The organism is Sorangium aterium (genome assembly GCF_028368935.1).
GTDB classification, from domain to species: Bacteria; Myxococcota_A; Polyangia; order Polyangiales; family Polyangiaceae; genus Sorangium; species Sorangium atrum.
In genome coordinates, this window is record NZ_JAQNDK010000001.1 from 3,224,918 (window position 1) to 3,282,424 (window position 57,507).

At 69.6% G+C, this 57,507-nt stretch carries 45 protein-coding genes and 1 tRNA gene (2 of these 46 only partly in view); 24 read left to right on the forward strand and 22 right to left on the reverse strand.

All coding sequences use genetic code 11. From position 1 onward, the window contains the following. From POL72_RS11910 to POL72_RS11920, 3 genes are all read right to left on the reverse strand, one after another. Nucleotides 1-697, reverse strand: partial view of an STAS domain-containing protein gene (locus POL72_RS11910; RefSeq protein WP_272095258.1) — the 5' portion only. Its footprint begins 266 nt before the window's first position; the window shows 697 of its 963 coding nt (coding positions 1-697); it begins with the start codon at nucleotides 695-697; the stop codon falls past the left edge of the window. 371 nt (nucleotides 698-1,068) lie between these two features. Continuing rightward, nucleotides 1,069-2,322 carry a hypothetical protein gene (locus tag POL72_RS11915; protein ID WP_272095259.1) on the reverse strand — a complete coding sequence of 418 codons (1,254 nt, stop codon included), beginning with the start codon at nucleotides 2,320-2,322 and terminating at the stop codon, nucleotides 1,069-1,071. A 54-nt stretch (nucleotides 2,323-2,376) separates the two neighbouring features. Continuing rightward, nucleotides 2,377-3,549, reverse strand: coding sequence for a cytochrome P450 (locus POL72_RS11920; protein WP_272095260.1), 1,173 nt, complete (start codon nucleotides 3,547-3,549; stop codon nucleotides 2,377-2,379). Nucleotides 3,550-3,699: 150 nt separating this feature from the next. Between POL72_RS11920 and POL72_RS11925 the strand changes: the two genes are divergently transcribed. Both POL72_RS11925 and POL72_RS11930 read left to right on the forward strand, forming a co-directional pair. Next, complete coding sequence (locus tag POL72_RS11925; protein WP_272095261.1) at nucleotides 3,700-5,340, forward strand: sigma-54-dependent Fis family transcriptional regulator; 1,641 nt, start codon at nucleotides 3,700-3,702, stop codon at nucleotides 5,338-5,340. 256 nt (nucleotides 5,341-5,596) lie between these two features. Then, nucleotides 5,597-5,671 (forward strand) — tRNA-Gly (locus POL72_RS11930). An 82-nt stretch (nucleotides 5,672-5,753) separates the two neighbouring features. Here POL72_RS11930 and POL72_RS11935 read toward each other — a convergent pair. After that, entirely contained in the window at nucleotides 5,754-6,662 is a 909-nt protein-coding gene (locus tag POL72_RS11935) for an FHA domain-containing protein (protein ID WP_272095262.1), read from the reverse strand. A gap of 170 nt (nucleotides 6,663-6,832) precedes the next feature. Between POL72_RS11935 and POL72_RS11940 the strand changes: the two genes are divergently transcribed. After that, nucleotides 6,833-9,214, forward strand: coding sequence for a bifunctional serine/threonine-protein kinase/formylglycine-generating enzyme family protein (locus POL72_RS11940; protein ID WP_272095263.1), 2,382 nt, complete (start codon nucleotides 6,833-6,835; stop codon nucleotides 9,212-9,214). Nucleotides 9,215-9,222: 8 nt separating this feature from the next. Here the strand turns inward: POL72_RS11940 and POL72_RS11945 are convergent, their stop codons facing one another. Together POL72_RS11945 and POL72_RS11950 are read right to left on the reverse strand one after the other, a co-directional pair. Then, on the reverse strand, nucleotides 9,223-9,846 hold the full coding sequence (locus POL72_RS11945; protein WP_272095264.1) for a hypothetical protein: 624 nt from the start codon (nucleotides 9,844-9,846) through the stop codon (nucleotides 9,223-9,225). 168 nt (nucleotides 9,847-10,014) lie between these two features. Next, nucleotides 10,015-10,323, reverse strand: a complete 309-nt coding sequence (locus tag POL72_RS11950; RefSeq protein WP_272095265.1) for a hypothetical protein — start codon at nucleotides 10,321-10,323, stop codon at nucleotides 10,015-10,017. Between the two features lie 45 nt (nucleotides 10,324-10,368). Here POL72_RS11950 and POL72_RS11955 point away from each other — a divergent pair, with 45 nt between their 5' ends. Further along, nucleotides 10,369-10,545, forward strand: coding sequence for a hypothetical protein (locus tag POL72_RS11955; protein WP_272095266.1), 177 nt, complete (start codon nucleotides 10,369-10,371; stop codon nucleotides 10,543-10,545). A 277-nt stretch (nucleotides 10,546-10,822) separates the two neighbouring features. Here POL72_RS11955 and POL72_RS11960 read toward each other — a convergent pair whose 3' ends face one another. From POL72_RS11960 to POL72_RS11990, 7 genes are all read right to left on the reverse strand, one after another. Then, entirely contained in the window at nucleotides 10,823-12,922 is a 2,100-nt protein-coding gene (locus POL72_RS11960) for a PLL family lectin (protein WP_272095267.1), read from the reverse strand. Nucleotides 12,923-13,569: 647 nt separating this feature from the next. Beyond that, entirely contained in the window at nucleotides 13,570-14,589 is a 1,020-nt protein-coding gene (locus tag POL72_RS11965) for a DUF2891 domain-containing protein (RefSeq protein ID WP_272095269.1), read from the reverse strand. Nucleotides 14,590-14,601: 12 nt separating this feature from the next. Then, nucleotides 14,602-15,558, reverse strand: a complete 957-nt coding sequence (locus tag POL72_RS11970) for a DUF979 domain-containing protein (RefSeq protein ID WP_272095270.1) — start codon at nucleotides 15,556-15,558, stop codon at nucleotides 14,602-14,604. After that, nucleotides 15,555-16,247: a DUF969 domain-containing protein gene (locus POL72_RS11975; RefSeq protein WP_272095271.1), complete on the reverse strand. Its 693-nt coding sequence runs from the start codon at nucleotides 16,245-16,247 to the stop codon at nucleotides 15,555-15,557. Before POL72_RS11975 ends, POL72_RS11970 begins: the two co-directional genes overlap by 4 nt. A 170-nt stretch (nucleotides 16,248-16,417) precedes the next feature. After that, the gene (locus POL72_RS11980; protein ID WP_272095273.1) at nucleotides 16,418-18,706 is read right to left on the reverse strand and encodes a xanthine dehydrogenase family protein molybdopterin-binding subunit; all 2,289 of its coding nucleotides are present in this window, start codon (nucleotides 18,704-18,706) and stop codon (nucleotides 16,418-16,420) included. 2 nt (nucleotides 18,707-18,708) lie between these two features. Further along, nucleotides 18,709-19,167, reverse strand: a complete 459-nt coding sequence (locus POL72_RS11985) for a (2Fe-2S)-binding protein (protein ID WP_272095274.1) — start codon at nucleotides 19,165-19,167, stop codon at nucleotides 18,709-18,711. Continuing rightward, a complete protein-coding gene (locus POL72_RS11990) occupies nucleotides 19,164-19,814 on the reverse strand; it encodes an Isoquinoline 1-oxidoreductase subunit (RefSeq protein WP_272095275.1) in 651 nt (216 codons plus the stop codon). The genes POL72_RS11985 and POL72_RS11990 overlap by 4 nt, the downstream gene beginning before the upstream one ends. Before the next feature lie 378 nt (nucleotides 19,815-20,192). Here POL72_RS11990 and POL72_RS11995 point away from each other — a divergent pair, with 378 nt between their 5' ends. Genes POL72_RS11995 through POL72_RS12005 form a run of 3 tightly spaced genes read left to right on the forward strand, consistent with a single transcriptional unit; the run spans nucleotide 20,193 to nucleotide 23,389 of the window. Then, nucleotides 20,193-21,761, forward strand: a complete 1,569-nt coding sequence (locus POL72_RS11995) for a serine/threonine-protein kinase (RefSeq protein WP_272095276.1) — start codon at nucleotides 20,193-20,195, stop codon at nucleotides 21,759-21,761. 15 nt (nucleotides 21,762-21,776) lie between these two features. Beyond that, nucleotides 21,777-22,712, forward strand: coding sequence for a PEGA domain-containing protein (locus POL72_RS12000; protein ID WP_272095277.1), 936 nt, complete (start codon nucleotides 21,777-21,779; stop codon nucleotides 22,710-22,712). Then, nucleotides 22,709-23,389, forward strand: a complete 681-nt coding sequence (locus POL72_RS12005; RefSeq protein WP_272095278.1) for a hypothetical protein — start codon at nucleotides 22,709-22,711, stop codon at nucleotides 23,387-23,389. Before POL72_RS12000 ends, POL72_RS12005 begins: the two co-directional genes overlap by 4 nt. Before the next feature lie 124 nt (nucleotides 23,390-23,513). On the opposite strand, the gene POL72_RS12010 is transcribed toward POL72_RS12005, so the two are convergent. Further along, a complete protein-coding gene (locus tag POL72_RS12010; protein ID WP_272095279.1) occupies nucleotides 23,514-24,458 on the reverse strand; it encodes a hypothetical protein in 945 nt (314 codons plus the stop codon). A gap of 1,086 nt (nucleotides 24,459-25,544) precedes the next feature. Between POL72_RS12010 and POL72_RS12015 the strand changes: the two genes are divergently transcribed. Next, nucleotides 25,545-26,339: a hypothetical protein gene (locus tag POL72_RS12015; RefSeq protein ID WP_272095281.1), complete on the forward strand. Its 795-nt coding sequence runs from the start codon at nucleotides 25,545-25,547 to the stop codon at nucleotides 26,337-26,339. Nucleotides 26,340-29,872: 3,533 nt separating this feature from the next. Here the strand turns inward: POL72_RS12015 and POL72_RS12020 are convergent. Further along, nucleotides 29,873-30,985: an RNA polymerase sigma factor gene (locus tag POL72_RS12020; protein ID WP_272095282.1), complete on the reverse strand. Its 1,113-nt coding sequence runs from the start codon at nucleotides 30,983-30,985 to the stop codon at nucleotides 29,873-29,875. Between the two features lie 215 nt (nucleotides 30,986-31,200). Here POL72_RS12020 and POL72_RS12025 point away from each other — a divergent pair, with 215 nt between their 5' ends. The 5 genes from POL72_RS12025 (at nucleotide 31,201) to POL72_RS12045 (ending at nucleotide 37,208) form a co-directional block, all read left to right on the forward strand. Next, nucleotides 31,201-32,274 carry a PEGA domain-containing protein gene (locus tag POL72_RS12025; RefSeq protein WP_272095283.1) on the forward strand — a complete coding sequence of 358 codons (1,074 nt, stop codon included), beginning with the start codon at nucleotides 31,201-31,203 and terminating at the stop codon, nucleotides 32,272-32,274. Between the two features lie 17 nt (nucleotides 32,275-32,291). Then, nucleotides 32,292-33,881 carry a hypothetical protein gene (locus tag POL72_RS12030; protein ID WP_272095284.1) on the forward strand — a complete coding sequence of 530 codons (1,590 nt, stop codon included), beginning with the start codon at nucleotides 32,292-32,294 and terminating at the stop codon, nucleotides 33,879-33,881. A gap of 38 nt (nucleotides 33,882-33,919) precedes the next feature. Further along, on the forward strand, nucleotides 33,920-35,461 hold the full coding sequence (locus POL72_RS12035; protein WP_272095285.1) for a hypothetical protein: 1,542 nt from the start codon (nucleotides 33,920-33,922) through the stop codon (nucleotides 35,459-35,461). Between the two features lie 167 nt (nucleotides 35,462-35,628). Continuing rightward, complete coding sequence (locus POL72_RS12040; protein WP_272095286.1) at nucleotides 35,629-36,369, forward strand: hypothetical protein; 741 nt, start codon at nucleotides 35,629-35,631, stop codon at nucleotides 36,367-36,369. 14 nt (nucleotides 36,370-36,383) lie between these two features. After that, nucleotides 36,384-37,208: a hypothetical protein gene (locus POL72_RS12045; protein WP_272095287.1), complete on the forward strand. Its 825-nt coding sequence runs from the start codon at nucleotides 36,384-36,386 to the stop codon at nucleotides 37,206-37,208. Between the two features lie 607 nt (nucleotides 37,209-37,815). Here the strand turns inward: POL72_RS12045 and POL72_RS12050 are convergent. Together POL72_RS12050 and POL72_RS12055 are read right to left on the reverse strand one after the other, a co-directional pair. Continuing rightward, a complete protein-coding gene (locus tag POL72_RS12050) occupies nucleotides 37,816-38,415 on the reverse strand; it encodes a hypothetical protein (protein WP_272095288.1) in 600 nt (199 codons plus the stop codon). Nucleotides 38,416-38,988: 573 nt separating this feature from the next. Continuing rightward, nucleotides 38,989-39,561 (reverse strand): CAP domain-containing protein, encoded by a 573-nt coding sequence (locus tag POL72_RS12055; protein WP_272095289.1) that lies wholly within the window; start codon nucleotides 39,559-39,561, stop codon nucleotides 38,989-38,991. A 276-nt stretch (nucleotides 39,562-39,837) separates the two neighbouring features. Here POL72_RS12055 and POL72_RS12060 point away from each other — a divergent pair, with 276 nt between their 5' ends. Further along, nucleotides 39,838-40,254, forward strand: coding sequence for a hypothetical protein (locus POL72_RS12060; protein ID WP_272095290.1), 417 nt, complete (start codon nucleotides 39,838-39,840; stop codon nucleotides 40,252-40,254). A 20-nt stretch (nucleotides 40,255-40,274) separates the two neighbouring features. Here the strand turns inward: POL72_RS12060 and POL72_RS12065 are convergent, their stop codons facing one another. Both POL72_RS12065 and POL72_RS12070 read right to left on the reverse strand, forming a co-directional pair. Continuing rightward, on the reverse strand, nucleotides 40,275-40,397 hold the full coding sequence (locus POL72_RS12065; RefSeq protein WP_272095291.1) for a hypothetical protein: 123 nt from the start codon (nucleotides 40,395-40,397) through the stop codon (nucleotides 40,275-40,277). A 123-nt stretch (nucleotides 40,398-40,520) separates the two neighbouring features. Further along, a complete protein-coding gene (locus tag POL72_RS12070; RefSeq protein WP_272095292.1) occupies nucleotides 40,521-41,249 on the reverse strand; it encodes a hypothetical protein in 729 nt (242 codons plus the stop codon). An 870-nt stretch (nucleotides 41,250-42,119) separates the two neighbouring features. Here POL72_RS12070 and POL72_RS12075 point away from each other — a divergent pair. Together POL72_RS12075 and POL72_RS12080 are read left to right on the forward strand one after the other, a co-directional pair. After that, a complete protein-coding gene (locus tag POL72_RS12075; RefSeq protein WP_272095293.1) occupies nucleotides 42,120-42,386 on the forward strand; it encodes a TetR/AcrR family transcriptional regulator in 267 nt (88 codons plus the stop codon). Beyond that, on the forward strand, nucleotides 42,374-43,126 hold the full coding sequence (locus tag POL72_RS12080) for an SDR family NAD(P)-dependent oxidoreductase (protein ID WP_272095294.1): 753 nt from the start codon (nucleotides 42,374-42,376) through the stop codon (nucleotides 43,124-43,126). The genes POL72_RS12075 and POL72_RS12080 overlap by 13 nt, the downstream gene beginning before the upstream one ends. Nucleotides 43,127-43,741: 615 nt before the next feature. On the opposite strand, the gene POL72_RS12085 is transcribed toward POL72_RS12080, so the two are convergent. Next, nucleotides 43,742-45,340 carry a jacalin-like lectin gene (locus tag POL72_RS12085; RefSeq protein ID WP_272095295.1) on the reverse strand — a complete coding sequence of 533 codons (1,599 nt, stop codon included), beginning with the start codon at nucleotides 45,338-45,340 and terminating at the stop codon, nucleotides 43,742-43,744. A gap of 336 nt (nucleotides 45,341-45,676) precedes the next feature. On the opposite strand from POL72_RS12085, the gene POL72_RS12090 reads away from it, so the two are divergent. From POL72_RS12090 to POL72_RS12100, 3 genes are all read left to right on the forward strand, one after another. After that, nucleotides 45,677-46,186: a hypothetical protein gene (locus tag POL72_RS12090; protein ID WP_272095296.1), complete on the forward strand. Its 510-nt coding sequence runs from the start codon at nucleotides 45,677-45,679 to the stop codon at nucleotides 46,184-46,186. Between the two features lie 192 nt (nucleotides 46,187-46,378). Further along, the gene (locus tag POL72_RS12095; RefSeq protein ID WP_272095297.1) at nucleotides 46,379-46,561 is read left to right on the forward strand and encodes a type 2 periplasmic-binding domain-containing protein; all 183 of its coding nucleotides are present in this window, start codon (nucleotides 46,379-46,381) and stop codon (nucleotides 46,559-46,561) included. Between the two features lie 483 nt (nucleotides 46,562-47,044). Next, the gene (locus tag POL72_RS12100) at nucleotides 47,045-49,246 is read left to right on the forward strand and encodes a hypothetical protein (RefSeq protein ID WP_272095298.1); all 2,202 of its coding nucleotides are present in this window, start codon (nucleotides 47,045-47,047) and stop codon (nucleotides 49,244-49,246) included. 158 nt (nucleotides 49,247-49,404) lie between these two features. On the opposite strand, the gene POL72_RS12105 is transcribed toward POL72_RS12100, so the two are convergent. After that, nucleotides 49,405-49,620 (reverse strand): hypothetical protein, encoded by a 216-nt coding sequence (locus POL72_RS12105; RefSeq protein WP_272095300.1) that lies wholly within the window; start codon nucleotides 49,618-49,620, stop codon nucleotides 49,405-49,407. A 347-nt stretch (nucleotides 49,621-49,967) separates the two neighbouring features. Between POL72_RS12105 and POL72_RS12110 the strand changes: the two genes are divergently transcribed. Next, complete coding sequence (locus tag POL72_RS12110; protein ID WP_272095301.1) at nucleotides 49,968-50,786, forward strand: GlxA family transcriptional regulator; 819 nt, start codon at nucleotides 49,968-49,970, stop codon at nucleotides 50,784-50,786. Continuing rightward, the gene (locus POL72_RS12115) at nucleotides 50,767-52,632 is read left to right on the forward strand and encodes an enoyl-CoA hydratase-related protein (protein ID WP_272095302.1); all 1,866 of its coding nucleotides are present in this window, start codon (nucleotides 50,767-50,769) and stop codon (nucleotides 52,630-52,632) included. The genes POL72_RS12110 and POL72_RS12115 overlap by 20 nt, the downstream gene beginning before the upstream one ends. Before the next feature lie 291 nt (nucleotides 52,633-52,923). On the opposite strand, the gene POL72_RS12120 is transcribed toward POL72_RS12115, so the two are convergent. Beyond that, nucleotides 52,924-55,065 carry a choice-of-anchor Q domain-containing protein gene (locus tag POL72_RS12120; protein WP_272095303.1) on the reverse strand — a complete coding sequence of 714 codons (2,142 nt, stop codon included), beginning with the start codon at nucleotides 55,063-55,065 and terminating at the stop codon, nucleotides 52,924-52,926. Between the two features lie 97 nt (nucleotides 55,066-55,162). Here POL72_RS12120 and POL72_RS12125 point away from each other — a divergent pair, with 97 nt between their 5' ends. The 3 genes from POL72_RS12125 to POL72_RS12135 all read left to right on the forward strand — a co-directional run. Beyond that, nucleotides 55,163-55,327 (forward strand): hypothetical protein, encoded by a 165-nt coding sequence (locus POL72_RS12125; protein WP_272095304.1) that lies wholly within the window; start codon nucleotides 55,163-55,165, stop codon nucleotides 55,325-55,327. A 271-nt stretch (nucleotides 55,328-55,598) separates the two neighbouring features. Further along, nucleotides 55,599-56,939, forward strand: coding sequence for an LLM class flavin-dependent oxidoreductase (locus POL72_RS12130; RefSeq protein WP_272095305.1), 1,341 nt, complete (start codon nucleotides 55,599-55,601; stop codon nucleotides 56,937-56,939). A gap of 199 nt (nucleotides 56,940-57,138) precedes the next feature. Further along, nucleotides 57,139-57,507, forward strand: the beginning of a protein-coding gene (locus POL72_RS12135) for an alpha/beta hydrolase (RefSeq protein ID WP_272095306.1). The gene runs 513 nt beyond the window's last position; 369 of the gene's 882 nt are visible here — the first part of the coding sequence; its start codon is at nucleotides 57,139-57,141; its stop codon lies off the right edge, out of view.

Genomic DNA, 57,507 nt, shown 5'->3' on the forward strand with positions numbered 1-57,507 from the left:
GCGTGTCCACGATGGCCTGCAGAAGCACCTCGAGGAGATGGGCGGCGCGCTCGGCGTCGATGCGACCGATGAGCGGCAGCGCGAGGATGCCGTCCCAGAGCCTGAGCACGGGCGTGGACAGCGCGGCAATGGCGCGCTGCTGCTCCTCGCTCACGCGGAGCTGCTCCTCGAGCCGCTGGGTCCGCTCGGCGATCGCGGCCTCGAGCTGCGCCGTCTGGACCCGCAGCTCGTCCTCGGACCGCTTGAGCTCGCCGACGTCCACGTGGATCTGCAGCACCTCGCGCACGTTGCCCGCTGCGTCGCTGATGGGATGGAGCGAAGAGGCGACCCAGCGGGCCAGTCCCTTCTGGAGCGTGTCTGCCTGGACCGGATCGTAGCGAATGGTGGGCAACGCCGTGGCCTCGCCCCGCCAGAACGCCCGCTCGACGAGGGGCATGGACCCATTGGCGGATACCTGCTCGTCCTTCAGCAACCGCCACTCGGCGACATCCCGGAGGCTCAAGCTCCAGAGCTGCTCCCACCGACGATTCACCTCGAGCACGCGGCTCTCGCCGTCGTAGATCATCATGCTCACGATGCCCCCGTCGAGCAGGGCCTGGTAGCGGCGCGCGGGGATCTCCAGATCGGCGACGCGTCGGCGCAGCGTATCGATCTCACGCTCGAGCTCGGTGATCGTCGGAGTTGTCTTCTGTTCCATGTTCTTTTGGTCCGCGTGCTCCGTGACGAGCATCCTCCCTGGGAAAGACGGCCTCGGTGTGAGCCGGGTCGCGTCCGACGAGCGCGGCGCGGGCGCGCGTTGATGACAGGACGGCCCGCGCAGACAGGAGGCACGCAGCGTTGTATCTCCGGTCGCGGCGAGCTTCAACCCGGCGGACGTCTGCTGGATGAGGAGCTCACTTGCGTCGCCGATCACGACGGCGCGGCGGATCCAGCTGTCGAGTCCGGTGAGGTCCGGCCAGGTTCCCGGGCTCGTCACACCATGAGATTGCCGATGGTCGCCTCAACCCGGGTCGGGTTGTCGGTTGTCGTCTCGACCGGATCGGGTTCACAGGCCCGATCGGGTCCGGCTCAGGGCGACCCCTGCTTCACGCACGGGTCCGCCGCCGCGGCCGCGCTGCGGCCCTCCCAGAGGCGAGCGAGGGGGCTCCTCGGGCCGACCGCGCCCGCGCCGGCGAGCGCCGCCCACGTCAGGATGGGGCCATCCCCCTCGAGCACGCGCAGCGGCGGCGGATATCCGGTCGCGGCGAGCTTCAGCCCGGCGGGCGTCGGCAGGAGGAGCAGCTCCGGGTTGTCGAGGCTCACGCGCTCCCGCAGCAGCTCGAGCACGGTCGCGTCGCCGTCGGCGAGCGGCGCGAGGCAGCGCTCCAGCAAGGGCCGCAGGGCCTTCTTCGACGCGGCGGACCGCTCGAGCAGCTGGGTCACCGGCGCGCCCGTGCGCGCGTCGAGCACCTGCCAGCGCTCGGGCCCAGGATCCCAGGGGTGCGTGCCCCCCTCGTAGCGCATCGCATCGTGGGAGCGGACCGCGAGCAGCCCCTTCTCGTTGAGGGAGATCTCGAAGGTGCGCGAGGCGGCCATTCGCTCGCCCGTCTTGCACGCGCGCAGACTCGCCTCATCCCCCTGCCCGAACACCCACGCGCCGCTCTCGAGGGCGCGGTTGAGGGCCGCCTCGCTCTTCGCCGTCGCGGCGCCGAAGATCTCGGGCCAGGCGAGCTCCTCGCTGCACGCCTCGCCTGGCTCGAAGGGGATCCCTATCCCGTCGGATGGGCCATCGGGGTTCGGCTGCGGCGGGAAGCGGCGCGCCCTCTTCTTCGTGGCCACGAGCAGCACATCGCGGGCGCCCACCGAGGCGAGGTCGAACGGCAGCGAGGCGCCCCGCGGGCTCGTCCACGTCCCGATGAGGTGGCCGTCGGCGCGGCAGGTGCCCGCGAACTGGCCCGTTGGGCGCGCCGGGTTGCCCTCGACAAGCGCGAGCTCGCCAGCGTCGGTGACCGTCCCGGCCAGCGGGATGTCGACGCCGACGTGGGCATAGAAGTAACGGCCCCGCACCGTCCCTCCGTCGCGCTCGATCCGCGCAAAGACCTCGAGCTTCGGCCCGATCGTGCCGTGGAAGCCGCGCTCCAGCGCACAGGCGCTCTGCGGCGCCGGCGCGGCGCTCGCTGCCGGCGCAGGCGCGACGCCCACGGCGGGCGCCGACGGAGACGGCGCCGTGGTGGCCGCCGCCTTGGCCACGGCGGGCGCGGCGCTCGCGGCAGGCGAGGGCGCGGCCGCCGGGCCGCACGCCGGTAGAGCGAAGACCAGCGGCAGGAACGCTCGGTATCGCATGGACAGCCATTGTGCAGAACAGGACCTGACAAATCCCCTCATTTCATTGGCATGTCAGGCCGGCATGAAGCGGAGCGGCAGCGACACGGGGCCGCGCACGGTGAGCGTGCGGTTGTAGGGGATCTCGCCCGGCGCGCGGGTCACCTCGCCGATCCTCGGGAGCAGCACCTCGAGCGCGACCTTTGCTTCCATCCGGGCCAGCGCAGCGCCAAGGCAGAAGTGCGCGCCGTGCCCGAAGGTCAGGCTCGGCTGCCCGCGGTGCAGATCGAACCGATCGGGATCCGTGAAGCGCAGCTCGTCGCGGTTCGCCGAGCCGACCAGGGCCAGCACGAGCGAGCCCGCGGGGATCGTCACGCCGGCCAGCGCGACGTCCGACGTCGTGAGCCGGGGGACGGACTGCGTCGGGCCGTCATAACGCATCATCTCCTCGATGAACCTCGGGATGAGATGCGGCGAGTCGCGCAGCCGATCGAGCTCCGAGGGGCGCTCCGCGAGCAGGAGCATCGAGCTGCCGAGGAAGTGGGTCGTGGTCTCGAGGCCGCCGCCGAGGATGCTGACCAGCAGATCGATGATCTCGCGGTCGCCGAGGAGATCGCCGGCGCGGGCGAGCTCGCTCACGAGGTCGTCGGAGGGCGATCGCCTGCGGGCCTCGATGACGTCGGCCATGTACCTGTCGAGCTCCGCGATCGTGGCGCGGACGCGGGCGGCGTGCTCGGCGCTCGCCGGCTCGGGCGTCACGGACAGGAGGTCGTCCATCCACCGCTTGAAGCGCGGCTCGAGCGCGTGATCCAGCCCGAGCAGCTCGCTGATCACGAACGCCGGCAGCGGCGCCGCGACCGCGGCGATGAAGTCGACCTCGCCGTCGAGGCGGCCCGCGAGCCGCTCGCACAGATCCCGGGCCCGCTGCTCGATGCGCGCGATCGCCGGCGCCCCGAAGGCCCGGCTCACCAGGCCGCGGAGCCGCGCGTGATCCGGGCCATCCATGGCCAGGATCGAGCTCGCGAGCGGGTTGTGCCCCACCCACGCCGGCTGCCAGGCGGCCCGGAACCCCTGGGACGAGAACCGCTCCGGGCTCCGGAGCACCGTCGCGACATCGGCGTACCGGCTCACCGCCCACATCCCGCCAGGATCGACCTGGCAGACCGGCGCCTCGCGGCGCATCACAGCGTACGGCGTATAAGGATCCGCCCGGAAGGCGGGTGTCATGATGTCCACGCGCTCGCTCATGCGAAGAGACCTCCCGCGATGGCCCCGAGCACACGCCGGGCCCGCGCGGGAGAGGCCGCTTTCATGGGGGATCAGGGGCTCCTCCGTGGCGCCTCGCGAGCCCGCCGGTCAGGGTGACCGGTCGCTCCTGTCACGTTGAAAGGTCGTCCCATGCGCGCAGCCGATCTCGACATCCGGAAGCTGCTCGACGTCGACGCGCGCGGCGGCGTCGTCCGCTTCGCCGGGGAGCGAGCGGTCATCGTCGATGCCGGGGCGCTCGGGAGGCTGCGCGAGGAGCTCGTCCGGCTCGCGGGGTACGCGGGGGCGCGCGCCGTGCTCACGCGCTTCGGCGTCGAGCACGGCGCCCGGATGGCGGAGGCGATGGTGTCCCGGCTCGCCTGGGACAGCGACGCCGAGCTGCACGGCGCAGGAGCCCTGCTCCACACGCTGCAGGGCTTCATCCGGCTCGCACCCGGGGACACGACGCCCCTCGCCTCGCGCGGCGCCACGCTCCTCTCGTCGTACGAGGCAGAACAGCACCTCCTGCACCTCGGCCGCGCGGACGAGCCGGTGTGCTGGATGCTCGCCGGCATCGCGAGCGGCTACATGACCCGGGCGACGGGCGAGGCGGTCTACGTCATCGAGGATCGGTGCATCGGCCGGGGCGACGACGTCTGCCACTTCCAGGGCCGGACGCGCGCCGCGTGGGGCAGCGCGCTCGACGAGCACCTGCCGTTCTTCCGCGAGAGCGATCTCGACCCGTCGCTCTGCCAGCCCGCGCAGCCCGCGCCGCCCCGGAGGGCGACACCAGGACGCGCGCTCGTCGCGAAGGCGAGCGCCCTGCCCTTCGCCGCGCCGCGGGGCGAGCCGCCGACCCCGCTCGTCGCGGAGAGCCCGGCGATGCAGCGGGCGCTCGACCGCGCGCGGCGGGTCGCGCCGGTGGACTCGACGATCCTGCTCACGGGCGAGAGCGGCGCCGGGAAAGAGCGGGTGGCGCGGCTCATCCACGGCGCGTCGGCGCGCGCCGCGGGCCCGTTCGTCGCGGTCAACTGCGCGGCGATCACCGAGACGCTGCTGGAGAGCGAGCTCTTCGGGCATGCGCGCGGCTCGTTCACCGGCGCGACCCACGACCGCGCCGGGCTGTTCGAGGCGGCGCGCGGGGGCACGCTGCTGCTCGACGAGGTCGGCGAGGCCCCGCCCGGGGTGCAGGCGAAGCTCCTCCGCGCGCTCCAGGAGCGGCAGGTGCGCCGCGTCGGCGAGAACACGAGCCGCCCCGTCGACGCCCGGATCCTCGCGGCGACGAACCGCGATCTCGCGGCCGACGCCGCGGCGGGCCGCTTCCGGCGGGACCTCTACTACCGGCTGCGGGTCATCGAGATCCGCCTTCCGCCGCTCCGCGAGCGCCGCGAGGACATCCTGCCGCTCGCGCGGGCGCTGCTCGGGGCGGCGTCGCGGCGGCTCGATCGGCCTGTCGCGGGCTTCACGCCGGAGGCCGAAGGCGCGCTGGAGCGCCACGGATGGCCCGGCAACGTGCGCGAGCTGGAGAACGCCGTGGAGCACGCGGTCGCCCTGGCGCGGGGAGGCGCCGCCGATCTGGACGATCTGCCGGACGACGTCCGCGGCGCCGCGCCGACCGGCGGCGAGGCGGGCGAGGCGCCGGCCGCGCGGACGCTGGAGGGCGTCGAGCAGCGAGCGATCCTCGCGGCGCTCGAGAGGCACGGCGGCAACCAGGCCCGCGCCGCCGCGGAGCTCGGGATCGGCGCGTCGACGCTCTACAGGAAGCTCAGGAAGTACGCGCGCGGCGCGGGGTAGAGGTGTGCGAGGGGTCCCCTCGACGGCAACCGGGCCCCGGCGGTGCCGGAGCCCGGAACCGGAAACCCACGGCGCCCAGATCTCCGTCCCTGAGAAGCTCCACGACCACGCACATCGGTGCTTGACTAGGGCGACGTCGGTTGGTACTCCTCCGCCCCCATCGACGGAGACGACCTCCAAGGAGGTCCCGGCGCGCTCAGCCTCGTCGCTGATCGCGCCGCACGAGAGTGGTTTCCTGATCGATGGATCTCCGTTTGCGGGAGTAACTCAGTGGTAGAGTGCAACCTTGCCAAGGTTGACGTCGCGGGTTCAAATCCCGTCTCCCGCTCCACGACATAGATGCTGCGATGCGAGCTCTCGGCGGAGCGCAGCACATCGCGTGATGCCCCTCGATACGTTCGTGGACCGATCGCTCAGGTGGATGTCACCGCGATCCGGTCGATCCCGATGCGGAGCTGGCTGGTCCCCGGCCGGCGGGCGATGATCGCGGCGGCGCCATAGATGCCAAGGGCGCTGAACTGCTTGCGCGCGCGGCAGATATCCACGTTGAGCTTCAGCTCGTCGGTCGCCAGCATGCGGCAGAGCGTCTTGCGGTCCACCCAGCCGCGATCGCCAGGAGGCGAGAGCTCGTCCTTCAGCCAGATGCGCGCCAGCGTGAGCAAGAGGTAGTGGTAGCTCCTCGGCGCGACCGGGATCGCGCGATCGCCGATAGCGAGCGTCACCTCCACGTGCTCCTCGTCGCGGCTCACCGCGAAGCGCAGCTCCACGACGTCCAGCGCGATGCCGGCGGCGTTCTCGACCGTCGCGCTCATGCCCGAGGGGAGTTCCAGCAGCCAGGCCTCGCCGTCCACCACGAGGACATCGCTGTCCGCCACGGGCTCGGTCGCGTGCTCGCGCTCGGCCATCCAGCGGCCGGCGGCGTCCTCGTAGATGGTCACGACGGACCGAGCCTCGCTGGGCAGCACGAGCATTCCGTCGTCGGCCGCGCGGATCTCCCCGCTCTCCGTGTGACGCGCGCTCGCCCGCGGGCAGGACGCGTCAACGAGCACGAACCCGAGTCGGGTGCCGCCCAAGGTCACCACCGATCCTCGATCGAGCGTGACGCGCTCGCCCGCGACGAGCCGGTGATCGCCCACGAGCGTGCCATTGCGGCTGCCGAGATCGCGCAGCTCCCAGCGGCCATCGAGCCAGCGCAGGAGCGCGTGCTCGGCCGAGATCCGGGCGTCGTCGAACCGGAGATCGCAGGAGGCGTGACGGCCGATCACGCAGCGCGGGCCGAGCGCGCGCCGCCTCCCAGCCTCGAGCTCCTCGAGAGCGCCCATGGCGCCAGCCTATCGGCGCCCTCGACGCACCGCAATCGACCGCGCCCGGCTACCATGGCGTCGTGCCCGCGCCCCCTGAGCCGACTCCCACCCTCGACGGAGGCGAGACCTGGTCAGGATCGTCGCCTGCTCCCGTGCCGCGATCGCGGCTGCCAGAACGCTACGAGGACATGGGGCTCATCGCATCCGGCGCCTCAGGCGAGGTGCGGCGCGTGCGGGACCTGCACCTCCGCCGCGTGCTCGCCATGAAGCTCCTGCATTTCGAGCACGTCGACAGCCCCCGTAGGCGCACGCGCTTCCTCGCCGAGGCGGAGATCACGGCGGGGCTGCAGCACCCCGGTATCGTGGCGGTGCACGATCGAGGCGAGCTCGCGGATGGACGCCTCTGGTTCACGATGAAGGAGGTCCGTGGCCGGACCTTCGGGGCCGTCATCGACGAGATCCACGCCGCGAAGGGGGCGGGCGGGTTCCGGGAGGCGCCGTCGGGGTGGACGTTCCGCCGCGCGCTCGACGCGCTGGTCCGCATCGCGCAGGCCGTGGCGTACGCGCACCGCGAGGGCATCGTGCACCGCGACCTGAAGCCGGCGAACCTCATGGTCGGCGAGCTCGGCGAGGTCCTCGTGATGGATTGGGGCCTCGCGCGGCGGAGCGCGGAGAGCACGGAGAGCGCGGCGGGCGCGGCAGAGCGGCTCGAAGGAGAGCCGGAGCGGACCCACGACGGCGACGTGCTGGGCACGCCCGCGTACATGCCGCCGGAGCAGGCGCTGGGGCAGCTGCACCTGCACGGACCGGAGAGTGACGTCTACGCGCTCGGGGCCATCCTGTATCACCTGCTCACGGGGAGGCCGCCCTACCGGGCGTCGGGTCTGCACGCCTTCCGGCAGGTGGCCGCGGCGCCCCCCGCGCCCATCGCCGAGGCAGCGCGCGGCGGGCCGCAGCTCCCGGCCGATCTCGTGGCCATCTGCGAGCGCGCGATGCAGCGCGCGATCGAGGCGCGGTACCCGGACGCGGGGGCCATGGCCGCGGATCTCGTCGCCTTCCTCGACGGGGCGCGCCGGCGGGAGCAGGCGCTCGCGATCGTGGCGAGGACGCGCGCGGAGGAGCCCGCCATCGTGGATCTCCGGGCCCGCGCGGAGAGCCTCAGGGAGGAGGCGATCGCGCGGCTGACCTCCGTACAGGCCTTTGAGCCGGTGGAGAGGAAGCGGCCCATCTGGGCGCTGGAGGACGAGGCGGCGTGCCTCGGCCGCGAGGCGGCGCTGCGCGAGACCGAGTGGCTCACCGGAATGCACGGGGCGCTCAGTCTGGATCCGGAGCTACCGGAGGCGCACGCGGCGCTCGCCGACCATTACCGGGCGCGCCTGATCGAGGCCGAGCGCGGTCACCAGGGCGAGGAGGCGGCGCGCTTCGAGGCGCTGCTCCGGGCCCACGACCGCGGGCGGCACGCGGCCTTCCTGCGGGCCGAGGGGGCGCTCACGCTGCTGACCGATCCGGCGGGGGCGCGCGCGACGCTGTACCGCTATGTCGAGCGCGATCGGCGGCTCGTGCCGGAAGAGGTGGGCGAGCTCGGCCCGACGCCGCTCTTTCAGGTGAGGCTCCCGCGAGGCAGCTACCTCTTGATCCTCCGCGCCAAGGGGCGGGCGGAGGTGCGTTATCCCGTGCTGATCGAGCGAGACGAGCACTGGGATGGCGCGCCGCCCGGAGAGCGGGCGCCATGGCCGATCCGGCTGCCGGCGCTCGGCGAGATCGGCGCCGACGAGGCGTACGTGCCCGCGGGGTACGCGTGGATCGGCGGCGATCCCGAGGCCACGGACAGCCTGCCGCGCCGGCGGATCTGGGTCGACGCCTTCGCGATCGGGCGCTCTCCGGTGACGAACCGGGAGTACCTCGCGTTCCTCAACGATCTCGTGGCCCAGGGCCGCGCGGAGCGCGCGGTCGCGTCCTGCCCGCGCTCGCTCGGGGTCTCGGGCGAAGCGGAAGAGCGGCGCGCGTTCGCTCAGGACGCCTCGGGTGCGTTCCTCCTCGCCGGAGACGAGATGGACGCGCGGTGGGAGGCGGATTGGCCGGTGGCGCTGCTCGACTGGCACGACGCCACGGCCTACGCGCGCTGGCTCGCGGAGGCGACGGGGCGAGCCTACCGCCTGCCCGGCGAGCTCGAGCGGGAGAAGGCGGCGCGCGGCGCGGACGGGCGGCTCTATCCCTGGGGCAACGGCGGCGAGGCGACCTTCGCGTGCGTGCTCGAGAGCCACGCGCGAAGGCCGTCGCGGCTGCCCGTGAGCGCGCATCCCTGCGACGAGAGCCCGTACGGCGCGCTGGGGCTCGCGGGGAACGTGCGCGACTACTGCCTGGAGGAGTGGCGGCGGCAGGGCCCGGAGGTCGCCGGCGATCGGCTCGTGATAGCGCCCGCGGCAGCGGAGAGCCCCGCGTTCCGGAGCGTGCGGGGCGGGGCGTGGATCAGCCCGATCACGCTCGCCCGGGCCGCGGGCCGCTTCGGGAACCGGGCATCGGACCGGCGTGCGACGATCGGCTTCCGCGTGGCGCGGCCGCTCCGCTGAGGCGGCTACTACGCGTTCTCGATGTAGTAATAAGCGCTCTGGCCCTGCGGCGCCGTCACGCCGCCGGTCTTGGTTTGCCGGGTGAACGTACCATTCGGTGCCACCAGCGCCGGATGGGCGCTCGCGGAAATCAGCTGGTACCAGACGATTTTCATGAGTTCGCTCTTGCCCGGGCGCTTCACGAACCGGATGCAGACCGTGTTTCCGGAGTTATCCGTGCCCCTGTACAGGAACCCCTGGTTCGCCTGCGGATCCGGCTGGACCAACGAGATCCTCTGATAGTCGTGTCCATCTTCCCTGTGGAACTTCTGACCGGTGTTGGGCGGGCTGAACCGGTTCCCCAAGGGCTTATCGACGAACGAGATGCTGAGGTTCTGAGAGCTCAGGTCGCCCAGGTATCCAGTATTTACGTACCAGTACACCTTACCTGCGTCGAAATTGGCATCATTGGTCGAGGTTTTGTGGTTGAACACGGCGAACTCAGCAAGCGTGTTCCCGTTGGAGAACGTCATGGTGTAGAGGCGGTATTGGGCCTTCTGCTTGTTGCCGCCGTCGACCTCGAACGTCAGGGGCAGCGCCCCGCGCGTGGAGCCCTTGTCTTCCGGAACCTGGGTCGGAACATTCCCTGACATGTCTGCCTCCATCTTCGCGATCGAGCGCGGCCCCGGCGAGCCCGGGCGCCCCCATCGCCTGCGATCGCGGCCACCCTACCAGCGCCGGGCACACGGGGGTATTTCTCGCTATTTCACCGCGGCCGGCGCTCGCCGGCACACACCCCGACCGCACCCTCGGCCGGACCGTCACGGCGCGACCGCCGAGGGGACGACGAGCAGCGGAACGATGTCCGCGGAGGCCGGGACCTGCTGCGCCCAGGCGAAGCCGCCCCAGCTCCAGCTGGCGTTGATATCGAAGGTGATCGCGCGCTCGTCGGCGCCCTCCCTCTCGACCAGGATCCCCGGGCCATAGGAGCGCTCGATCGCGGTGCCCGGAGCGATGGGCACCGTCGAGAACATCAGCAGCACCCGCTGGAGAGGAACGAGGATCTGGAGGTTCTTGCCGAAGAGCGGAAAGGCGCACAGGGGCGCGCAGGCGCCGGCGCCCTGCGTCACCGCGATACCGCACGTGAGGGGGTCGTCGTCTGGTTGTCGATCGAGATGGCGCCCCTCACGCCATCGCGGACGACGGTCCCGGTGCCGGCCGGCTGCTGGACGTCCAGCGTCTGGCCGGGCGCGATGTCGTACGAGGCGCCGGCGTGGATCGCGGCCGAGCTCGCGACTGGCTGGCGAGCGGTGTACGCCCGGTACCGCTCCGTCCACGCCACCTCGGTGTGAAGCGAGTAATCCGCCGTCTAGTACTACAGGCGCATGTCGGTGAGCGCCGAACGAGCTGGGCTTCACCAGTGTGCGGACGAGCCATGTGTCACGATCGTCCGCCCGCTCATCAGAATCCGCGGAGATTCCGCGACGTGCGGCTGTAGTACTAGGGGGTCAAGGGACGATGGCGCCTCCTCCGGCGACGCGCGGTCAGTCGTCGAAGCAGTCGCGGTGCGCGGTGTTATTGCGCCCTGCGTGCTGAAGAGCACCCTGCGCTCGCTAAGATGCTCACGAATTACCCAGGCTTTGCGACAAATTCATTGGTCGCCAGAATCGCCTTGATGCCTGGCGCGGGGAGTTGGCCCTGGGGCCCGGAGGCATACATTGCCATCCGGCTCTGATCTTCCACCCAAGTTCCGGCGCCGAAGCGCAAGTGGACGCCGGTTGCCACTCTCAACCCGGCCGATGTATGGACATGCTTCGACTGGACGAAATCAAGCTTCCGGCGCTCAAGATCGACGCGCCAGAGGTCCGCCCAATCCTCGAAGTTGGTTTCCAAAGGCGCGTTGCTATTCCCGCCCATCGTGACCAGGTACAGATTGCCCTTCGCATCCGTCAACAGATTCATATTGTCGGGTCCGTGCTTCTTACCGTCCGGAACCTGAAAGCTGGTGTCGATGTAGATGGGATCGCCCAGCTTGAGCTCCGGATCGTCCAGAAGATGGCCGGCAATCTTGAAGCAGGTCAACTCCTGGCCGTCCCGACCGGATCTTAGCGCGAGGACGTAGTAGCGATTTGGCGGTGTTCCGACATCGGTAATGGCCAGCGCTGTAACGCCATTGAGCGCCCTTGGAACCGTTATCGCGGCGGGAAGCAGCCAAGGATCCCTGTCTTTCCCCATCGATCCGAGCCAGTAGAAGCGCAGGATCGAGGGCTCTTCCTCGTTATACGACTCGAGTTCGACCGCGAGAAAATCTCCGACAATCTGGCATCCGCCCGGATGCGGACGAGAGGCTTCAGGGAGTTCGATACGACGCAGTTCGCGACGCGTGCTCCGATCGAGTACCACGATCTTCGACTCGACGCCGAGGGTCACAGGCTTGGGGGCGCTAAAAGGAAGAACGTAGTAATCATGGTAGCGAGCCATACCCTGATAGTGCGAGGTGAGCGGCAACGGCTCCCAGGTGTCCCACGAAGACAAAGTATAGTTGATCTCCGCGCTGTATAGGTCCGGGAGCGCCGAAAACGCCGCCGGCACGTCGCGCAGCCTCAGTTTATTCCACCGCCCGCTTCCGTTCGTCAACGGTGACGCGGGACCTGGATGCCATTTTCCGTTGCTGCAGGTCTGGTAGGCGCCTAGGTAGATCTTGCGGTCGATTCCGAGTGAGACGACGTAGAGATCGTCTTGATACCCGTGCCCAAGCGCGATCGCGAGCCATTCCGACCCTTTGGCATCGAGCGGATTGTGATCGTAGCCGTGCCAGCTGCCATTCGTGGCGTCTTGCCAAGCTGCGAGATTTATTCTCTTGTCCGCGATGCCGACAAGCTGAAGATTGTCATTATTTCCGTTACCGATGGCGAACGACTGGACGCTCGAGGCGAAGCGGAGCACGTCGCCGCCACCGTGCCACTCGCCGTTGTTCGACGATTGCCATTGCGACAGATGGAGTCGATCTTCGCGATCCTGCTGCCCGCGAGCAAGAGCAATGACCTGCAGATTATTCTGATTCCCGTTCCCGGCGCCGATCGAGTCGATCTTGTCGTAACTCACCATTACACGCCCGCTGTGATGCCACCTGCCATCACATTGATCCTGCCAGGCGACGAGGTAGACCTGATCGTTGTACACGCCCAGGACCTGCAGATTGCCATCGTTGCCCTTGCCGACGGCCACCGCGTCCCAGTTGTGCGTTGCGTCGCCGAGCAGCTCTGTGCTCTTGTCCCAGCTGCCGCTGCGATTGAGCCAGGGGCCGCGATATACTTTTCCGTCGTCCGTGAGGCCGATGACGTACAAATTGTCCTGGTAACCCTTGCCTAGGGCAATTGACTTCCACCTAAAACCGTCCGGATCCAGCGGGTTCGCGTCATAGCTGTTCCAGCTTCCGGTTTTGTTGTCCTGCCAGGCCGCCAGGTAGACGCGCTGATCCAGCAGGCCAATTAGCTGCAGATTGCCATGGTTACCCTTCCCGACGACCAACGACTCGATGCGTGGTGCAAAACCGAGTACATCGTAGCTTGGAACCAACCAGGCCCCCGTGTTTACGGCCTGCAGCGCCGCCAGGTAAAGCGTCCCCCGGTTGCTTTGCGGCTGTCGAGCCAGGCCGAACACGTAAAGATCTCCGCAGGATCCATTACCGAGCGCGATTTGATCAAATGCTGGGAATTCCTGTTCCATGTCCATATCCTTTTGATTGGTGCCACGGTGGACCGGCGCAGGTAGGCGCGTTTTGCTCCGTGCACAAGCCACTTCCAGTGCGCTTAACACTACTACCGCGAACTTCTCTCCGAGATGCCGGAGCTTGCGCTGCTCCGGTGACGACGGCTTCGATTGTTGACCGTATTAGGGGTCATCGGGTAATCCGCGTTCAACATGCGGGTCTTCACGTTCGGCTGGTTGATCAGATCGACGTTCGCATCGACCACGAGGACGTTCCGGTCCTTGTCGGGGCCGATCGCGGTGACAGGCCAGGTGGAATGCTAGCCGTCGTTGAAGGTGTAGGTGACCGTGAAGCCCGAAGGATCACGGTTGGGCAGGTTCTGGACGAGCGTCAGACGAAATTGCATGGCGAATGGCTCCATTTCGCCGTCCTCGTGGACGGCATGGCAGGTGGATTGGCCGCTGCGCGGCCGAGAGCGACCGAGCGGCGAGGGGCTCGGTTCATCGACGCCGCACCTCCCATGTAAGCGCTCGCGCGATGCGTGTGTATTTCAGCGTATTTCACGGCGGCGATGGCTCATGCGGCCGCCCGGAGGAACTCCCGTTCCACGACGTAGACGCTGCCACGCGTGCCGCGGCCGAGCGCCGCGCATCCGCGTGACGCGTCAATCCGTGCCGCCGCCCAGAGCGAGGAGGGCGAAGCTCGCCAGCCAGTGCTCGCCCATGTAATCGCCGGCGACGTGCGGCAGGCTGGCATCGAGGTGCCGCTCCGCCGCGTCGAGGGCGCGGGCGCGGCCCGCGTCCCCTTCGGGAAGCGCCGCGGCGAGCGAGCGCCAGCACCAGGCGCGGCTCAGGTTGAGCCCGTCGAGGTGGGCGATCTTGCCGTCGCTGCGATCGCTGACCGTCGCGGGCTCGAACAGGGTCGCGGGCTCGCCCCGCGCCGCCCGCGGCAGGAACCGCGCGAACCAGGCGCGGAACTCCGGTCCGGGCAGGGCCCGGCGCATGCACTCGGCCTCCACGAGGGCGGGCGAGAGGAAATCGTCCTGCGAGGGCTCCCACGCCTGGCAGTCCGCGTCCCGTCCGTACCAGGTCCGCGCGGCCTCGACGCAGCGCAGCGACAGCCGCTCATCACCCTTCACGGCGGCGTACTCCTGCGCGAGCACCAGCGCGAAGGCGCTGTTCGTGTGCGCGCCGGCGCGGACCGGATACGTGGCCCTGGGCAGGTACTCGAGGAGCCGCCCGGCGAACGCGTCGCCGAGCGGGGCCAGCGCGGCCGACCAGCGCCGCCCCTCCTCGGTCTCGTACCGCGCGAGCTCGGCCGCCAGCATCAAGAGCCACGCCCACCCATAAGGCCTCTCGAAGCCGCGGCTCGACAGTCGCTGCAGATAGGCCAGCTCACCGGCGACCTTCTCGCCCGTGAGCTGCGCGTCGAGCAGCCCGCGGACCGACGCGGCGCCGGGGACGCCGGGGAAGAGGCGGTGGATCCGCGCGAGGAGCCAGTGGCCGTGAACGCACGAGTGCCAGTCGAAGCTGCCGTAGAAGATGGGGTGAAGGTCGCGCGGGCCCTTCACGTCCTCGGGGCCGGCCATGACGTGATCGAGCTTGTTCGGATACTCCCGCGTCACGTGCCCGAGCGCGATGGCGCTGAAATGCGAGGCGATCTCGGGTGTCAGGACGTGCGTCATGGAATGGCGACCTCAGCGCCGGAAGACGAGCAGGTACATGAGGAGCGTGTTCCCGATCAGCAGGAGCAGCGCGGTGGGGAGCTGGACCTTGATCACGCCGTCGCGATCGGGCAATCCGAGCAGGGCCGCTGGGACGATGTTGAAGTTCGCGGCCATGGGGGTCATCAGCGTCCCGCAGAAGCCGGACAGCATGCCGAGGGCGCTCATGATCGCCGGGTCGCCGCCGAGCCGGCGCACGATCAGGGGGAGCCCCACGGCCGCGGTCATGACGGGAAAGGCCGCGAAGGCGTTCCCCATGATCACCGTGAACAGCGCCATGCCCCCGGTATAGGCCGCCACCGCGGCGAGGCGGCCGCCGCGCGGGAGCGCGCTCCCGGCCAGCTCGCCGATCACGTCCCCCACGCCTGCGGCCGCGAACACGACCCCGAGCGCGGCCAGCAGCTGGGGCAAGATCGCCGCCCAGCCCACGATGTCGAGCAGGCGCCGGCCTTCCTGCAGAGGCGCGAGCAGCGGCGGGCGCAACCACGCCACGGAGACCACGAGCGCCAGCACCACGCCGAGGGCGAGCGAGATCAGCGTCGCCTGCTTCGGGTCGAGCAAGTGCGCTCCGCGGATCTCGACCCGCTTGAGGACCAGCGCGCCCAGGAGGGCGGTCGCCGGGATGATCAGCGCCGGGACGAAGAGCAGGTCGCCGCGCCGCTCGGCGCTGGCGCGCCGCTCCTCGGGTGTCGTGGTGGCGGGGCGCCCCTGGCCCAGGCCCCTGACGCCCGCGAGGAGCACGAGCGAGATCACGAGCACCCCGTTGCCGAGATCCCCGAGGCGCGAGCCGAAGAGGAAGCTCATCGCCAGGAGACCCCAGAACAGGGTGTTCTTCCATCGCCTCGAGTTCTCGCGGTCGACCGCGCTCAGGACGGCCGACGCCGCGAAGAACAGCCCTCCCACGACGTAGACGACACCGAGCGTGATCATTCGGGCGCCTTCCCCGCGTCCGCGCGGGCGAGGTCGCGATGGAGCCGCCGGTCGAGCAGGAGGAGCCGAGTCCCGTGGATCAGGAGCGCCAGGACCGCCGTGGGGATGGCCCAGACCGACAGCTGGAGCGGCTCCACGAAGATGCCGTTCTGCTCGAGGAACGCCTTGATCAGCAGGATCGACGCGATGGCGAGGAAGATGTCCTCTCCGAAGAACAACGCCACGTTGTCGGCCGCCGCCGCCGAGGCGCGGATCAGCCAGCGCGTCCTGTCCGGCAGCGGTCCGTACCGGTTCTCCGCCACGGCCTCGGCCATGGGCGCGATCAGCGGCCGGACCATCTGCGCGTGGCCGCCGAGCGACGTCAGGCCGAGCGCCGCGCTGAGTTGCCGCACCGCGAAGTACACGAGCAGGATGCGCCCGGTCGTGGCCGTCTTCACCCGCGAGATCAGCGCGCGCGCCCGCTCCTGGAGGCCCGAGCGCTCCAGGAGGCCGATGACCGGCAGGACGAGCCAGACAAGGCTCACATAACGGTTGTCGTTGAACGCCTTGCCCAGGACGGAGATCCCCTCGATGAGGCCCATCCCCGCCGAGAGGCTTGTCACGATGGCGGCCGCCGCGACGACCAGGAGCGGATGGATCCGGGCCACGAAGCCGACGACCACGACCGCGACCCCGAGGAACGTGAGCATGCTCCTTACCCTCGTGTCCGCGGGCGACGCCGCAAGCCGGTGACGGCACGGTCCACGGCGCCTCGTGCGCGACCGATGCCCGCGGCGGCTGACGTCTCGAATTTCAGCTTTTCAATCCATCCGGGCCGCTCGCAGCGGCCTCCGGTCGATCACCCCGCGCCCTGCCCTCGTCACAGCCCCAGGCGCCGCAGCGGGAGCTCCCGCGCGCGCGTCTTCGTCAAGGCGAACACCGCGTTCGCGATCGCGGGCGCCACCGGCGGCACCCCGGGCTCGCCGACGCCCCCGGGCGGGGCGTCGCTCTTCACGATCTCCACGTGGATCCGCGCCGGCACCTCGGGGCTCCGCACCACCGGGTAGTCGCGGAAGTTCGTCTGCTCGACCGCGCCGCCCTTCATCGTGATGGCGCCGTGGAGCGCGATGCTCATCCCGAAGACCACCGCGCCTTCCATCTGCGCGCGCACGCGGTCCAGGTTGACGACCGTGCCGGGGTCCGCGACGAGCCACACCTCGTCGACCTTCACCTTGCCGAGCGCGTCCTTCGAGACCGCGGCGACGACCGCCACGTACGTGAGGAAGCTCCTGTGCGCGGCGAGGCCGAGCGCGCGGCCCGCCTTGCGCGCGGCGTCCCACCCCGAGAGCTCCGTCACCCGCTCGATGACGTGCCGGAGGCGGCCCACGTCGACCGGGTGCTGCGCGATGGATGCCCCGTAGTTCGGGACCTTGTCGACGCCCAGCTCGGCGGGCGTCGCATGGCGCGCGGGGCCGAGCACCTCGAGCAGCACCTCGCGCGGATCGGCCTGCCGCGCGTGCGCGATCTCATCGATGAAGCTCTGCACCGCGAAGGCGTGGAAGATGTTGCAGACCGACCGGAGCCAGCCGATCCGGACGTGGGCCGGCGCGTCGCACGCCTCGGCGCGGACGTTCGGGGCCGAGAGCGCGAGATCGAGCACGCCGAGGCCGAGCTCGTTCTCGCTCGGGGTCTTCACCTTCGCGTCGAACGTCGACGGGATCGGCGGAAACGCCGTCCGGTGCAGCCAGGCGGTCACCTTGCCGCCCGCGTCGAGCCCCGCCGTGAGGTGCTGCGCGCTGACGGCGTGGAAGTAGCCGTTCTGCACGTCGTCCTCGCGCGTCCACTGCACGCGCACCGGCGCGCCGACCTCGCGCGCGAGCAGCGCCGCCTCGGCGACGTAGTCCGGCTTGGACTTCCGGCCGAAGCCGCCGCCGAGGAGCGTCACGTGCACGGTGACCTTGCCCTCGTCGACGCCGAGCGCCCGCGCCACCTCGGTCCGCGCGGCCTGCGGGTTCTGCGTCGGCGCCCACACCTCGCAGCCGTCCGCGTCGACCTTCGCCACCGCCGAGGGCGGCTCCATGGCCACATGCGCGAGGTGAGGCACGTAGTACTCGGCCTCGACCGTGCGCGCCGCCGCCTTGAGCGCCCCGTCGACATCGCCGACCTTCCGCACGACCTTGCCCGGCGCGCGCACCGCGCGCGAGAGCGCCTCGCGGTAGCTCGCCGAGTCGTACGACGCGTTCGCGCCGTGATCCCACACGATCTCCAGCGCCGCCCGGCCGCGCATCGCGGCCCACGTCGTGTCGGCCACGACCGCCACGCCCCCGAGCGGCTGGAACCCCACCCCGACGCCCTTCGGCGCCGATAGCTCCACGAGCTTCTTCACGCCCGGGACCGCCAACGCGCGCGCACCGTCGTACCGCACGACCTTGCCCCCCACGACCGGGGGGTGCGCGATGACCGCGGTGAGCATGCCCGGCAGGCGCACGTCCGCGCCGAACTGGGCCGCGCCCGTGACGATGGCCGGGCCGTCGAGCAGCGGGAGCAGGCCGCCGACGCGCTTGAACTCCGAGGTGGGGCGGAGCGCGACCGACGCCGCGTCGGGCACCGGGAGCTTCGCCGCGTCGGCCACGAGCTCGTTGAAGTCCAGCGAGCGCTTCGATTTCGCGTGGTGGACCGCGTGCTGCTGGGCGAGGCACTCCGCGGCGGGGACGCGCCACCTCCTGGCCGCGGCCGCGACGAGCATCGCGCGCGCGGTCGCGCCCACGCGCCGCATCGGCTCGTAGCTGCCGCGCACGCTGCGCGAGCCGTCGGTGTTCTGATCGCCGTAGGCCTTGTCGCCCTCGGCTTGCACGATCTTGACCCGCGCCATGTCCGCGCCGAGCTCGTCGGCGACGAGGACCGGCAGCGAGCTGCGGATCCCCTGCCCCATCTCCGACCGGTGGCAGACGATCGACACCGTCCCGTCGGGCGCGATGTGGAGGAACACCCCGGTCCGGAGCCCCGGCTGCGCCTTCGCGCCGCCGGGCGTGGGCGGCGCAGGCTGCGGCCGGTTCACATCGCGCGCGGGCGGCGCGGCCTCGGCGACCCCGAGCGCGAGCCCGCCCACCGCGAGCCCGAGCCCCGCGAGGAAGGAGCGGCGGAGGAGGACGACGCGTTGCTGTTCCATCTTCACTCCGTGGGAAGGCCGGCGGCCTTGCGGACCGCCGCGCGGATGCGCGTGTACGTGCCGCACCGGCAGATGTTGCCGGCGAGCGACCTGTCGATGTCGTCGTTCGAGGGCCGCGGGTTCTTCCGCAGGAGCGCGGCCGCGCTCATGATCTGCCCCGCCTGGCAGAAGCCGCACTGCGGGACGCCGAGCTCCACCCACGCGCGCTGCAGCGGGTGATCGCCGGTGGGGCTGAGCCCCTCGATCGTCGTCACCGAGCCGCCCGCGGCGCGCTTCACCGGCGTCACGCAGGCGCGCACGGTCTCGCCGTCGAGGTGCACGACGCACGCCCCGCAGAGCGCCTGGCCGCAGCCGTACTTCGTCCCCGTGAGGCCGAGCACGTCGCGGAGCACCCAGAGGAGCGGCATGTCCGGATCCACGTCGAGCCTCTGCTCCGCGCCGTTCACCTTCAGGATGATCATCGTCGGGACTCCTCGGGCGGGCACGCCGCGCCCGCCTTCACCCATGCGTCGACGAGCGCGCCGAAGGCCGCCTGCGAGCCGGGCGCCTTCGTGCGGCCATGACCGGGCGCCCACCCCCACGCCACGAGCTCGTCGCGCTCGGCGTGCTCGACGATCTGCGCGAGCGTCTTCTTGCCGTTGCGCGCCGGATCCTTGATCTGCGCGCAGATCGCCGCCGGCGACCGCCCGAGCCACGCCATCTCCGCCGGCGCGAGGTGCCAGCCCGGCGCCCCGGGGACGCGGGCGAGCTCGAGGTTCTGCGCCTGATGGCACGACGTGCACTCCATCGCCGCCACCCCGCGATCGTTCGGACCGCGCTCGGCCGGCGGGCTGTGGCGCTCGCCGGCGTCGCCCTGGCGCGGGACGCCATCGTGAGGATGGCAGTTCACGCAGCGCGGGTGGAGAAGCACCTTGCTCGCCTCGAGGAAGAGCGAGGCCGCGCGCGCGTCGTCGTCCCGGATCGCCGCGAACGCCTCCGGACTGCGGAGCTCGCCCGGTGCGACGGGCGGAAGAACGACCGGCCTGGGCGCCTCCGCGGGAGGCGAGTCGCACGCCGCGGCGAGGAGGCCGACGCCAGCCAGCAGGGAACAGAGGAGGAGAGGCTGCATCGCCCGGCCTACCCTGGTGACCCGGCGCGCGGACGACAAGCCCCCAAGCGTGGTGACTCCGCGCGCAGACGACAAGCCCCTGCTCGACGCGCGCCCTTGTCGCGTCCAGCGTCCTAGCGTCCACCGACAGCGCAGCTCGCGTTACGTCACGGTTTCCGGCGACAGGCGACGCGTGGAGCCCGCGACGACGGCGGCCGCGAGCCGTCCGTGAGCCGGTGTCGACGGCGCGCGCCGCAGCCGCTACCGCGCCTGTAGCGAACTGTCACGAGCGCGCCAGGCAGCGCGGCTCCACGCCACGACTGGACGCCCCGACACCGGCGCATTCCCGGCAACCCCTCCGCCGGAGCGATGGCTCGAGGCGTGCAAGCCGGCTCCGGCATGAGCAAGACGCTAGGAATAGGCGAGGCCACCCAGCCATCGCCCTGCCTGATCGCCCCAGCTGAGGCAGGCTGCCACACCGCGTCGAGCTCGGAGCGCGGTCCGCTGCCGGGGATGCACGTGGGCTCCCAGCTCCGCCTCATCCGCGCGCTCGGCCAGGGAGGGATGGGGAGCGTCTGGCTCGCCGAGCACGTCGCGCTCAGGACCCACGTCGCGGTGAAGTTCCTCCGCGACATGTACATGGACCACCCGCTGGCCATCGTGCGCCTCCACCGGGAAGCCGAGGCCGCGGCCCGCATCCAGAGCCCGCACGTGGTGCGCGTGTTCGACGTGAGCTTCACCGCCCAGGGGGTCCCCTACATCGTGATGGAGCACCTGGAAGGGCAGACGCTGCAAGATCTGGTCGAGCGCCGCCGGCGGCTCTCGCTCGAGGAGACCGTCTCGATCCTTCGCCAGCTCTGCGCCGCGCTGGCCAGGGCGCACGAGGCGGGCATCGTTCACCGCGACATCAAGCCCGAGAACATCTTCCTCGTCGAGGGCGAGCGAGAGCCCTTCGTGAAGGTGCTCGACTTCGGCATCGCCAAGGACACCGCCGACGAGGCCGAGCGGCTCACGGTCACGGGCGCCATCCTGGGGACGCCGCACTTCATGTCGCCCGAGCAGATGGCGGGCGGAGCGCGGGTCGGACCGCACAGCGATCTCTGGGCCCTCGGCGTCGTGGCCTACTTCTGCTTGACCGGGCAGATCCCCTTCGGCGGCGCCACCGTCGCCGCGGTGGCGGTGGCGATCGACCGCGGGCCGCCCCCGCCGCCGTCCCGGCTCGCCCCGGAGGTGCCGCCCGCGATCGACGCCTGGGTCCTCTCGCTGCTCGAGCCCGACCCGGCGCGCCGCGCCCGGAGCGCCCGCGCCGTCCTCGATGCGCTGGACGCCGCCGTCGCCGCCCCGCGCGGCACGCGGCCCGCCCAGACCGAGGTCATGCCCCCGCGCGAGTCCCTCTGCTCGGGCGAAGGCTTCTCGTCCCTCGTGACTACGCTCATGCCGTTCGGCACGCTGGGCGTGAGCTTGCCTCGGCAGCGGGCGCGGACGCGCACCTGGGCCCTCGCGGCGGGCGCCGTCATGGGCCTCAGCACCCTGGCGTGGGCTGGGGCCTCCGGCGTCACCCGGACCGCGCCGGCGGCGCAGTCCGCGTCGCTCGCGATGGTGGCCGGCGCAGCGGCTGGACGCGCCGCTCCCGCCGTCGAGCCCGCGGCCCAGTGCGCCACGATCGGGCAGCAGCCCGAGGCGCAGGCCGCGGCCACGGCGCCGCAGGTCGAGGCGCACGCCGCGGCCACGGCGCCGCAGGTCGAGGCGCACGCCGCGGCCACGGCGCAGGCCGACGTCCGGCCGCCCCAGGCCGAGGCGCGGGCTTCGGCCACGGCGCAGCCTGCGGTCAGGGCGGTAGCCGACGCCGGGGTGCCGGCCGTGTCTGGCGCCCAGAACGCCCCGACGCCGGCGCTCGCCGCGCCGACCGCGACGCCTGGCAAGACGGTCGCGACGCGCACGCGCTGGCGCCGCGATCTCGGCTTCTGACAGGAGAGGAGACCCATGCGCCCCCGGTCCAGCACGCTGATGGTGATCGCCAGCCTGATCCTCGCGGCGCCGCCGGCGCTCGCCGGCGACGCGGCGGACACCGCCGGCGGTGCCGCGGACGAGAAGGCGCGGCGCGACGCCCGGGAGCTCGTGTACCAGGGCGACGAGCTCTTCATCCTGAGGAGGTACGCGGAGGCGCTCCGCGCCTACCAGCGCGCCGAGCAGCTCGTCCGCGTGCCCTCGACCTCCATCGAGGTCGCGAAGGCGCTCGCCGCGATCGGCCGGCTCAGCGAGGCGCGCGAGCTCGCGGCCACGATCGCCTCGTCGCGCGCGCTCCCCGGGGAACCCTGGCCGTTCATGCAGGCGCGGCGCCGCGCCGACGCCCTGCGCGACGAGCTCGACGACCGAATCCCCCGGCTGAAGGTGCGGCTCGTGCCGAGCCCCGCCGGGGCCAGGCTCAGGGTCGACGGCCAGGAGGTGAAGGTCTCCTCGGAGGGGACCTTGATCGATCCTGGCAACCACTGGGTCGAGGTCGAGGCCGACGGCTACGTCCGCGCCCGGCAGCGGGTCTACGTCCCGGAGCGGGAGACCACGGCGCTCGACGTCGCCCTCACGCCGGAGCCCCGCCCGCACGGCGTCTCGCCGTGGGCCGTCGGCGGGTTCATCGCCTCGGGCGCCGGGCTGGCAGTGGGGATCGGCGTGGGCGCGGCCTACCTGAGCGCGAGGAGCGACCTCACTGAGGCGTGCCGGCAGGGCACCTCGGGCTGCTCCGCAGGCGCGCGAGGCGACGCGAACGCCCTGGGTTGGGTCTCGAACGTGGGGTTCGGCCTCGCGATCGCCGGCGCGGCCGTCGGCGGCATCGCCCTCGGCATGGAGCGCTCGAAGGCTCCGGAGTCGAGCGTCACCTGGGCTGTCGGTCCCGGCTACATCAGCATGCGAGGGACGCTGTGAGGGCGCGCCGCGCTGCCGCCTGCGCGTTCGCCGCGTGGGTCGCCGGATGCCAGGTCGTGGCCCCGCTGCCCGACGGCGAGGACAGCGCCACCTCGGCCGTGGGTGACGGCATCGACAGCGGCGCCGCCACGGGCGACGCCGGCGATGGGAGCCCCGAGAGCTGGACTCCGCCCACGCAGGAGGGCGGCCCGTGCGAGATCGCCGCGTGCTCGGCGCACTGCGCCCGGTCGATGGATCTCTGCGAGCTCACGCCGCAGTATCCGTCGGTCGAGGCGTGCTGCACCGTCTGCGAGGCGATGCCGTCGCCCGAGGGGTATGCCGGGTGCCGCGCGGCGCAGGCCGGCGATCCCGCCGGCTGCACCGCGGCCGGGCCGCTCGGCCCGGAGGGCGACGCCGGGTGCGTCGGGCGGTGCGAGGCGATGTGCACGCTCTATGCGGCCATATGCCCGATCGAGCTCGCGGATATCGCGGCCTGCGAGGCCCTCTGCGCGCCCTTGCCGGCGCCGGAGGTGTTCGACGCGTGCGGTCCGCTCATGGCCGAGGGCTCGCTCGGGTGCAGTACGCAGCAGATCTACGCCGCGCTCGGCGCGGTCGACAAGAAGGAGCGCGACAAGGTGTGCCGCGACATCCTGGAAGGTCGCTGCCCCCCCAAGCCGGCGTGCGCGGGCGGCGACTAGCTCGATCCCGCCTCGCGAACGGCAACGCAAGCGGGGGAGTCTGCCTGCTCTCCGCCGGTGCGTTTACCTGGGCAGCCGATCCTTGGGAGCGGGAAGCGGTCGCCGCGGAGGCGGGCGGCGATGTCTAGCCGGTAGGCGCCGTGCCGTTCGGTGCAGCCCCGGGCACCGCAGGCGCTGCCGTGCCGTTCAGCGCAGCAGGCGCCGCCGTGCCGTTCGGCGCTGCGGGGGTCGCAGCGCCGAGCGCCGCCGGTTCAGCCGGCGCCTCGTCGCCCGGGGCGGCGACGGTGTCGCTGTGCGCCGCCGCGCGGCCAGTGCGGCCCTTGTAGAGAGAGGGGGCGATCGTATCGGCGTCCTCCTCGTCCCAGCGCAGGTACGTGACGGCGCGGCGGGTCTGGTCGTAGGCGTGGACGAGCAGCGAGAACGCCCGCGCCCTCCTGTCCGCGGCCTCGGTCGGCCCGGGGCCTTTGCCGTGCTCCCGCACACCCAGGGCCGCGAGCAGCTGCGGCCCGATCTCCCCGGCGCGCCTCACCTCCTCCTCGCTCGCCGCCGTCTTGCTGGCGACCTCCGCCCAGCTCGCAGTGAACAGCGCCGAGAGCGCGACCAGGTCGTTCGCCGTGTCGATGTGCCCCAGCCCCGCGCGGATCTCCGCGACCGTGTCCGCGTCGAGCAGGCCGCGCCGCGCCAGCGCCTCGGCGTCGCTCAGCAGGTTCTCGCGCAGCGGGGCCGCCTCCGCGAGCAGCGGCTTCAACGAGTTCTCGGCGCCTCCGCTCGACAGCCACGCGAGGTGCGCGTACCACGCGGCCAGCGCGTAGGTCTCGAGCCGGTTGAGCAACGCGACATCGTGCGTCGGCACGTGCTCCGCGATCGCGGAGCGCAGCGCGAGGAGGCCGGGCAGCACGCCCAGCACCTGGGAGACGACCCGTGGAATATCGAGGTTGATGGCGATCAGCCGATCCGGGCTCAGGGCCTCTATCTCGGGCAGGATCTCGTCGAACGCCGCCGCCGCCTGGGGCGGGGCCGCGGGCTTCTTGGGAGCGGGCTTCTTCTTGAGCGGAGAAGGCTTCGTCATGAGGGGATGACCTCTCGTTGTTCGTCGTCGCGGAGCAGCGGAGAACAGGTACGACGCGCTCCACCCCTGCGCGCTGGACGTGTTGAGAACGTCAGGCGCACGCCGAACGTTCCGGGCAGGGATAATCCCCCCCGCGCACCCGTCAATCGACATGCCGGCTGATTTTCTGACGGCGTGCCGCCGGGTGGTGGTCAACTTTGCCCAGAGAGAGTCAACATGAAGGCAGGAAGGCGGGAAGATCATTCATGTTTTCTTCCCGCCTTCCTGCCTTCATGTTCCAATTCGATCACGACCTGCCGCCGCTCGTCGTGATCGTGCTCATGGGCCAGGCCCCGCGAGGCTCGCGAGAAGTCGCCTGAAGGTGTCATGTGCCCGGCGCGCGGCGGGGTGGCGTCGAGAGTGCTGCTCTCGTCACGGCGTCTGGTAGCTGTCAGCACGCATGTCGGCAGGCACCGTGCCATCCACGTGTGGCGGTTCGCGGCCGACCGTTTCCGTTGCCGGGAGGGCTGCCCGCTGCCTCCCCCACACCGTTTCCGTTGCCAGGAGGGCTGCCGGCTGCCTCCCCCACACCGTTTCCGTTGCCGGCAGGGCTGCCCAGCAGCCTCCCCCAGACCGTTTCCGTTTCCAGGAGGGCTGCCCAGCAGCCTCCCCCAGACCGTTTCCGTTGCCGGGAGAGCTGCCGGCTGCCTCCCCCACACCGTTTCCGTTGCCGGCAGGGCTGCCGGCTGCCTCCCCCACACCGTTTCCGTTCGCGGCGGGCTCACTGCTTCCACCCCCGGCTCCACACCCGCTTGAGGGAGTTCTTCACCGGGCTGGAATTCTTCCTGTACGCTGCCGCACCATGACTTCCCTCCCACGACACCGGGTCACGCCTCTCCCGCAGGTACTCCCCGCAGTGAGACCGCTCAGGGCGCCATCGCCCGCAGGGGTGCTGGTCCTGCTGGCGGCCGCGGCGGCGGCCAGCGGTTGCGCCGCCCTCCAGGGACGTCCGCCGCAATCCTACGAGAAGATGTCGATCGCCGCCTTCGCGGACTCGCTGGGGTACCAGGCCCACCCGAACCCCCCCGGGCTCTGTATACGACCGTCGTGAAGATCCTGCCCACGGATCGATCGTTCATCGAGCACTTGAACGGCACCACCCCGGAGGCCCGCAAAAGGAAGGTGGTGAGCGACCTGCGCCAGGAGTTGCAGCGCTGGTGTCGAGAGAACGGAGGCGAGTACGGGACCGAGGCCGGATTCGCGGCCGCTGCCCGCGAACACGTCAACCGGCTCAGCAAGCAGCACGGCATCATCTTCACCGCCGATCCCGCGACGTGCACGACGAAAGACCATTCGATTCTCGCCGCGTACAACACCATCGGTGCCGTGGGCCTCGAATCCGCCGATGTGTCCTTCTACGACGCCGCCAGCGCGCAAGCGTTCATGGCCTCGCTCAAGCTGCTGGTCCAAGCCCGCAAGGAGGAGGATGCCGCCAGGCTTCGCGCCGATATCGCCGCCGCGGCAGACCAGGCTCGAGCGGACGAGACGGACGATCCCCATCCCGAGCAGGAAGCCCGGCGCACCGAGGTGGCGGCGGCGATTGCGCAGGTCATGGGCCGCGAGCAGCTGGGGCTCGGGGCCCGGTTCGAATACCTCGGGCACTGCCGCGTCCGGGTCACGACGGATGGCCCGCCGAACACCCTCTCGCTCCGCTTCCTGGACCACGCGTCGCTGGCGAACGTGGAGTGGTCTGACACGCCGGTCTTGGGCGTCATCTATCGCATCATCATCGGCGACCGCAGCGCCCAGAAGGGCGAGCGTCTGTACATGGGCAGCATCGACGCCGCTCAACAGGTGGTGAGCGTCCTGGAGAATCTGGGGCGCTCCTGCGGCGCATTTTGAGCGGCTGCTCGTCCAGCCGTGTGCACCGGGTGATGGTGGGCTCATTGCTGCGCGGTAGGCGCACCGCTCGCGCCCCCCTCGGAGGCGAGTGCCCCGGCCGCGCAGGCGTGGAGCGCGGCCGTCGACCGCGACACGCCGCACTTCTGTGGGCCAGCTACGAGGCGTCGGCGTGGATGCCCACGCTCCAGGACGCGGCACAGCGCGCCACACTTGCGCTCCGCATCACCGCCCCGGGGGAGCTGCGTGTGACGGCGAGCGGCCGACCACGCGGCACGGCGCCGGCGCGCGCGCCCTTTCCCGCGCCCGAGTACGTGCAGGTGTTCGTCCAGGGGGATGCGGCGCAGGACGCCGCCTGGCAGGCGGACGATGAGCCCGCTCCCAGACGCAAGCGGGGCGGCTACCGGGCGGTCGACGACCCGCGCCGAGCGTCTGGCGCGCTCTGCGCCGCGCGGGGCCCGCTCTTTCGACCCATGAACGAGACGTCGCGACGCGCGCGGTCCCGCCAGCCGCACGCTCGTCGTCCTCGCCGACCTCGATCAGGTGCGCATCGCCGACGGCAACGACGATGCGGTGCCAAATCGGCTCAGGTAAGGTGTGCCTCGTGCATCAAATTGGCATACCCATACGTGGTCAGGATCATACGCGGTAGCACCTCCAATAGACACAGGCGGGGCCGCTTGTACACTCGGCAGCGCATCGAGGATCTCCTCGCTCCCCGCACGCCAGCGAAAGCACCATCTCGTCATCTCGGAAGGTCTCGGGTGATGCGCGTTCCGACGTTCGATGATGCGGCCTCGCGTATGGCGATACCACTCATTGAGCCGTTTGGCTATGTACAGATCTCCCGTGTGTGGAAACCATGCAGCGAGCTCAGATCCGGCGTTGAGTGCGTTGGCATATACTTTAACTGGCGAGAGCCACTCTTGCGATAGCTGTCGCAGGAGGAGCTCGTCAAAGAGCGACGGTAATAGCCCATTGCCTGCCCGTCGGGGAAAGAGTCCGGCATGATAACGACCAAGGTTGGCCAACTGCGGGTGGAACATGCTCCCAGATGCACAGAACCTAGAAAAGGCAACGGGCGAGCGGCGGCACCACAATTTCCAGAGCGTAGCCGCGAAAGTTGTCTCGAGCTTCGACCATTGGACCACGGGCGGCTTGCGTAGCAGAGCATCCGCGACATAGATGGATATAGCCATGCCTGGGCCGGGCCCTTGCGGAAATGTTCCGGCGGTCTCTGGGCTGAGATCAACGACGAACACCGTACGCCCGCGCTCGACTACGGAAGCACAGATTCGACAGAGGCTCATCAGGCCGCCTGGTGTCGGCGGAAGCGCCACGCAGATCGGCGGCCCATCAGAACGCGCAAGCTCTTCATTGAGATCGGTAGACGGCTCTCCCCCCCAGTATCTAACGCGCGCAGCACGATGACGTTTCGGATCGACTCTTGATGGACCCAGCAGGAGATTGTCATCGTCGGCCACAACCGGGGATGCAACCTTGGCTAGAGCCGCTCCGGCAACCCTGCCAACGACAACATGTATTGCGCCCTGTATCGGAGCATTCATCATCTGAATCCGCACGATCTGCATTTGCATGCTGGCGGGCATTGTATTTCCTTTTGGCAGGCGTCGCGGCAACTTTCACACGGTGTGTGGCCCCATTTGTCGCAGCCCGGATATCCCGTGATGCACTTGCCGCCGATCTCTTGGCAATCCACGAACATGTCTGTGCATGTCTTGTCGGGCGTGCACCCTGCCATCTCTTCAGTGGCGCCGCTCCCCACGTCGTCACCGTTCCCGAACCAGTCCCCGGTAGCTGCTGACCCCGGTGGGTATGGTTCTCCGGCCCCTGTGCCTTCCGTCCCCCTAAGATAGCACTCGCCCAGGTCGTAGTTGCACGCCCACACCGTGAGACCGAGAGGAATAAGAACAGGCATCGCCTTCAATTTCAGCCTATGGCGCATGCTCATCCACCAAGCTTTTCCAGATGCGTGTGCGGAGGGGCGGCGTCAACTGTGATTCAGGGCATGGATTGCGTCCCTGCGGCTACGGCTTGTCAGTCTCGCCCCGGTCCGAAGCCGGGCTCGAGCTGAGCGCAGCGGGTTGCACATCGTCGCGGCCGAGCTCGGCGCGGACCATCGGAGGTCGAGGCGCACGTCGGCGCCGCCTGCGTGGTGGGGGTTGCTCCAAGCGGCCGCGCCCAGTCCGACTGGTACTTCGCCGGGCCCTTGGGCGTGTCCACCAGCGTCCATGTGGACTGGGCTGGCGGCAGTAGTCGCCTTCTCCCTGGAAGTCTGGTCGTGATGTTGACCACCGGACCAATTTGGAGATTCGAGGTGAAGTCGAATTGAACAGGCTGGCTATTGTTGATGGCACTTCACTCCGCTCCTCCTGGCGCGTTGACGTCTGAGCTCGCGAACGCGGCGGCCTCGCCGGTGTCTACCTGGAGCGGCCGCGAAGGGCGAGGGACACGGCGGGCGCTGGTGACGGACACCGGTGCTCAGCGTCGGCGAGCTCGGGGCCGTCGCCGTCTACCGGTTCGAGTTCGGCCACACCGCCGGCGAGGTCCCCGAACGCGGGCCGGTGCCGCGGCCTGGTCGAGCACGCGGGGGGGCCGCGGGGTCGAGGTCGACGCCGGCGAGCGCGGGGCCGTCGCGCAGGTCGAGGGCGACGTCGGGCGCTGGTGACTGGACACCGGTGCTGAGCGCCGGCGAGCTCGTGGCCGTCGCAATCCACCTGGTCGAGCTCGGCCACGTCGCTGGCGAGCTCCTCGAGCGCGGGCTCGGCGTCGCGGCCTGGTCGTCCGCGGAGCGGCCGCGGGCGTCGAGCTGGACGCCGGCAAGCGCGCGATCGCGGCGCCGGCGTCGTACATGGCGCCGGAGCAGGCAGCGCGGCGGTGGCGTCGAGATGGCGCTGCCCGGCCTGCAAGGGCAGGATGAAGCTCGTCGCCATGATCAACGAGCCGAGCAACATCGCCCGCTTCCGCACCGCGCTCGGTGAGCCGAGCGACGTTCCAGGCTCCTGAAACCCCCGATCGCAGGGCGCCGTCGGCGACCCGGAGCCCCGAGCGTTGAAGAGCACCGTCCTGCGCCGAAAGGCGCTCGGGGACGCCGCGTAGCCGCAAGAACATCCCGGGCCAGACCAACGCCCGGAGGGCGACGTGTGCCCGCGGCACGCCGATGCGCCCCTTTGCACGCTCTGCGGCGCGCTCTACGCCGCGCTCTGCGCCGCGCGGGGCCCGCTCTTTCGACCCATGAACGAGGCGTCGCGACGCGCGCGGTCCCGCCACTTCGGTTCGCCCGCCACACTTCCTCGCGCAGCGATCCAGCTTCTTTTACCTACGCGCTTCCGGAAAGTGGATGAGCTGCAGCGGGTCAAGGGTCTTGGCCGGCGTTCCCTCCAACGACTGAGGCCGCTCGTGGTCGTCGATCCACCGTGACGTCCGCGCGGCGCGGGCACGACCAGGGAGACGTGGCGCGCGAGAGTCGCCCTCTCTGGCCCATCATCCCGCCCGCCACCACACGCGCGACGCGATCACCTCTGCGCCCCGATCGACCCGTGGCGTTCGCAGCGAACCCGCCGGAGGAGCGCGTCGCGCTCCGCGGTGTGCTCTCCGCGACCACGACGCTCGCGGTGCTCGTGCAGGAGACGGCACGCCGAGAGCTGTCCCTCGGTGGTCCCGAGCTCGAGCATCGCTCGCGCGCGCTCGAGCATCGGATCGATCCGAGCATGCGCCGCGCCGGAGTGCGCCCGGGACGACACCTTGCCCGCGGCGGAGACCGCGCGAGCCGTCGTGGTGCTGCCCTGATGGGCAGACACGGCGGAGACCGTGACGGCCTCTCGCCGTATCGCGCTCTCGGGTCGGCCCGGCCCCACGCCGCGCTGGTCGGCAGGCGCCACCGGCATCTCGAGCGCGGGCTGCGCGCGCCCCGAGGCCGCGAGCAGCGGCGCTTCGACGAAGCCAGCCGCTGGGCCGGGCCAGGCAGCGCCCGCCCCGAGCACGAGCCCCGCCGCCGCCGTCCCATGCAGCCTGAACCGGCGAAGCCCGCGCAAGGCGTCGCGAAGCCAGGCACCGGAGAAGAAGGGCACGAAGCACGGCACCGCGGGCTGCCTGCGCCGGTGCTGCGCCGCCTGCCAGCGCCCTGCCTCCTGCTCGATCTTGTCCCAGGCGGCAGCGAGCCGTGACTTGACGGTGTTCTCGGGGAGCGCGTGCGCCCCGGCGATCTCGGCGAGCGTCCGGCCCAGGAGCTCGTGCTCGATGAAGACCGTGCGACGAGCGTCGTCGAGCTTGTCGATGAAGCGCCAGAGGACGGAAGCCCGCTGGCGGGCGATCAAGGAGGCTTCCGGGCCCGGCCGCTCGTCCGAAGGATCCTCGTCCTGGAGAGGTGCGATCACCTCTTGCCGGCGGCGCGATCGCCGCCGGCTGTTGCGCACCACGTTTCTGACGAGCTCGTCCACATACGCCGCGGCGTCCCTCGCCAGGCCGATGCGCGCGCGGTTCTCCAGGATGCGAAGCCACGCGTCCTGGATGACGTCGTCGACGTCCTGAGCCGGCACGCGCATGGCGCGCGCGAGCCGGCGGAAGCGATCGGAACCAAGCGTACCAGGGGCCGCGATGGCCAGGCTCGCCGAGGTGCTCACATCCATGCACGTCCAGATGCTTCAGGCGCGAAAAGAGGTGACCCAATCGACCGGTGCGACGAAGAATGGTGCGCGAAGGTGCGTCCGCAGGGGGATAACGAGAAGGCCACGGCTCCGTTGAATCATTGCGCAGGCGACGTTGGATTTATCATGCAAAAGCGCAGCGCTCGGTATCCACACGCGCTTGCTGGGCCGACAGCCTCGTTGATAAAGTGGGCCGCATGACGCTCTTGCGCTCGGCCCTGTCCGGGATTTGCCTTCTCGGCGTGCTGGGCAGCGGCATCGGGCTCGCGCGCGCAGCACCTGCGCTGACCGAGAGCGCGGCAGCGATGAAGGCGCGCCAGAAGGCCCGGATTGCCTTTGGCGCACGGAAGTGGACCGACGCGGAAGCGAGCTTCGAAGCCGTCCTGGCGGCGCCCGACGCCGCCGGAATGACCGCGGTGCAGCGGGCCGAGGTGCTCGGCTATCTCGGGCTTTGCGAGCTGGAGCAGGGCAAGCACCGGGAGGCCGCCGAGCACCTGGGGCGGAGCCTCGAGCAGGACGCCGCCCTGAATCGGGCGCTCCTCGACAGGTTCACGCGGGCGTTCGACACGGCGATCGAGCACGTCGGGAGGATCTATGTGGCTGCCTCCCCGCCCGACGCCGAGATCCTCCTGGACGGGGAGCCCGTCGGCACGGGCGCCACGGTCCACGAGCTGTTCGTCGCGCCGGGCACGTACACGCTCCGGGCCCGGCTGTCGGGGCACGGGGAGGGCTCGCAGCGGGTCGAGGTCGATGCGGGGAAGACGGTCAGCGCGGCGCTGCAGCTCGTGCGCGCGGCCGACGCGCCCGCGCGCGCGCCGGCTCCGGGCGCGAGGAAGAGCGAACCGGTCAAGCCGCAGGCCCCGGGGCCGGTGGCATCGTGGCTCGGGCCGGCGCGTATCGCCGGCATCGGTCTGACAACGGCGACGGCCTCCCTCGGCGCCCTGTTCATGGTCCGCGCGAGCGCATCCAACGGCGATCTCAAGGAGCGCAACAGCAAGCTGGACGCGCTCGGGTTCACGCCGTGGGCGTGCCGCGAACCGTCGCCGCCTTCAGCGTGCAACGAGCTGGCGGTCCTCCGGCGAGAGCGAGATCAGTTCGCCGCCCTCGGCACGGCGATGGTGGTCGCGAGCGGCGTGGTCGGCGCCGTGACGGTCGCCTCGTTCTTCACGGATTTCTCCTTTCTGCAGTCCGAGCCCACGGGCGCCCGCGTCGCGCTCTCGCCGGCCGCAACGCCAGGGCAGATCGGCCTCGTGGCGCACGGGGTGTGGTGATCCGAGGAGCCAGGGACATGCACTTTCTCCAGGGACGACACGTGCGGCGGCTGTGCGCCGTCGCCGCGTTCTCGACGAGCGGCGCGGGAGGGCTCTCCGGCTGCACGTACGCAGAGGACTGCGGTGAGGAGCGGATGTGCCTCGCCCCCCCGCCGTCGCCGTGCGAGGTGAACGAGCCGGGCATGGGGCCCGTGATGGACGAGTGCGGGGTGTTCGTCAGCGCCAGCGCTCCAGCGGAGGGCGCGCGCGCGGGCACGCGGCTCGAGCCGCTCGGCTCGCTGCAAGCCGCGATCGTGGAGGCGCAAGCGCGGGGTTTGCGCCACGTCTATGCGTGCGGCGAGACGTTCGAGGAAGAGGTCACCCTGATCTCGGGGATCCACGTCTGGGGCGGCCGTAGCTGCGATGAAGGCGCGTGGTCGTTCGATGGCGTCAACCACCCGACGATCATCGCCCCGCCTTCGGGGATCCCGCTGCGGGTCGTGGGGGACGACGGCGCGACGTCGGTCATCTACGGCGTGCGCGTCGTGGCGGCGGACGCCTCCGCGAGCGACGGCAGGTCGTCGATCGCCTTGATCTTGAGCGCGGGGGCCGGGGCGATCGTGCGATCGAGCGCGATCGTCGCGGGCGACGGCGAGGACGGGGAGCCGGGAGAGGACGCGGACAGCGAGCGGGCAGCCGACGGCGTGGAGGGGAACGACGGCGTGAGCGCCTGCACGGACGACTCCCCGGCGGGCGCCCTTCCGGTCGTGACAGTGTGCGACGACGGCATCGAGTCCACCGGAGGCTACGGGGGCGACGGCGGGCTCGACGCGGGGGGCGACGGCGCCCCGGGGCAGCCGAGGCCGGCGGAGAACCAGGACCCGGAGAAGACGGGTCTCGGGGGCCGCGGCGCGGATGCCCTCCGATGTGAAAAAGGGGACCCTGGTCCCGACGGCACCGACGCCGCTCGCGCTGACGGCGCGGTGGGCATGGGCTACCTCACCGAGGATGGCTGGGTCGGCACGCGCGGGGACAACGGGAAGCAGGGCGGTGTTGGCCATGGCGGGGGCGGCGGGGGCGGCAGCAGGGGACGAGGCGACATGGTCGCATGCCGAGCGGGCAGGCCTGAGGGCGGCGCGGCCGGCGGATCGGGCGGGAGCGGGGGCTGCGGGGGCCGGGGAGGCTATGGCGGCGGCTATGGTGGGGCGAGCATCGGCGTCGTTGCGCTGCAGGGGAGCTCGGTGACGCTCGAGGCGACCACCGTGACCGCGGGCAAGGGCGGCGCCGGTGGGGTCGGTGGAACGGGCCAACCGGGCGGCGCCGGACGACCAGGTGGGGACGGTGGACAGGGCTTCGATGACCTGTGGGCTGCGTGCGACGGCGGCCGTGGAGGCAACGGGGGCCGCGGGGGCGATGCCGGCGGCGGCCTCGGGGGTCCCTCGTATGGCGTCGCATCGATCGGCGCCTACGTTCGCTTCGGTCCGGACGCCCCCCTCCGCCCTGGAAGCGCCGGCGAGGGCGGTCTCGCGGGCAATGCGGCTCCCGATGACCCTGTGGGCATGGGAGAGCCGGGCCATTCATTGCCCTACGTTCAGTTCGATGCGCCCGACCCTGAACCGCCCCGCTGAAGGGCCGGGAGCACGCCGCGTCACATCGAAGGAGAACCATGCAAATCACAGCAGCGATCACCCTGTCCCCCGCGCTGTTGCTCGTCGCCGCCGGCTGCGGCACCGCGCCGGGCCCGAGCGACGCTGGCGGAGCGGCGTGCGACGGCGCGTCGTGGTGTCCAGGCGACGCGCCGCCGGAGTCGGTCTGTGTCGAACGCCTCGCCGCCGGCGTGCTGGAGGATGGATGCGGGGTGTTCGTCGCGGGCATGTTCGGCGACGGGGACGACGCGAATCCCGGCACGACGAGGGACAAGCCCGTGCGCACGCTGCAGCGCGGCGTCGAGCTCGCGCGCACCGGACGAGGACGCGTCTTCGCGTGCGATGACGGATTCTTCGAGCCCCTCGCGCTGCCGTCGGGCGTGGATCTCATCGGCGGCTACAACTGCTTGTACTGGAAGCGCGAGCCGGGCGTGCGCCCGACGCTTCAGATCATCAAGGGCCACGAGACCAGCCTGACCGTCGTGCCCGCGAGCCCCGGAGACACGGGAGCCGCGGACGGGGTATCGACGATCATCGACATGCGGTTCGCCTCGAACGGCCCGATCGGGATGCTCGTCCAGTCTGGCACGGCGGTGGAGCTCATCCGGAGCCGGATCAGCGCCTCCTGGGGCTGGGCAGGCCGCGATGGCGAGAAATGGCCCTATCCGAACGAGGCAGCGGAGGGGCCCGATGGGCAGTACGGGGGCGACGCGTGCTCGGGCGCCGTCGTCCCTGGCGCCCCTGCGGCGGTGAACCCGTGCGACGGAGGGATCCCGAGCGTCGGCGGGAAGGGAGGGGACGGGCTTCCCGACGGCGCCGGCGACGGTGGGGACGGGCAGCCGTTCGAGGCGTCCAACCCGACGTTCGGGCGGGGGGGAGCCGGGGACGTGCCGAGCACCGGGTGTGAACATGGACAGGTCGCGCTCCACGGCCCGCACGGTTTCATCGGCGCAGCCGGCGAGGGCAGGGGGCGCATCACCGAGACAGGGTGGGAAGGCGACAAGGCCGGCGACGGGAGCAGGGGCATGCCCGGCCAGGGCGGCGGCGGGGGCGGCGGCCGTCGGGGAGGGCTCTCTGCGTGCGGTGTGGCGTCCAAGGGAGGCGCGGGCGGCGGCTCCGGCGGCGCTGGCGGCTGCGGCGGTCGAGGCGGCCAAGGGGGCGAGAACGCCTGGCCGTCGATCGGCATCGTTGCACTTCATGCCAAGCTGACCGTGCGCGATACCGAGATCGTGACAGCCGGAGCCGGGCAGGGCGGCGACGGCGGGCCCCCCGAGCGAGGGGGTTTAGGCGGCCGAGGCGCCCCGGGAGGCGCCTTGGGGGACGGCATGTGGTCCTGTCACGCCAACGGGGGCGACGGAGGCTACGGCGGCTACGGCGGCCCCGGGCGTGGCGGCGACTCGATCGGCATCGCCTACCTCGACGAGGACCAGCTCACGCTGGAGGGCGTCACCTATGAGCTTGGACTGCCGGGCAAGGGCGGCGTGAGCTGGGATATTTGGACCGGCGACGAGGTCACGGGGGAGGAGGGCATCGCCGCCGAGACGCTCCGGTTTCCTGAATAGCCGGACTGAAGCCCGCCCAGCGAACCGCCTCGTCCAGCTTCAGCGGTCGCGAACGTCCAGATGCCGCCCCACGGCCCGGTTGCGGCGTTCGCGAGAGTTGCCCGCATTACTTTCCGCGTAGAAATTCATTCCAGCTTTACTTAGCATTCCGGGCTCGGAGGCAGCTCATGTCGAAGCGCAGTCTTGTAGGCAGGCTCGGAGCTCTGCTTGTCATCGGGTCCGTCGGCGCGATAATGATACCGGCATGTACGATCCGAATCGGGAAACGCGGAGAAACGGAGGACAGCAAGCCCACACCTGACGAGACACCCACCCCGGACGGGATGCAGCCAGCGCCCGACGAGACGCAGCCCACACCGACAGACGACGGCGCAGAGGATAGCACGACGTTTACCCCGGAAGAGGAAGCTGCGATCGATGCAGCGCACAACGCAGACCCGAGGGAACTCGCCTTGATGAACGCTAAGGCCACCTATGCAGCCTATGCGCTCTCCGGGCTCATCGAGACACAGGTCGTTGACCCGACCATCGTTGACGAGCAGACACTTCGCCAGATTATCGACCAGAACACGGAGCTTGCCTGGCAGCTAGCCGAGGAGTGGATCGCAACGCTCGATCCGACAACGCTGTCCGTCGGATATCCGATCAAAGTCGAGTGCATGGATCCACCCCTTCTGTGCCAGTCGAGCGTGAAGTGTCCATTCGCCAAGAGATGCGTGCTCAACGATTGCGGCGATGGTCGTTGTAGGACGTGCCCTAATATCTGGGATCTTGGCAATCTGATTATTGGAGGGTGGAGCACCTACACCTGCTACAATGATCTCGATATCGTGGGCGCTGCCATCACGTTAAAACCGGCAATCGGAAGCCAACTGGTCCCCTGGATTCAGCTCTGTAGACCGAAGTGATAGAGGGACTCGCCATGGACTCTGACGAAGCTTCGAAGCGCGCCGCCCGGCTCGCGCAATGTATCTCTGGAGCCCTGAACCTTGCGGGTTTGCTCGCGTCGCCACGCGCAGCGCGCAAACTCGGGGTGATGCCGTCTCGCGAGCACGCCGTCGAGCACCTGACCGACCTCTTGACTGTGCTCGGCGAAGGCCCCGACGCAGGGCTCAGCGCGGGTGCGCGGCCGCTAGACGCAGCGTCGGAGGTAGAGAGACTGCTCGCGCTGTGCCGGGACTGGTCGCCATCCCCAGACATCCCGGCCGAGATCCTGCGTGCTGCGCGTGACGTGCTCGTTGCGTTCGCCATCCCGGAGCCGCCCGGAGGGTGGGATGACTGGGAAGGCGCGCCGCCTGAAGCGCCGCCCGAGCCAGAAGACCAGGACCCGCGCCCGCCGCCTACGGAGGCGGAGCTGGCAGCAATCCCGGATACGGCCACCTTCGCCGCAGCCCTCGTGTGGTGCGGCTATCTCGCGTCACCCAAGATGGTCGCGAAGATCCCCCCCGCGGATCTGCGTCGTCCAGCGCTCGGCCACATCGACAGCTTGCTCGACACCTTCCGGCCAATCCGCCGGAATCAGCCGGAGACGCGGGCATGGTGGCTAGCGCTGCTCGAGCGCCTCGAGAGCTTCCGGGCGCTCTGCGAAGCATGGGACGGCACCACAGCGCCGCCCATGCCGTTGCAGGAGGCCGCGCGGGCGGTCCTCATGTACCTAAATCACAAGTCGAGTTCGGAGGAGTATGAGGCGCTCGATGAGGAGGTAAGCCCGTTCTACCTCCAGCCTCCCGGCCCCCGGGGCGGGTAGGCTCGGCGGTCCGCCAAGCATCGGAACTTACAGACGGTCACGCAGCGTCTACGAGCGCGGGGAGCCCGTTCGCCGAAGCGGTTGCCCTCGGTGCGGGTGAGCGGCACGGCGCGGCGCCTCGGAGCAGGGCGCCGCGCCTAGAACGAGAGCGAGGTGTTGACCTGGCTCCCGTGACGGAGCCATCGTTGCTTCTCCTCGAGTGCCCGGCCTGCAAGGGAAGGATGAAGCTCGTCGCCATGATCACCGAGCCGAGCAACATCGCCCGCTTCCTCACTGCGCTCGGTGAGTCGACCAACGTTCCAGGTCGCTCACCCAGCGCCGACGCGGCGGCCGCCGTACTGGGGGTTCGGGGTGCAGGGCGCCGCAGGCGACCCCGAGCCCCGTGCGTTGAAAAGCACCGTCCTGCGCCGCAAGGCGCTCGGGGACGCCGCGTCGCCGCAAGAACATCCCGGGCCAAAGCAACTCCCGGAGGGCGATGTGTGCCCGCGGCACGCCGATGCGCCCCTTGGCGCGCTCTGCGCCGCGCGGGGCCCGCTCTTTCGACCCGTGAACGACGCGGTCGCGCGGCAGTGGCGTGGTTTTGTCAGCGTCGCCCCGCTCGCTGCGCTCAACCGAGCGACTGCAAGATCGAGCTGAATCCGTGCTGGCCGTGGCGGCTGCCCTGCGGGGACAGCCACGCTTCGTATGTGTCGCCGCTCGGCGAACGGAGCTGGATGAACTCGAGGCTCACGAGAGGGTTGAAGGGGTTGCCCGGGCGGGGGCCGATGTCTTGGCCGGGATACGCCGCGTCTTGGTTGAAGGCGCGCGTGCCCTGATCGAGGGCGGCGAGGTGCTTGTAGTTGCCGCGTTTGCCGAAGTCGCTGTACTCGCGAGAGACGAGGACGCGGCCGCGGTTGGTGAGGCCGACGTGAACGTTGGGAACGTAGGTGGAGACGCCGATCACGGCGGCAGATGCGGCGTTGAGGACTCCGCCGGCGATGCGGCGGGCCGTGCCGGCGGGCGCCTGGTACTCGACTCCGCTCCAGTTGCCGATGATGCGCTCGTCGGGCTGGAGCTCGTAATACTGGGCGTAGAAGTCGCTGAATTTTTGCTCGATCTCCTCCGGGGTCATGTTGGCGGCCTCGGCCATGGCCTTCTTGCGGACGTACATCGAGTACGCGAAAGCGGCCGCCATGAACACGAGCGGGATCAAGTAAACCATTTGCATGACCATCTTCTCCTAGAGAACCCGCGCTCCACTCTGGAGCCACCGAAGGCGATGGTTACGCGGCGGCGCACGCCAGGTCAAGGGGGCGCACTTCGAGTGATCAACCAGCGATCGGATAACCGTCGATACGCAAACGCCCCATCAACGGCCGTGGCGCCCTCCTGGGCAGCCCCGACGTCCCTCCTGCGCAGCTACTTCGGTGTCCTTTGTGACCGTCGCACGGGTCCTGCGCCGCTGGCGGCGTCCTCCTGCGCCCCCTCGCGCCTGTCCTGCGCAACAATACTTTGATTCCTGTGCCGCCGCGGCGTCTTCCTGCGCCCTTGTCGAGAGAGGCCACGTTGCCTCCGCCGAAGGGCGTGATGACCATGCCCTCGGCGCCCGCCGCCGTCACTGCCTCTTCTATCTGTTGACTCTGGAGCTCCATGGATTTCCGTTGATCACCCGGAATCTCCTTGGGCCCGTTCCCCGTGACCCGGAGCTCACCCATGGCGCGGTTCGCGCCCGTCGCGATCGGCGCGAAGAAGATGCCGCGACTCTTCATTAGCAAGGCTCAGGGCGCGCTGCGCGCTCGGCTCAGTAGGGGCGCTCGCCGACGAAGTTGCCGGGAGGATCGTAAGTGCACACCCAGAACTGCCAGGCGCTGCCCCCTTCGAACGGTGAGCCGTCCGCACAGCTGGCGATCCCGCAGCCGAGCCGCAGGGAGTCGGCCCAGACCACCTGGGTGTAATGGCCGCACGTGGCGGCGCTGCAGGCGTTGCTCGCGAGGTCGTAGCTGACCGCCTCGTCGATCCACGAGCCGACGACATCCTCGGGGGCGGGTGAGGCGCCGCTCGACGTCGCGAAGAGGTTCTCTCCGTAGCCGTTCGCGCTGTGGCGGAACACACACTTATCGGCATGGGCCTGAGCCACCGCGGCGAGCTCGGACGACCACGAGAGCGGGGGCAGCGGCTGATCGGCGGGCGGGTCGACCGCGGCGCGCGCGGCGTTGTGGGCCGCCGTCATCCCGACCATCCGGGGCGGCTCGTCGTCGCCCTGGCCGCTCGCCGGGGCGTCGGCGTCGTCGGACGAGCTGCCGCACCCGGCAGCGAGGGCGAGCATCAGGGAGAACAGCGCGAACCCGTGGAGACGTGAGCCGAGCGTATTCACGGAGCGATTGTCCTACAGCTCGACCGCGCGCCGCAACAACTAATTCGATGATGGGCTATGTCAAATCTTCGCGCAGCGATCCGGCTTCTTTTACCTACGCGCATAGGTCCTTCAAGGCAGCGAGGGAACATCCAATGACTCGATCGAAGCGCATCGCGCGAACGGCACTCGTGTTGACTGCGACACTGGGCCTCTTCCACGCTCTGCCCGTCCATGCACAGGGCGCGGTGGATCCGCCGAGTGACGCTCGGAGCGCACCGTGATACGAAGCGATCCATGAAGCTCCCGCTCATCTTCGGCACCCGCGCGCGGGTGGAGCGTTCGGGGGAGAAGTTCCGGGGCGGGTGTCCGCAGTGCGGGACCGCCGGGGTCTTCTACCGGGCGAAGAAGACGTTCAACGTGAGCCTGTTCGTCGCCGTCTCGCTATGGGACAGCGCCGAGGACGTCGTCCAGTGCGGCCAGTGCCTGACGGCGTTCGACCCGGCCGACGTCCCGCCGCTCCCGGAGGAGCCGAAGGCCTCACTCACCGAGCGCGTCGCGCGAGCGGTCGGCCTCGACCGTGAGAAGCCCGCGCCGACCGCCCCTCCGGAGAAGCCGTCCCCGAGCTCCGCCCGGGAGCTCCCGTCGAGGGACGTGGACGCCGAGATCGACGCGGAGCTCGCGGCGATGAAGAGGCGCGTGGGGAAGAAATAGGAAATAGGCTCCGGCTTTTTTTACCTGCGCGCCACGTCCCGCGCGAGGTGCGCCTGGTCGTAGTAGCCGAACCGCTGGGCGAGCTCCGCCCACGTCCCCGCGGCGCCCGTCTTGAGGTGCCGCACCGGCCGGTCGAAGCGCACGAGGCGTGCGAGGAGCTTGGGGGGACGCCGACGTGCTCGCGGAACAGGCCGATCACGTGCTTCTGGCTGTAGCCGAGCTCACGCGCGAGGGGGCGCATCTCGACCTCGCCCCCGCGCTCCTGCTCAGGCGCCTGCGAGGAGCCCCGGGCATTTCACGTTGACGGCCGCGCACGCCGCGGGTTGCGGCGAGAAGTCGTCGATGGACGACGCACACGTGATCGCCTCGAAGGCGTCGCCCGTGGCGATCATGCAGGCCTTGAGCTCCGCGACCGTGGCGGTGCACCCCACGAAGCCGGCCGTGTCGCACGAGCCGGTCGGCTCGGGCGCCTCCGGAGCTCGGATGCAATCCGCCCTGGCGGTCTCGCAGTCCGTTCCATCCACGACGCTGGCGAGCACCCCGGTGAGGTCGCACAGGTCCTCCTTCGAGAGGTCGAGTGACCCGGTGACGGCGTCGCACACCTGCTGGGCCTCTGCGGCCGTCAGCTCGCCGAGCTGCTCGCCGTCGAGAGGATCCCCGCCGCCGGTGTCGGTTCCGCTGCCAGTGTCGGTCCCGCCGCCGGTGTCGCTTCCGCTGCCGGTGTCGCTTCCGTCTCCGGTGTCGCTCCCGCCGCCGGTATCGGTTCCGCCGCCGGTGTCGGTCCCGCCGCCGCTGTCGCTTCCGCCGCCGGTGTCGGTCCCGCCGCCGGTGCCGGTCACGCCGCCGGTGTCGCTTCCGCCGCCGGTGTCGGTCCCGCCGCCGCTGTCGCTTCCGCCGCCGCTGTCGCTTCCGCCGCCGGTCTCGCCGCCGGCCTTCCCCCCATTGCTCCCTTCGCCATCGCCGCATGCCACGAGCGAGAGCGAGAGGCCGGCCATCAACAATCCAAGAAGCCTCATCCGTATCATCGGGCCTCCATCAACGAGAATGTTCACCTGCGTGTCCACGCGGCGCTCGAGGACGGCTCCGCCGAAGGATGCGAGCGGAGCTGCATCGTCGTTCGGGCAGGCGCGCAATGCGTGAACCTACCACGAACAGGATTGAATTCTCCTTCCCCCCTCGGCAAATTGGTCGCGCTGGCCGGCCAGGGCCGGCGGGGACGGGCGCCTCGTCGAAGCGTTCGGTCTGGGACGACGCAATGGCGTCTCCAGCGATCCATGCCATTCGACCGGTGCGGATGCAGCCGGTCCTCGTACAGGACGGATGCCGGAGGACAAGCCTTGCACCTCGGGGCCAGCCCTCTTCGATGTACAGGCTCGCCAGCATCTGGATGACAACGAAAGGCTTTGATGAAAGCCCGCTCCGCTCGTCCGCCTGGCTCCTTCCCGTTACGCTATCCTCGTGGTTCCTGCAGACGTCCCGATTGACGTATTCATCTCGTATGCAGCCGTTTGGTGAAGTTCACTGGTGAAGAACGCACGGCGATGCCGATGAAGACGCGCCGAGCGCCGGTGAAAAGCGCGACTCGCGCCGGTGAACTTACCCGGTGAAGACCACGCGGGGAGGTCAGTGCTTGCGGGCGCAGCGCTGCTTGAGCGGCACGCTCGCGTGCAGCGCCGACGCGGATCGTCCCGAGTTTGTGCTGATGGACCTGAACGGCAACGGTCGAGTCGACATCGTGGTCACCGAACGCTGCAACGAAGACGCGACCGGCACGACGCGCTGGCTGCTCGACGCCTCCACCTGCAAGTCGTCGGCGAGCCACGGGGCGCTTTACGCGCGAGGTTCACGGTGTCACCCTCCGTTGGATGACGGACGCCAAGGCCGCCTATCACCACGGAGATCTGCGCAATGCGCTGGTGGAGACCGCGACCGAGCTCGTGCGCACCTCCGGCGCGGAGGGCTTCAGCCTCCGCGACGCCGCCCGGACGCTCGGGGTCTCGGCGAACGCGACCTACCGGCACTTCGACAGCAAGTCCGCGCTGCTCACGGCGGTCGCGAGCGCGGACTATGTTCACAGTGTGAATATCGGGGGTGCGCATCCACAAGGAGCGAGCGTCCAATGGCGAAATTGAACGGGAAGGTCGCGGTGGTGACGGGTGGGAGCGACGGCATCGGGCTCGCGACGGCGAAGCTCTTCGTCGCGGAGGGAGCCACCGTCTACGTCACGGGTCGGAGGCAAGAGAGGCTCGACGAAGCGGTCGAGGAGATCGGAGGCGGCGCCGTCGGCGTCCAGGGCGACGTCGCCAACCTGGCCGACCTCGACCGGCTCTTCGCGCGGATCCGGCGAGAGCAGGGCAAACTCGACGTCGTGTTCGCCAACGCCGGCATCTCCGGGGTCGCGACGATGGGCGCGATCGACGAAGACCACTTCGACCGCATTTTCGGCGCGAACGTCAAAGGGCTGCTCTTCACGGTGCAGAAGGCCCTGCCTCTCATGAAGAGCGGAGGGGTCGTCGTCCTCAACGGCTCGATGAGCGGGAGCAAAGGCTTCCCGAATCAGTCGGTCTACAACGCCACCAAGGCCGCCGTGCGCTCGTTCGCGCGGACCTGGACGACCGACCTGAGAGGCTCCGGCATCCGCGTGAACGTGGTCTCGGCGGGGGCCATCGACACGCCGGGCATGCGCCGCTTCGTCGGCGGCCACACAGAGGCTGCAGAGGCGCAGATCTCGGCCCTCAGTCAGTCCGTGCCGCTCGGGCGGTTCGGGGGCGCGGAGGAGGTCGCCAAGGCCGTGCTCTACCTGGCGTCGGACGACAGCAGCTACGTCGCGGGCGCCGAGCTGTTCGTGGACGGCGGGGTCGTCGCGGTGTGAACGTCGTGACGTCAACTCCGCTGCGTGAGCCCCACCTTCCGGGATAGCCCGCCCGCGCCCAGGATGGCGGCGTGAACACCTCGCCCCGGGGCGTCGGCGCAGGCGGCCACGCGACCAGCGGGCGCGCTCGTCGAAGGTGGCGCGACGCTCCACCTCGGGACGGTGGCCGACGCGCTGGAGCGGCTGGTCACCGCCGCCCCTGGGAGACGTTCGATCTGTGCGAAGGGGCCGGTTACGGAGCGTTCCCCGGCAGCCCGTCGAGCGAGCGACGGTGCTTGCTCAGGATCGCTACGACCCGCTGGGTAGTACGCCGCGCGACTCTCGGGCGGCAAGGACAGCATGGCGCTGGTGCTCCTGCTCCTCGGCGTCCCGCGGGACCGCATCGAGCTCTGGCACCATGAGGTCGACGAGCCGCAAATCTCGCGAAAGCCCCTCCATCTTCATGGCGCTGCTCATCGGTGCGTCGAACAGCGGTCAGGTGATCCCAGGCGTCAGTGTTCAAAGGCATGGCTCGGTCTTGCACTTCTGAGGCGTCACGCTCTGGGACGCGCGCCGAAGTCTTGTAGGTCATGCACGAACTTCGGATGGAAGAGGCTACTGGCCCGTCGAGGAGGTCTAGATTTTCCAGGGCGCCTTTTGCCAGGTTGCATCCAAGAACTTTGCGCAGACGAGCCCGAGGGCGTGGAGCTCGTTGCGGTTCCTGCCACGGAATCCCAGGACGAAGGTATCGGCCGGCCTCAAGGAGGCGAAGGTGACCCCCGCGGGGATGCCGCCTTGCACGGTGCTGGGATTGCTGCCGTCGCTGTTGGTGGCCGTGATCCCAAGGGACGTGATACTGACGTTACCGGTGCTGTTCACGGCGGACGTCCCGGTGATCTGCTGGACGTACTGCCCGGTCTGGAGCGAGAGCACGTTGCTCGGGGTGCCGAAATCGCCGCCGTGAACTTTTTCAGACTCCTTGCTCGTGTCCGCGTACCTGGTGACAAACTTGAAGACCTGATCGGTGGCCCAGAACTGGATCGACGTGATATGCGTCCGCAGCTGGAGGTAGCTGCCGATGTTGTCGACGTCATCGAAGGGGAAGCCTACTCCCTGATCGGGGCTCCCGTAATAGGGCGTGTAGAAGGTGCTGTAGTTGAGCATCGGTATCTTCTTGTGGCTCAGCGACTTGAGGTCGGGATGCTCGAGCTCCGCGGTGGGATCATTCGAATAATCATTCATCGTATTGTCGATGGCGTCCAGATCCGCATCGACCTCGTTTGCCACCTGATCGAGGGCGGTGTCCGAGTGTCCGCCGTAGAAATCATAGATCTGGTGGAGCAGATCGATCTGATTCTTCAGCATCAGGACGTACGCCAGTTTGGCCGAGAGACCAGGCTTCACCTTGGTGCCCACGAACTTGAGGCGGTTGTTCTTTACCTTGGAGAAGTGGGTGCCGATCCCCTTGATGGTCTCGTAGCCGGCGGACTGGAAGCTGGTGATGACCGGCGCGGTGAGGTCTCGCGTCGGAAAGGTCCGGGCGAATTCGACGATCTCCTCATCCTTCGGGAGCTCCAGATTGGCGACACCCCGCACCCCTTGCTGCACCTCCACGTATACCTGGGTACTCTTGCGGATCTCGTCGAGCTGGATCTGCAGGTCGGTGCTGATGTTCGTCCCGCCCACGACTCCATGGGCATTGATCGTCGCCTTGACGTTCGTCTGCTCGTCCTGGGTTTGCGAGTGGAACGTGTACACGGCGTAATACTCGCCGCCGCGGGTCAGCGCGGACACGTAGGAATCGCCGTAGATTTGGAAGAACTCGTTGAGCGCCGCGTCGTCCGTGGGTGGTACAACATCGTCCTTGATCCAGGCATTGGTGACCGTCTCGGTGCTGATGATCTTGCTGACGTAGACCACGATCGAGACGCTGTAGGTCGTGACCGTGAGGTTGTGGATGAACTCCATTTTCTCGTCGACGCTGCCCACGGACGCCATGCCGACCGAGAGCGACTGGTTGATCTGCAGCGCCTGGCTCAGGCTCTCGAGGTCCGTGCAGATCCGATGGTACATAATAACGTTGGCTCCGGTGGAGGCGGTCTCGCCTTTGAGGGCGGTCTGCCGGGCGTCGCCGTTGACGCTGTCGTAACCCTGGAGGACCACTGCCGGGCTCGTCAAAGAGACCAGCGCCGGCCTTCCCTGCCCCGCTTCCCTGCGCTCTGTTTTGGTGGCCATAAATCCATCCCTTCCGGCGACGGCGCCACAGCCGATATGGAACGCGCCGTCCCCCGTTCCGTCCGCTGCAACCTCCGCGCCCGCACCGACGTGTAAGGCTTGCGCAATTCACCGCTCTCTGACGGTCGCGGTACAAATCCGCGGTCCCTCGCGGTCGAGCAACGAGACCCTCCGGTCGGTTCCAGCCATTTACAGAGCTTCGCCGCTGGAGCATGCTTGGGGTGTGGCGTCTGGGCCGATCGAGACGACGGGCGCCGATGGCGGGCATGCCGCTTCGAATTGGAACGGGCTGCACGCCGGAATCTCGACATGAAGGCACATTCGAAGGAGAACACCATGCCAATCATCGCTGCTGCCAGGAACATCGGCCAGAAGCCTGTCACGTTCAGCAGCGTCTTCCATGCGGCGAGCATCGTGCCGCCTGCCGGCATCGCGTTCCCGTATCTCCATCGCACCGCTGGGCGCACCAAACTGCTCAATACCAATGAAGGCGCTACGGTGGCGCTGGGGCCCGACGAGGAGGTTGCCCTCGCCTACGGCGCGATGACCTGCGTCGCGGTGTGTTATTTCTCCAGCTCGTCCACCACCGGCTATGTATTCCACGCCAACGCTGGGGCTGTCTCCCCGGCTTATTTCCAGGAAGCGATGACGGCGATCGGCGTGGCCCCCGCGCAATACAACACGGTCTACATCGCCTATGCGCACAACGGCCCCGCCGATCCGGACTACCAGCGGGACATCGCCAACCTGGTGGGCCAGGGTATTCCGGCAAACCAGATCGTCGAGATCACGGACCTCTTCCAGGGGCAGTTCGCGATGAACAACAATCTCGAGCTCGGCTATTAGAGCGGTTCTCGGACGGGTCTTGCCTAGTATCTCCTGCCGTACGTGTTTACCGCCCAGCACCAGGCAAAGTCGCGCTCGATCAGCGCCCCGAGCTTTGGGGAGGACCGGCTGCCGTGGGACCAGCAGGGCCGGTCGCGCTCAACCACGAGTGCGGCCAATGCGGTCGCGTATGCGACGAGCTTTCGGTGCCCGGTGCGGCTGTACCACGGGCTGTCCGGCGGAGAGCGCTTCTTCGGCCCCGCGAGCCAGCGGCTCGCCCTCCTGGCGCAGCGCAGCGGGCTCGACGTCAAGGTGGTGCCGGTCGCGGGGGATCATTTCACCTCCGTCCCGGAGGCGATGAGGCAAAGCATCGAGTTCTTTCGCGAGCAGCAGTGACAGCCGCCGTGATCGGCCCGCGCCCTGCGCGCCTCGTGCGCGGGCAAGGCGGACGTTGACACCGCCGGCGCCGTCGCGTGAATTCGGCGGTGGACCCCTCGCCGCTACCGTCCTCCCGGCCGAGCGCGCCGCGCACCGATCCGGACAGCGCCCCGGCCGAGCAGCCCCGCTGACGCTCGCCACGCTGGTCGCGTCCCAGGGGCCCGCGTCCGTCGCCCCCGGCGGGGCCGACGCCCCCGCGTCGACCGCCCGCCCCGCCTCGGCCGTCGCGGCGGCCCGGCAGTACCCCCGATCGAGCCTCCGTAGCGCGCCGCGGGGCTCGGAGAGCGCGGGCTCGGTCGATCCAGAAATCGACCGAGCCCGTGTCGGGTTTTCCTCTCCGTTTGCGGAAAAGGTTTGAAGCGCGTGGAGCGAGGGGCATCGGCGCCCCCACCGCCCGCGCGTCCGACCTCACCCTGCAACGAATGTTCCGGGAGGACCCCCATGCGACAATTCACCTTTCTGGCTCGCCTCTCTCCCCTGGCCCTCACCCTCCTGACCGCCGCGGGCTGCGGGGGCCTTGCCCCGGAGACCCAGGCGGATCCTTTCCTTGACCACGAACCGGACGCCGAGGAGCCCAGCGACCCGGCCGCGGAGCCGGCCGCTGTCACGACGGGCCCTGTCGTCGCTCTCACGTCCATTCGACGCGAAAAGGCCCCTCTGCTCGCGGAGCTCGTGGACGGCGCCCCTTCGAGGTTCCGGGCGGACCTCATCGCGGATCCGAGCCCCGCGAGCCGCCTGGCAGAGGCGTCCGCCGTGCTCATCGACGCCGAGGCCGCGAGCGCCGACGACATCCGCTCCTACGCGTCCCTGCTCCGGGCAGCGCGCCTCGCGGGGGTGCCTGTGATCCTCGAGAACGCGCGCGACGCCGAGAAGGTCGCGCTGGCGCTGGGCATCGGGATGTCCGCGCAAGTCATCTACGCGGCGCCCAGCCCAGGCGGCCAGCGCTTCGACGTGCGCGTCTTTGGCGACGTCACCGGCGAGGAGACCGAGGAGCACAGCTCGGTGCGCTTGCCGGCCTCCGCGAAGGCGAGGTACGCCCGGATGACCGCGGACGAGCGGGCCGAGCTCGGAAAGAGGCTCGAAAGGAGCGAGGCCGAGCTCGACGCGCTGTTCGACGCGGCGCCGGAGGCCGAGCCCATCACCATCGACGCAAAGCCCCGGGTCGCCTCCAGGTCCGAGGTCGCGCAGGCGGCGTTACCTGCCCGGGGCGAGCTCCTCGCCGAGATCAAGGGCCTGCTCGCGGACCACAAGACCCACGCGCTCGCCCAGCTCGTGACCGAGCCTCTGCCCGAGGGTACCTACCGCTCGTACAACGTGACGTCCCCCTCCATCAACTGGGAGTGCGGCGACGACGGCCAGCGCTCCGTCATCGACCGCAACTTCACGGTGACGCTCCTCGCCTCCAACGCGCCGGAGGGCAAATACGTCGTCTTCGCGGGCAATGGCACCCAGTACAACCCCGGCGGGCTCAAGTGGAACTCGGGAAACAACCGCGGCTACTTCCAGGAGGCCCTCCAGCACTCGCTTCGTCCCCTGTCGGGGGGCCTCTCGCCCTACGCCCACAGGCCCCACTCGGCCAACGAGTCCTCGACGTTCACCACGTCGAACGGGTTCTCGGTCGGCGCGGGCGTGGGCGTCGAGGGGCCGTCCACGAGCTTCAGCTTCGATGTGAGCGAGCAGGCCTCTCAGTCCTTGAACGACTTCGACGTGATCGATTTCTCCTCGGGTTCGATCTTCGGCTGGCAATACAAGCTGGCCTCGGTGAGCGGGCATTCTTACAAGAAATGGGAGGACCTCCACAACGACACGTGGGGCGGCCTCTACGGCCTGCCCAACCTCGCCAAGAGCACGCTCACGGACGAATACGAGGGTATCTACGCGGCGAGCCTCCAGGATCAGTCGCTTTACCCGGTGGAGAACGTCAACCTGCAGTCGGTGCGGCACACCTGGGTCTCCCACGATTACGTCCTCTGGGAGGAGATCAAGACCACCTCATGCGGGAAGGCGGCCGGCTCCGTCGTCACCGTGGACCTGAGCTCGGTCAACGTGGCCAAGCTGGGCACCATCCCCTTCAAAGAGACGTTCGATCAAGGCGTCGCGCCGAGCGTCTGGACCGTGATCAACGAGGGCGTCACCGACAGCTTGCCGAGCTGGAAGGGGGTAGGCGGAGCGGCGACCGAGACGGGCAGCGCGTTCGATTACCCCCAGACCGCGGCCGACGGGGCAGTCGACATGCGCGGGACCTACCTCGTCGCGCGCCACACGGCCTTCGGGCAGGGAGCGCTCTCGGCGAAGATCTACGCGGGCGACCCCGACGGCTTCGGCCTCATGTACGCCATCAACGACACCGGCTCGAGCTACTACCGGGTGATGTTCGACGCGAGCTTGAGCGTCGCGCGCCTGGTCCGGGTGGACAACGGCGTCTTCACCGAGCTCGCGGTCAACACGAGCTATGTGCCGCCGCAGAACGCATGGATGACGGTGCGGGTCGAGCGCGAGGGGACGACGCACCGGATCAAGGTCAATGATCAGGTGGTGCTGGCGGTGCCGAGCGAGGTGACGTACGCGTGGGGTTCGGTCGCCCTGTTCTCGTGGGCGATGAGCGACGTGCGCTTCGACGACGTGACGATCACGACCCTTTGACGCGATCCTGAGACGCCTGGGCGGCGCGGGGCGCGGACTCGCGCCGCCACAGCAGGATCGCGGTCGCCAGCGAACCCAGCATCGCCGCGGCGTAGATCCCGGACGCGCGCGCCGGCAGGACCACTACCGCACGCCTCCAACTCGCTCGTGTGCACGCCTTAGCGCCTCAGCAACGCGCCCAGTTCGTTGTCGGAGAGCCGCTCGGCAGCCGGCACGATGCGGACCTTGTCGCCGGCCGATCGTACCGGTCCGGCGAGCTGCTTGAGGTCGTTGGGCGTTCCTCCCTGCGGCATGACTGCTTGAGAGAGGGCATGCCACTTTGACAAGGTCGGCTGCGGGATCTTGACCTCACGAGCGAGCTCCGTTGCCGTCACCTGTTGGGACCGGTCATTCGCTGGATCATCTTGGCTCGAAGTGCTGCTGAATACGGTCGTCGCACGCGGGCTCCAACTCCGCCCTATCCAGGTCCTTCTACCCTTGCTAGATCCAGGAAAGCGACAACTAGCCTGATACCCAGGGATCGCCCGGCGCGCGGCCTCTTTCAGGTGCGGCTACCGCCCGCGTCGGTCAGGCAGGACAAGAGCGCGCGATACGAATCCCGGCGCCGAGGCTGGTCGTTGGCAGATAAGGTGGGATCTTTGACATTGCCGACAGGCGCAAGCCGCCGCACCATCCAGCCCAGGCCCCAATCGGCGCGGAATCCCAGTCCGAGGAGGTGGCCGTGACCGACATCACCCCGACGACCTCACCGAAGACCCGCCACATTGCCATGCTGGCTTTCCCCGACTGCCAGATCCTGGATGTGTGCGGTCCACTGGAAGTATTCTCCTTCGTCAACTGCTGGCTCCACCTCACCTGCAATCCCGATTGGATGGCGTACCGATTTTCGGTGATCGCCGAGCGGGCGGGACCCATCAGGACCATGTCAGGGCTCCAGATCATTGCGGACCATGACCTTGCCGATGTGGGGAACGACATCGACACGTTGCTGGTGACGGGCGGCATTGGGATCGACCGGGCCCGCATCAATCCGGTCCTGGTGGACTGGGTCCGGAGCATGGACCAGCGGGTGCGGCGGATCGGCTCGGTCTGCACCGGCGCCTTTCTGCTGGCCGAGGCCGGGCTGCTGAACGGCTGCCGCGCCACCACCCACTGGCACTGGTGCCAGCAACTAGCAGAGGAATACCCGGACATCCGGGTGGAACCTGATCGTCTCGCCCTCCGTGACGGCTCCCGCTACAGCTCGGGTGGCGTCACGGCGGGCATGGACCTCGCCCTCTGCATGATCGAGGAGGATTTCGGGCCGGAGGCGACCGCCATGGTGGGGCGCTGGCTGCTGGTCTTCCCCAACCGACCCGGTGGGCAGTCCCAGTTCAACGTGGCCCTGCACAACAGCTCCGGCGCCCGGCGGGATTTCCGGGAGCTGCAGGCCTGGATCGACGCCCATCCCGAGGCCAACCTGAGCGTCGACGCCCTGGCGCGGCGCATGCACATGAGCCGCCATTCCGACGGTACTTTCCATGGCAATCAATCCTGTTGAAGCCCATCAACCGTCCGGAGCAACCATGCGACTACTATTGCTATCCAGCAGCTTCAACAGCCTGACCCAGCAGGCGTACGTGCTCTTCAAGGATCGCCATCGGGTGGGTGTTGCCGCGGCGACGACCGCGGGAGCGATGCGCGAAGTGGTCGCGCAGTTCAGGCCCGATCTGATTCTCTGCCCCATGCTGGCCCATGTCATTCCGCGTGACATCTGGAGCCGAACGCTCTGCCTGATCGTCCACCCGGGCATCGTCGGCGACCGTGGTCCCAGTTCCCTGGACTGGGCCATTTACAACGGGGAAACCGCGTGGGGTGTGACCGTCGTGGAGGCGGTCGAGCACATGGATTCCGGCCCCATCTGGGCCACCTACCGCTGCGCCATGCGCGAGGGCAGCAAGAGCAGCCTGTATCGGGACGAGATCACCCGCTGCGCGGTGAATGCCATGGAGGTGGCGGTCCAGCGCTTCGAGAGCCGGATGTTCGTGCCGGCGCCCCTGGACTACTCGCGGGCCGAGCCCATGGGCCATTTCCGGCCTGTGCTGAAGCAGGCCCAGCGCCGCGTCGACTGGGAGTCGGACCGGGTGGCGGACATCCTCCGCAAGGTGCGGACCGGGGACGGCGCACCGGGGGTGCTGGACGAGATCGCCGGCCAAGAGGTCTATCTCTTCGGTGCCCACGAGGAGAGCGCACTGGTGGGCAAGCCGGGGGACATCATCGCCCAGCGCCATGGCGCCATCTGTCGGGCAGCGGTGGACGGGGCCGTGTGGATTTCCCACCTGAGGCCGAAGAACGGCCCGGAGGAGCGGCGGTTCAAGCTGCCTGCGGCCATGGTGCTGGGTCCCGATGCGATGCAGGAGGTGCCGGAGCTGCCGCTCGTCATCGACGCCCTCACCCGGGGCAAGACTTTCCGCGACATCTGGTACGAGGAGAAGAACAGCGTCGGCTACGTGAATTTCCGTTTCTACAACGGCGCCATGGGCACCGACCACTGCCGGCGCCTGGAGCAGGCTGTATTGTTCGCCCGCCGCCGCCCCACCCGGGTCATCGTCCTGCAGGGCGGGCGGGATTTCTGGTCCAACGGCATCCACCTCAACCTGATCGAGGCCGCCGCCGACCCGGCCCGGGAGTCCTGGAACAACATCAATGCCATGGATGACCTCTGCGAGGCCATCCTGACCGCATCCGACCAGATCGTGATCGCCGCCATGTACGGCAGCGCCGGAGCCGGCGGGGTGATGATGGCCCTGGCCGCCGACCGGGTGCTCGCCCGCGACGGCATCGTCCTCAACCCGCATTACAAAGGCATGGGAGGGCTCTACGGTTCCGAATACTGGACCTATTCCCTGCCGAAGCGGGTGGGCTTGGCCAAGGCCGTGGAGCTCACCGAGCGCTGCCTGCCGCTCGGCATCCGCGAGGCCAAGGCGATCGGCCTGGTGGATGACATCATCGTGCAGGACGACCTGGGCGACGGCCATTTCTCCCAGTTCCACGAGCAGATCGGCCGCATCGCCGAGCGGCTGGCCAGCAGCGGCCATCATCACGCCTGGCTGGAGCGCAAGCGGGCCGAACGGGCCGCCGACGAGCGGCGGAAACCGCTGGCGGCTTACCGGGAAGAGGAACTGGCGGAGATGCGCCGGAATATCTGGGGCGAGGCCCCGGCCTACCACCTCGCCCGCAGCGCTTTCGTCCGGAAAGTGCCCAAGGTCGGCCTGCTGAAATGCGTGACGAACCTGGATGCGGCCTGCGGCAACGCCCATTGCGCCGATGCGCCCGGGCTGGGCCGTAACCGCCGTTCCTTCGCGTCCATCGGCTGGGAAGCCGTTGCCCTCGCCGCGACACCGTGATGGGCTCGCGCCCGCGAGCGAAGAACCCCCACGCTCGCCCGGCGGATGAAGACCTATTTCGACAGTCAGCGAACGTGGGATGATATGATATCGAGGGCAGGTTGCGCTGATCTCAGGCGCCGGATCGGGGGCTGTCGGCGCTCATTCAGACAGGCCTTCCACTCGTGAAACGCCTGCGATTACCGCGACGCAGCACCAAGCGGAAGGCATCCTACCGTATAGCTGTACCCTGCTGGCGACGGCGCCCGACCCGGCCTGCGTGACCCCGCGCCTCGCGGAGTCGGCGCGGCCTCAGCGCTCGTCGGCGCCGATGTCGATGCGCGTGCCGCTCGTCCGCGCGCCGCCGTCGATGTCGGTGGCGCCGCTCCGGCTGCCCAGATCGATGCCAGCGTCGACGGCCGGCGAGCCGCTGGTCAGGTGGAGGTCGGACGGGGGCCCGACGAGGAGCGGGTCGACGAACCTCGCGTGCGGGTCGGAGAAGGCGCCCGCCGAGCTGCGGCTCGCGCCGAAGAAGATGTTGTTGTCGACGGTCACGTTCCTGTTGTTGCTGCCGCTGCTCACGTAGTCGTTGCCCGACGTGGCGCGGAGGATGTTGTTCTGGATGAGCACGCCGTTCGAGTTGTTCTGGAGGATGATCTCGCCGCCGGCGCCCTGGTAGAGCGTGTTGCTCAGCACCGCGATGTCCGCCGCGTTGCCCCTGCTCGTGTCGTAGCCGCCGATCATGATGTTGCCCTGGTAACTCCGCGACACGAAGTTGTTCCGCACGGTGATGTTGCTGGTGGTCTTGCCCGCGTGCTCGCTGGCAATCTCGATGCCGATGTCGCTCGAGTCCACCTTGTTTCGCTCGATGACGATGTCCTTGCCGCCGTCGACGTAGATGCCGTCAGCCGACCGCTCGCCGTCGTACGCGGGGTTTCCGGCCGAGGAGATGTTGTAGACGATGTTGTCCACGCACACGCCGTCCCTCGCCTGGTCCGAGCCCGAGGGGCCGGTGCCCTCGAAGCCGATGAAGTCGATGCCGATGTTGTCGTTGTCATGGACCGTGTTGCGCGAGACGACGAACTTGGTGACGTTGCCGTTGAGGACCATCGCCTCGCTCGAGCCGAGCTTGCAGTTCCGGATCTCGTTCCCGTCGATGAGGAGGTCGGTCATCGGCGTCGCGGACGTCCCGTAGAAGGCGATGCCGTGGGCGTCCTGGGAGCTCTCGATGTGGTGCACGAGGTTATTGTGGATCTCGAGGAAGCTCGAGCTGCCGCTCACGCTGATGCCCATCGGCGTGTCGCCGCTGCCCTTGAAGTTCTGCACCGTCATGCCGGTGACCTTGATGTAGTTCTTGCTGGAGATGTCGATGCCGACGCCGCTCTTGCCCGTCCCGTCGAGGATCGCGCCGGCCTCGCCCTTGAGGGTGATGCAGCCGGCTGCAGCGGTGCCGCTCCTCGTGAAGGAGACCTTCTCGTTGTAGGTGCCCGCCTTGACGACAACGGTGTCGCCCGCGGCCGCCGCGTTGAGGCCGGCTTGGATCGTCCTGTGGTCGCCGCCCGATGGCGCGACGGTGATGGTCCTGCCGCTCGAGCGGTCGCCGCACGCTCCGGCCACCGGGCTGGGGGTGGGGTCGGGGTCGGAGGTGGAGCCGGCGTCGCCGCACACGCCAGGCGACCCGCCACCGCCGCACGTCTGGGTGCCAGAGCACGTTCCACAGCTCGCCACGGTGTGGGGGTTGCCGCAGCTGTCATTGGCGGAGAGCGGGCCGCAGCTCCTGGCGAGCCGCGAGCAGAGCTGCGCGTCGGTCTCGGGGACGCACTCGGGCGGCGGCCCGCTGGTGAGGGTGGCGTTGAGGACCAGCAGGTCGACGTCGGACGCGTCGGCGGTGCTCGTGGTTCCATAGCGGATCTTGAGCTTGCCGCCCGACACGAACCGAGCGTGCGGGGACGGGAGCGCGAGGGTGGCGGCGCTCCAGGCCCAGGATGAAGCGAACGCGTTGTCGCCGATCTTGACCCAGGTGCTGGTGCTGTAGTCCCAGGCGTCGAAGGTCCAGAGCATCTGGGCCTTCGCGGGTCCTCGGTAGTTCACCGACAGGCTGAGCGCCGAGACGTCGGCGTCCGAGGCGCCGGCCGGCAATGCGTACTCGCACTGAGCCTGGCTGCCGGGGTTGAACTCGACATACTTGCTCCACGTGTCGGCCGTGCCGCTCAGATCTTTCGTCGCCAGGGCCTGAGCGCCCTGGCCTCCGGTGGACCCCTTGAGGACGGTCAGCTTCGAGCAGGTCATCGTCGCGCTCGAGGCGAGCCCGGCGCCGAGCGTGTCGGAGTCGGACTCATCGGGTCCGCCTTGCGTCGCGCATGCGGGAAAGAGCCCGACGGCGAGCAGCAGGGCGCCCGGCGGAGCGTACCGCTGCATCGTGGGAGTCATTCGGTTCTTGCGCGATCGGTTCATGGGTCGTGGTCCTCGTTGTTTGGCTGATGACGCTGGAGTCGCGTACACGACGCGTGCGCCAGGTGCTTCGACGCGAGGACATTGCAAGCAGGCGGCCATGACGCTCATCGTGGGGAACGACGAGGCGATCACCTCGATGGCGCGATTCGATGGCTTGAGCGATCACGCGATCTTGCGCAACGATCGTACGGTTGCGCATCGTTCGGACAGCCGTCGGTTCGCGAGCGTCGGGGGCGAGGAGGGTTTCAGCGCGAGCGAATAAGGCTGGTGACAGTGGATTTCAACCTGACAGAGATTTCTGACTGCGTGCAATCCAACCTGGTCGAGTCGCCGCTCGCCGCAACCTGGGTCGGGCCGCCCGCCGGCAACCTGGGTCGGGTCGCCGGCCGCAACCTGGGTCAGGCCGCCGGGCCGCCGCTGGTCGGCCAACCCGGGTCGCCATCCGCCCTAGCGTCGTAGCATCCGCTATAGTAGACACTCCGCATGAAGGCGAAATGCTCGAAGTGGCCGCTCGCGCGGCTCGGGGTTCAACGGTGGTCGCACGCACCCTGAAGCTGGGCGCGTTCATGCGCCCGGTCAGCATTCACACCGGCGCCTGGCGCTACCCAGGGGCCTACCCGGACGCGAACTTCAACTTCGCGCACCTCAAGCGCTTCGCGCAACGCCTGGAGCAGGCTCGCTTCGACGCGTTCTTCATGGCCGATCACCTGGCCGTGTTGAACATGCCGCTCAACGCCCTCGCGCGCAGCCATACGGTCACGTCGTTCGAGCCGTTCACGCTGCTCTCCGCGCTCGCCGGCGCCACCGAGCACATCGGCCTGGTGGCGACCGCGTCGACAACGTTCGATCAGCCGTTCCACGTGGCCCGGCGCTTTGCGTCCCTCGATCACCTGAGCGGCGGGCGCGCCGGCTGGAACATCGTCACCACCGCGAACCCGGACGCAGCCCTGAACTTCGGGCTCACCGAGCACGTCGAGCACGACGAGCGCTACCGGCGCGCGCGCGAGTTCTTCGACGTGGTCACCGGGCTCTGGGACAGCTTCGCCGACGATGCGTTCGTGCGCGACGTCGAGGCCGGGATCTACTTCGACGCGGCGCGCCTGCACGTCCTGGATCACCGGGGCAAGCACTACTCGGTGCGCGGTCCCTTGAACATCGCGCGCCCGGTCCAGGGCTGGCCGGTGATCGTGCAGGCGGGCGCCTCGGAAGCAGGCCGGCAGCTCGCGGCCGAGACCGCAGAGGTCGTGTTCGCGGCGCAATCCACGCTGGAAGGCGCGCGCCGCTTCTACGCCGACGTCAAGGGCAGGCTGGAGCGCCTGGGGCGGCACCCCGACACGCTCAAGATCTTGCCGGGCGCGCTGGTCGTCGTGGGGGACACCGTCCAGGAGGCGCAGGAGAAGCGCGCGCGGCTCGACAGCCTCGTGCACTTCGACAGCAGCATCGCCTCGCTCTCGATCGCGCTCGGCTGCGACGCATCGCGGTTCGATCCGGACGCGCCGCTCCCCGAGATCCCGCCCACGAACGCCGGCCAGAGCGGGCGCGAACGCGCGATCGAGCTGGCGCGTCGAGAAAGGCTGACGGTGCGGCAGCTCGCGCAGCGCCTCGGCGGCTTCGGGGGGCTCGCGTTCGTCGGCACGCCCGGGACCATCGCGGACCAGATGGAAGAGTGGCTGGTCCAGAACGGCTGCGACGGCTTCAACATCATGTTCCCCTACTTGCCGGGCGGCCTCGACGATTTCGTCGATCGCGTCGTCCCCGAGCTCCAGCGCCGGGGCCTGTTCCGGCGTGAGTACGAAGGGCGAACGCTGCGCGAGAACCTGGGGCTCGCGCGGCCCCCCAACCGCTTCTTTCCGACCGCCGCCGCGGCGCGCTGAGCGCTGCCGGGGCGCCCGTTCGATAACCCGTCAACTCCCCAGCCGTCGCGCACGAGGATAACGATGTCACGTGCTACAGTCACCTTGAAGACCCGAGACGGGCAGACCGAGGCCTCCGTCTTCCGTCCCGACTCCGGCGAGGGTCCCTGCGGATAGGACAAGCCAACCCGCTCCGCAACGTCACGATTCTCTTGTACCGATGCGCCACCCGTCGGCCGCTCCCCTTCGCTTGCGCCTGCTCCTCTCCATCGGCGTGGTCCTCCCGGCGGGGCCTGGATGCAGCCGCGAGCCGGCGCCGGCTCCCCCAGCGGGATCGGCGGCCGCGCGTCCGTCGTCGGAGACGCCGTCAGCGGGGCCGGTCGCGCCTCCGCCGCCGGTGGGAGCGCCGGGGAGCACCATCCGGGGCGAGATCGCGGGCGTGCGCTACCTCGAGCACATGACGGGCGGGGCGCGACCCGACGAGCGGGTGCCTATGATCGTCGCGCTGCACCCCATGGGCGGGGACCCCGCGGACTTCCTACAGCTGCTCCGGCGCTACCGCCGCCGCGCCCGGCTCATCCTCCCGTAC

Excerpts from the sequence above, each read along its gene's own strand:
- POL72_RS11915 (WP_272095259.1), bottom strand. The coding sequence starts at position 2,322 with ATGCGATACCGAGCGTTCCTGCCGCTGGTCTTCGCTCTACCGGCGTGC.
- POL72_RS11920 (WP_272095260.1), bottom strand. The coding sequence starts at position 3,549 with ATGAGCGAGCGCGTGGACATCATGACACCCGCCTTCCGGGCGGATCCT.
- POL72_RS11925 (WP_272095261.1), top strand. The coding sequence starts at position 3,700 with ATGCGCGCAGCCGATCTCGACATCCGGAAGCTGCTCGACGTCGACGCG.
- POL72_RS11935 (WP_272095262.1), bottom strand. The coding sequence starts at position 6,662 with ATGGGCGCTCTCGAGGAGCTCGAGGCTGGGAGGCGGCGCGCGCTCGGC.
- POL72_RS11940 (WP_272095263.1), top strand. The coding sequence starts at position 6,833 with ATGGGGCTCATCGCATCCGGCGCCTCAGGCGAGGTGCGGCGCGTGCGG.
- POL72_RS11945 (WP_272095264.1), bottom strand. The coding sequence starts at position 9,846 with ATGTCAGGGAATGTTCCGACCCAGGTTCCGGAAGACAAGGGCTCCACG.
- POL72_RS11955 (WP_272095266.1), top strand. The coding sequence starts at position 10,369 with ATGGCGCCCCTCACGCCATCGCGGACGACGGTCCCGGTGCCGGCCGGC.
- POL72_RS11960 (WP_272095267.1), bottom strand. The coding sequence starts at position 12,922 with ATGGAACAGGAATTCCCAGCATTTGATCAAATCGCGCTCGGTAATGGA.
- POL72_RS11965 (WP_272095269.1), bottom strand. The coding sequence starts at position 14,589 with ATGACGCACGTCCTGACACCCGAGATCGCCTCGCATTTCAGCGCCATC.
- POL72_RS11970 (WP_272095270.1), bottom strand. The coding sequence starts at position 15,558 with ATGATCACGCTCGGTGTCGTCTACGTCGTGGGAGGGCTGTTCTTCGCG.
- POL72_RS11975 (WP_272095271.1), bottom strand. The coding sequence starts at position 16,247 with ATGCTCACGTTCCTCGGGGTCGCGGTCGTGGTCGTCGGCTTCGTGGCC.
- POL72_RS11980 (WP_272095273.1), bottom strand. The coding sequence starts at position 18,706 with ATGGAACAGCAACGCGTCGTCCTCCTCCGCCGCTCCTTCCTCGCGGGG.
- POL72_RS11985 (WP_272095274.1), bottom strand. The coding sequence starts at position 19,167 with ATGATCATCCTGAAGGTGAACGGCGCGGAGCAGAGGCTCGACGTGGAT.
- POL72_RS11990 (WP_272095275.1), bottom strand. The coding sequence starts at position 19,814 with ATGCAGCCTCTCCTCCTCTGTTCCCTGCTGGCTGGCGTCGGCCTCCTC.
- POL72_RS11995 (WP_272095276.1), top strand. The coding sequence starts at position 20,193 with ATGAGCAAGACGCTAGGAATAGGCGAGGCCACCCAGCCATCGCCCTGC.
- POL72_RS12000 (WP_272095277.1), top strand. The coding sequence starts at position 21,777 with ATGCGCCCCCGGTCCAGCACGCTGATGGTGATCGCCAGCCTGATCCTC.
- POL72_RS12010 (WP_272095279.1), bottom strand. The coding sequence starts at position 24,458 with ATGACGAAGCCTTCTCCGCTCAAGAAGAAGCCCGCTCCCAAGAAGCCC.
- POL72_RS12020 (WP_272095282.1), bottom strand. The coding sequence starts at position 30,985 with ATGGATGTGAGCACCTCGGCGAGCCTGGCCATCGCGGCCCCTGGTACG.
- POL72_RS12025 (WP_272095283.1), top strand. The coding sequence starts at position 31,201 with ATGACGCTCTTGCGCTCGGCCCTGTCCGGGATTTGCCTTCTCGGCGTG.
- POL72_RS12030 (WP_272095284.1), top strand. The coding sequence starts at position 32,292 with ATGCACTTTCTCCAGGGACGACACGTGCGGCGGCTGTGCGCCGTCGCC.
- POL72_RS12035 (WP_272095285.1), top strand. The coding sequence starts at position 33,920 with ATGCAAATCACAGCAGCGATCACCCTGTCCCCCGCGCTGTTGCTCGTC.
- POL72_RS12040 (WP_272095286.1), top strand. The coding sequence starts at position 35,629 with ATGTCGAAGCGCAGTCTTGTAGGCAGGCTCGGAGCTCTGCTTGTCATC.
- POL72_RS12045 (WP_272095287.1), top strand. The coding sequence starts at position 36,384 with ATGGACTCTGACGAAGCTTCGAAGCGCGCCGCCCGGCTCGCGCAATGT.
- POL72_RS12050 (WP_272095288.1), bottom strand. The coding sequence starts at position 38,415 with ATGCAAATGGTTTACTTGATCCCGCTCGTGTTCATGGCGGCCGCTTTC.
- POL72_RS12060 (WP_272095290.1), top strand. The coding sequence starts at position 39,838 with ATGAAGCTCCCGCTCATCTTCGGCACCCGCGCGCGGGTGGAGCGTTCG.
- POL72_RS12070 (WP_272095292.1), bottom strand. The coding sequence starts at position 41,249 with ATGGCCGGCCTCTCGCTCTCGCTCGTGGCATGCGGCGATGGCGAAGGG.
- POL72_RS12075 (WP_272095293.1), top strand. The coding sequence starts at position 42,120 with ATGACGGACGCCAAGGCCGCCTATCACCACGGAGATCTGCGCAATGCG.
- POL72_RS12080 (WP_272095294.1), top strand. The coding sequence starts at position 42,374 with ATGGCGAAATTGAACGGGAAGGTCGCGGTGGTGACGGGTGGGAGCGAC.
- POL72_RS12085 (WP_272095295.1), bottom strand. The coding sequence starts at position 45,340 with ATGGCCACCAAAACAGAGCGCAGGGAAGCGGGGCAGGGAAGGCCGGCG.
- POL72_RS12090 (WP_272095296.1), top strand. The coding sequence starts at position 45,677 with ATGCCAATCATCGCTGCTGCCAGGAACATCGGCCAGAAGCCTGTCACG.
- POL72_RS12100 (WP_272095298.1), top strand. The coding sequence starts at position 47,045 with ATGCGACAATTCACCTTTCTGGCTCGCCTCTCTCCCCTGGCCCTCACC.
- POL72_RS12115 (WP_272095302.1), top strand. The coding sequence starts at position 50,767 with ATGGCAATCAATCCTGTTGAAGCCCATCAACCGTCCGGAGCAACCATG.
- POL72_RS12120 (WP_272095303.1), bottom strand. The coding sequence starts at position 55,065 with ATGAACCGATCGCGCAAGAACCGAATGACTCCCACGATGCAGCGGTAC.
- POL72_RS12125 (WP_272095304.1), top strand. The coding sequence starts at position 55,163 with ATGACGCTCATCGTGGGGAACGACGAGGCGATCACCTCGATGGCGCGA.